Genomic DNA, 56,226 nt, shown 5'->3' on the forward strand with positions numbered 1-56,226 from the left:
AATATTTTCTATACCGGTAATAGTCATTTCTGCAGAATGAAAACTCTTAAAACCAAGCATTGGCTTTGTACGTTTTTTGATAAACCTATGATCTTGTTCTACAAGATTATTCAAGTATTTGGTCTGAATAACCTTAATTTTATAATCTTTAGGAACTTCTGTATTCAAATCATTAAGAGCAGCCGTATTACTACCGCTTTTATCAATTACTACTTTCTCAGGAAAATTATTCTCTCTAAAGGCTTTACGAAAAAATGCAAGTGCTGCAGGCTTGTCTCTATGCTTACGTAGCAGAAAGTCTACAGTATTACCAAGACTATCTAGTGCTCTATATAAATAAACCCATTTACCGTTTAATTTAATATAAGTCTCATCCATTCTCCAACTACTACCAACTGGCTTCTTTCTTTTTCTAACCACCTGATCTATCAATGGTACAAATTTTATAACCCATCTTTGTAATGTAGAGTGATCAATTTTTGCTCCCCTTATACTCATCATTTCTTCCAAATCTCGATAACTTAAAGAAAATCGGCATTTCATATAGACAAATAACATTATTATTTCTGGTGAAGAACAAAATCCTTTGAAATATGATAATAATCTTGCAGTAATACGAAACATCTTAACATCTTTTTTAGATCATTATATCAATCTTTTTTCTATTGTCCAACATATGCGACAGAACCAATGAAACTTTATGTTATTTTGTACCACTTGCTATGCATCTTAATATGAATGATATAGCAAACGAATTAATTAATATATCTTTAAAATACCTATTAGGTCGTAACTATAAATTGTAAACAGCGTTTGACTCTCTAATAAAAATTAACCATCTAATACCATTTCCGAAAACTAATCATCACATCATCGTATTTCATGATCTCCGCTCCTCACGTACTAGTTGTCATATCTTTACCCACATCTTTTAAAAGTGGCATACTTATTAGGCTTTAAAATACATCTTTGATATTAAAACCTGATATGTATAACCTATTTAAAAAGATGTGGGTAAAGATATGACTAGTTGTACGCTCCGGTACACAACTGTTGAAAGTTTACAAATATAGTCAATTCAGGAGGATTTGGTGCTAGGAGCGATGGAGCGACGCCTATATGTAATAGGCGAGCGACGAGTGACGACGTCACCAACTTCTCATCAATTGACTATACCTATACTAACCTGAATTCGATGTAACAAGTTACATCGAATTCAGATTCAGGAGTAATTTTAGCATTAATCTAGTAGTAGGTCCATGTAGTTCTAGTACTTCTATATTTTCATAAGCCTCAGATGCTAGAAATGTTATATAATACAGGTGTTGATTTTTTAGTAACGAGCCTTGACGCGGTTAGATATACAAGATATAATTATATACTAAATTTCTTTTATAAGATATTAGTGCTAACTCAATGATAGGTAAGCCACTAGTTTGACTAGTGAGACCATCAAGGCTTGGTCTTTAGATTTAGTATAAAGTTAACCACTCTGCACTGCAAGTGCAGAGCTTAATATTACGGCATGAATGCCTAATGTATGTACTAACTTTTAAGTGGTTCTGTCGCATATGTTGGACAATAGAAAAAAGATTGATATAATGATCTAAAAAAGATGTTAAGATGTTTCGTATTACTGCAAGATTATTATCATATTTCAAAGGATTTTGTTCTTCACCAGAAATAATAATGTTATTTGTCTATATGAAATGCCGATTTTCTTTAAGTTATCGAGATTTGGAAGAAATGATGAGTATAAGGGGAGCAAAAATTGATCACTCTACATTACAAAGATGGGTTATAAAATTTGTACCATTGATAGATCAGGTGGTTAGAAAAAGAAAGAAGCCAGTTGGTAGTAGTTGGAGAATGGATGAGACTTATATTAAATTAAACGGTAAATGGGTTTATTTATATAGAGCACTAGATAGTCTTGGTAATACTGTAGACTTTCTGCTACGTAAGCATAGAGACAAGCCTGCAGCACTTGCATTTTTTCGTAAAGCCTTTAGAGAGAATAATTTTCCTGAGAAAGTAGTAATTGATAAAAGCGGTAGTAATACGGCTGCTCTTAATGATTTGAATACAGAAGTTCCTAAAGATTATAAAATTAAGGTTATTCAGACCAAATACCTGAATAATCTTGTAGAACAAGATCATAGGTTTATCAAAAAACGTACAAAGCCAATGCTTGGTTTTAAGAGTTTTCATTCTGCAGAAATGACTATTACCGGTATAGAAAATATTCGTATGATGCAAAAAAGACAAATAATTGGAGCTAATGATAATCTTTCTACTTTTGAGAATTTTGCTATGTTAATGGCATCATAATGTCCAAAACCTTAGTTTTAACAATCTTGATGTAGTATGATTTATAGATGCGACAAAACCATATAAGGATAATAGTAAAGCCAAGAAGCGTAAGAAAATAATGAGGCATTTAAAAGTATTACTGGGTCGTTTAGTTAGGATATGTCAGCGAGAAATAGCTAAAGCAAAGTTAAGTTTATCGGCAAGACAACAAGAAATACTGAATAAGATAAAAAAGATACAAGTACAATCTATATTGAGTAAAGCAGAAAAAGAACAATATAAAGAAGAGAATAAAATATTATATAGTTTTCATGCACCGGAGGTAGAGTGCATTGGTAAAGGGAAATTAAACAAGCCATACGAGTTTGGTAATAAGGTTTCGATAGCAGTAAGTGGTCGGGGTAACTTTGTATTAGGGACAAAATCTTTTCATGGCAATCCATATGATGGGCATACATTATCGGAGACTGTAGAGATTGTAAAAGAATTAACAGGAGTTGAAGTAGCAAGAACCTTTGTTGACTCAGGTTACAAGGGGAATAATTTTAAGGAGAAGGGCAAAGTGTATAGCCCATATTGCAAGAAGAAACTATCGTCAGATGATAAGGCAATGCTCAAGAGACGGAGTGCCATAGAACCGATAATAGGGCATCTTAAAAGTTAGTCCGTCCGCCAAAACTCAAAAAAATACTACTTGTGGCACTAATTTCCAAAAATTGTATGATTTTAGACTAAATTATTATGATTTCGAGAGCTAATTTCAAGTTTTTGTATCAAAAACACCCTATTTCCCAAAACATACTCAATTTGCTCGTTACCATTTTTTTGTATTTCCATAAGCTTTTGATATAAAACCCTTCATTTTCTTATGGATTTTACTATTACTTTTTGCCTTAAAACCCCTTTGTCTATAAGGCTTGTAGAGTTTTGGCGGAGCGACAAGTTATGGTAGAGTTGGCAGAAACTACCTGAAAGGGGTAATAGGAGATGTCATTAATCCGTTAATTTCCGCTGTAGGATTGAACTTACGGTGTATTGCGAATCATTTACTCAAAACAAATTTTTCTACATAGAAATTAGTCAGTAAAAAAATAATCAAATAATTACAAAATCGTTAATAAATCATCATGCAAAAATTCTCTAAAAATCATCTTTTTGTACCAAAAATTTAAATCAAAAAAATTAAACTCTCAAATTTTATACAAGAATTTTTGGCTAAGGTATTAAATTTTGAATTTTTCTTAATTTTTAGCACTTTTGACGGGGAGACTATTTAGTCTCTTAATTATCTTGAATAGAGTTCAACTACTAAATGTACTTCTAGTTCAAATGGGTACGGAACATCAGAAATTACTGGGATTCTGACAAACTGACCCGACAATGAATTGGAATCAAAAGTTAAATAGCTTGGTACAATGTTTCCTTGTTTGCTAGCTGTCTCGAGTATTACAGGGATTTGTTTTGCTGATTCCTTTAGCTCGATGACATCTCCTTCTTTTAGTCTTATACTTGGGATATTAACCTTTTTACCATTCACTTTAATGTGACCATGGGTAACAAATTGTCTTGCAGCAAAAATCGTTGGTGCAATATTCATTCTGTATATAACAGCGTCAAGCCTTCTTTCCAATAGGGCTATAAAATTTTCACCCGTATTGCCTTTCATTTTTTGTGCGAGAGTAAAAGTATTTCTAAATTGCTTCTCGTTAATTCTACCATAATGGCATTTAAGTTTTTGTTTAACCTTCAAATGTAGACCATAATCAGAAGTTTTAACCATACTATTCTGACCATGTTGACCAGGACGATAATTTCTTGTATTGAAGGCATCTTTACTATCGCCCCACAGGCTCACACCAAGTCTTCTGCTAGCCTTATATTTAGAATTAATAATTTTTGTCACGCTCTATGTCTCATAATTTTGATATCATACTGACGTCATTATGACGTTAATTTAAGTATACTCTTCTGCTTTGAAAATATCATGGATTCACATGCTCACGTACTATATGTACGTTCCGCTTGCTCACCATTCATTTTCAAATCCAATTCTTCAAATCATTTGAGTATATATATTTTAACAATTAAAGTCAATTCCTCATTTTTTGAAATTATGATAAGCAAATTATGCAAGAGGTCTATTCTAATTCCTTGATTTTATCGGATGATTCGAGCAACTGGGCATCAATAATTTCAGATTTTGATGAAACAAGCTGATAACGCTCTATAGGATGCTGGATTGTTTTGTTACCAATATCTATGCCTAATTTTTGAATATTCCTAGCCTTAGATAAAAAATGTCGATTAAAAGAAGCGGCAAATTTATCATAATTATTGACTATATGCTGAATATTATTGCCAAGTTTCTGCGAATGCTCCGCTAACGAAGCAATAGAGGTCAATAATTTTCTTACCTCTTCTATAATTAATTTGTGATTTTCTGACCGTCTATAATCTGAAATTTGGAATTTAGCAAATGATAGCATATTCATAAGTCCTGCTGGACCAACTGGAAAGATATTGTTTTCCCAGGCTTTTTGTAAAAAATTATTATCTGCAATCAGAATTTTTTCAATTGCCTGTTCAGTAGGGACAAACATCAAAGTAACTATATTAGCAAAATGTTCCTTTTTATCTTGGAAACTAGCTAAAATATTTTCCGCGTAATCTTTACTATTTAAGGACTTTAAATGATTATTCATAGTTTTACTAAGATTAGAACTATCTTGCCCTAAATCTACTAAAAACTTTGAAGCTTTTGCATCTATAACCATTAAGTTACCAGAAGGTAAGAAAACTAGGGCATCTGGTCTAAGTTTTAAATTATCGGTAGTTGTCACAGAATATTGTATGATAAAGTCTAAATTAGAACGTAGACCTGATGATTTTAGAATGTTCTCAAGAGTAATTTCAGCAAGTAATCCAGCTCCAGATGGAGAAAGAAGAGATTGTTTAATAATGTCTACTGTTCCTTTAGATTGTTCGATATCCCTACTTAATGACCCAACCATGTTTATTAAACGTTCAAACTCGTTATTAAATTTGCTTGTTGCTCCCGAAATATTTTTTTCTGATAATTCCCTTGCTTCTTGATTTTCCCGTCTATGAATTTCAATTAATTGTTTAGACAGCTCATTACCAAGATCAAATAAAGCATTTTTTGCCGATACATATGACTCCTGCCTTGCTTTATCTGCTTCAGCTATCAATTGATTCTGATAGTCTACTTTACTAGATAATTGCTCAATTTTTTGGATATAAGAAATTTTTTCTTGCTGCAAAATTTGATTCTGCTTATTTTCTTCTAAATAGTTATTTGATAGAAAGCCTAATTCTGCATTGAGCTTGGTTGTCTTATGATAAAACCAAACGAACAAGCTAAATAAAACAACAAGTCCGGTAGTAAGCAATAATGAAATATAACTCATTGATAAATTTACTCTTTAGTTAGTAATTTCGGAATTACCCGGTCTTCTAAAGGACCAGTTGGCATAGCTGGCTTTAATAATTTCGGAGTTAAAATGAATTTAGTCTTTTGTTCAATAGGCGAAAGAGTAACAAAATAACTATGCGGTTGCTGAATTATCCCGTATTTATCCCATTCTGGGTATAGCCTATCTAGGTTACCTTTAAATTCATGAGGACCATAAACTTCAATCTCACCAAATTTATATTTCTTCAGTGGAAATACTTCGTTAATATAAAAGAAATCATTAGGAAATCTACGTAACGTTCTGAAATTAGCAGATATAAACATGTTGTCTTTTGGGCGAAAAATAAAAATATCTATACATACCTTGTTGCATATAGTGTAAAAATCTTGATGGTAAGTTTTATAACCTAACTCGACAAAATCTGTTAATATATCTTGTAACCTTATTTCATCAGCGTGCATTATACCAATATCTAAGTCATCATCAAAAGGTATAAGACCTTTATGCCTTACTGCCCCAAGAAGTGTACCGCCCTCAATCCAATATTGTATATTATGTTTAGTCAATATTTCATGAGTATCTTTCATTAATTGGTATAAGCTTAGGGCTTTGTTTTCACTAATTGTATATTTCTGTACTTGTTGGTCGGTAGGAGTTACATATCTCCATTTGTGATCATAAAACTCTACATAGCCTAGGTACAAACCGTAAGTAATTATAATTACTCCAGCTATTTTAAAGAAAAAGTTATTAGTTTTTTTATGATTTTTGTGCATATATATTTCCCATGTTTATAGTCACCTTTTTGGTTAAAACCCCAAGCTTCAGCTGGGAAAGACTTCAGTCCTTGTTCTAATATTTCAATTCACTATAACTTGAATATATGATATTTTAATATACATAAGAGCAAGCTCTTCATGTATATTAAAATATCATATATGACAGATTATAACAAGACTAGCCACACTGTATTTTACCATCGCTTTCATGTTGTTTGGATCACTAAATATCGCTACAAAAGTATTGCAGGGTAACTTATAAGAATTAGGATCAGAGAGATAGCACAGGCATTAGTAATATCTCTTTAGAGTAATAGCGACTTCCAGTCTAGATATCAACCCACCAGCTTCAGCTGGTTGTTATTGAGTTTAGTAGACTTTTTTAAAGTTATAAACTATAAGTTGCTTTAGTTAGATAATTATATATGAAAGTAAAACCAGTAATTATGGCTGGTGGTCTAGGAACTAGATTATGGCCATTATCACGACAGATGCAACCAAAACAATTTATAAAAATATTTAAGAATTTGAGTTTAATACAAAAAACTTTGATTACAAACAGAACTTTAGGCAAACCAACTTTAATAATTGCTAAGGAATATGAATTAATAGCAAAAGAGCAACTTAGAGGGTTTTGTCGCATCTATAAATCATACTACATCAAGATTGTTAAAACTAAGGTTTTGGACATTATGATGCCATTAACATAGCAAAATTCTCAAAAGTAGAAAGATTATCATTAGCTCCAATTATTTGTCTTTTTTGCATCATACGAATATTTTCTATACCGGTAATAGTCATTTCTGCAGAATGAAAACTCTTAAAACCAAGCATTGGCTTTGTACGTTTTTTGATAAACCTATGATCTTGTTCTACAAGATTATTCAGGTATTTGGTCTGAATAACCTTAATTTTATAATCTTTAGGAACTTCTGTATTCAAATCATTAAGAGCAGCCGTATTACTACCGCTTTTATCAATTACTACTTTCTCAGGAAAATTATTCTCTCTAAAGGCTTTACGAAAAAATGCAAGTGCTGCAGGCTTGTCTCTATGCTTACGTAGCAGAAAGTCTACAGTATTACCAAGACTATCTAGTGCTCTATATAAATAAACCCATTTACCGTTTAATTTAATATAAGTCTCATCCATTCTCCAACTACTACCAACTGGCTTCTTTCTTTTTCTAACCACCTGATCTATCAATGGTACAAATTTTATAACCCATCTTTGTAATGTAGAGTGATCAATTTTTGCTCCCCTTATACTCATCATTTCTTCCAAATCTCGATAACTTAAAGAAAATCGGCATTTCATATAGACAAATAACATTATTATTTCTGGTGAAGAACAAAATCCTTTGAAATATGATAATAATCTTGCAGTAATACGAAACATCTTAACATCTTTTTTAGATCATTATATCAATCTTTTTTCTATTGTCCAACATATGCGACAGAACCTCTATATATTCCCACCCACAGAAATATTGCCAATACATGTTTTCTTTTAGTTCTTCCTCTGCTAATGAATCTGAAAAATTATACATTGCTTGTAGCATCGTTACACCAAGCATCACTCTATGACATTTTCTATTTCTACCAAATCTCTTAATAGAAACATTTTTTGATAACCATTCTTCTAGACCAGACCAATTTATTAATTCTCTTAATTTATATAGCTTATTATTTGAGTTTAATTCTTCTTTTAATTTATAACCAAAAAGTTTTCCTTGTTTTTGTGATTTGATAATATTTTCTATTGGCATATTGACTGAAATCCATAAGGTTTATTAGCATATTTTAACATTTTCTTATGGATTTCTTTATTATTTTCTGCCATTAAACCCTATTATCTATAAGACTTATAGAGTTTTGCCGGACAGACTAGAAACTAAAATGGCTCAGGATGGCATTATACTTAAGGAAGCTCAATTACGTGTCTTGGAGAATCGTAAGAATCTTAAAGAGGCACATGGGGAAATAGAGACAGAACATCGAGGCTATCTTGGTTGTCAAGATGTTTACTATGTTGGCAACTTTAAAGGAATAGGTAAGGTTTATGGTCAAACTTTTATCGATAGCTATTCCAGGGTGACGGATGCCAAATTATACACAGACAAAACAGCTATAACCTCTGCTGATATATTAAATGATAGAGTTCTACCTTGGTACGAAGAACAAGGTATTCCTATACTACGTATATTAACTGATCGTGGTACTGAATATAAAGGAAATATAGAACATCATGCCTTTGAATTGTTTTTAAGTATTGAAGGAATAGAACACACCGTTACAGTATACCTGCAGCAAAACTGCATAACTTTATCTAATGTTTTTGCTAGTATGAATTTTTTATACATTTGGGTTTCATACTATGCAAATACCATCAATTACTATTGAGCAAGTAGCTCAGCAATTTAAAGCCTGGCGTCAAACTAAAACTAATAAGTTTGATCCTATACCAAACCATCTAAAGGAATTAGTATAATGGACTGAAAAAATTAGACAAAGAAGCAGGTATTTTTGTTTCTCAATAAGTATAGAATAATAAATAAAATTAAAGAGAAACAAATGGGTAAAAAACAAATTAAAAATTTTAGTGCAGAAGCAAAAACTAAAATAGTATTAGAGATGTTAAAAGAAGAATCAACAATAGGTCAGTTATCGGTCAAATATGAAGTAACGGCTAAAACTATGCAAAACTGGAAACGACAATTTTTAGATAATGCGTCATTGGCATTTGAGCCAGCAAAAGCTGTTAGTGAGTACAAAGGGCAGATTAGTGAACTTAAGAATCAAAACGATGAACTTGCAAAAGCATTAGGTAAGGCTACAGTCGAGAGGGACTGGGCGGTGGGAAAGCTAAACAGCTTGGACTTATCAAATAAGAAAAGTCTTGTCGACCCCAAGCTGAGTACGTTAGCAAAGACAAGGCAATGTGAACTATTAAAGATAAGCAGATCTGGAGTATATTATAAAGCTAAAGTAATGAGCTTATATAATCTTGATATTTTAAATAGAATAGATGAAATATATACGGATAACCCTGAGTATGGTTATCGTTATATATACAAACAATTATTGGAAGACGGCTTTAATGTGGGCAGAGATAGGGTGCTTAAATATATGGGAATAATGGGTATAGAAGCTATTCATCCTCATAAAAAGCAATCTACTTCTGTGAAGGATGGTCAACATAAAATTTATAGCTATTTGCTTGAGCCGTACTGGCACAAATCAGGAACGAATAGAACTATTCATGTACCTTATGTTAATCAAGTGTGGAGTGGTGACATTACTTATATTAGAACTAACGGAGGATTTATGTATCTTGTGGCGATTATAGATTGGCATAGTAAGGCAATACTAAGTTATAAAGTATCTAATTCTATGGATGCATCACTTGTAACCGATGTATTAAAAGATGCACTGAATAAATACCCTGCACCACAAATATTCAATAGTGATCAGGGTAGTCAATATACTGGACATGAGCATACGGGAATTCTAAAAGAGAATAATATACAAATCTCAATGAACGGTAAGGGTAGAAGCATTGATAATATTGTGATTGAAAGATTTTTTAGAACTTTAAAATATAATTGTATATTTATAAATGATTTTAAAAATATCGCAGAACTTAAAGATGGTATTGATAAATACATGGATAAATATAACAATCAAAGATTCCATTCAAGTATTGGTTATAAAAAACCGATGAACGTGTATCTTGATTACTTACAAAATGCAGCTTAAAAATTATGTAAAATGGGAAACAAAATTAGTGAAAAATTTGTCTTGAAAAATCAGTCCAGTTTCGTATTCCCGAGTACTATAGTACAATTATGTATTGTACATATGGTTCGCAATTCAGTAAAGTATGTGTCATATAAAGATTTAAAAGAGGTCACATCAGATCTAAAACAAATTTATACAGCTAATAATGACGAAATGGCACGTTTAAAACTTCAGCAATTTGGTGTAAAATGGGATAAAAAATATCCGGTAATTTCTGATATTTGGCAACGTAATTGGTCTGGGATAATACCGTTTTTTGCCTTTCCTGAAGAGATCAGAAAGGTAATTTATACTACTAACACTATAGAATCTGTAAATCGTCAAATTAGAAAAATTATCAAAAATAAGGGGGTGTTTCCAGATGATAAGTCAATTCAAAAAATAATATTTTTATCCCTACAAAATGCAGCCAAAAAATGGACCATGCCTATTAAAGATTGGTCTTTAGCTTTAAATCAATTTGAAATACTTTGTGGAGATTTTAAATATGATTTATTGGAAAATAAAAAATGAACTTACACAAATTAAATGATTGACTCGTTCAATTAAAAAAGCCCATGAGCCTACCCTCAAAACTTCTCCTGTCTCAACTTCAAATCAAGCTCTACAACAAAATATTAATTTTCTCCCATTTCAACTATTAAATTCTATAGATACCGATCCTGTAGCTGCCCCCAAACAAAATCACTATACTTGTCACATTATTAAACCAAATGGTACCAAACTTATTATCCAAACACTAGAACCAAAAACCATAATTCAGACATTTTTATGCTGCAACTAACCCCGGCGTCAGTTATTTTTGTTGCCACTATTGCCATCGATTTTCGCAAGGGTATCGATGGCTTAATCGCTGTTTGTAGACAAAAACTTTCTTCTGACCCTCTTAATGGTTCCTTGTTTTTATTCTATAGTTAACCACTCTGCACTGCAAGTGCAGAGCTTAATATTACGGCATGAATGCCTCATGTATGTACTAACTTAAAAGTTAGAAACTATTTGTGTATGGCTCATTTAGAAAGTGTCACAACACAAAAAGAATATATCTGTGAAGTGTAAGATTTTGTTAAAAAATATCTGTATGATTCATTCTTATCTTTTCTTGATAAGATATTTAAAATTTATGTTGAAACGACGCACTGCAAGTGCGGGGTTTTTCTCCCAAAGTGGGACAATAAAAACAGAACTGCCATTAAAATTTTGTCCTTTGACGGTCAAGGCTTTTGGCTATGCTCTAAACGCCTATCCAAAGGTAAATTTACCGCAAAACTTTTCCCATCTGATAATTCATCTTATCAAATTTGTTATAGAACCTTACACATTCTTATTCATAATGGTGATCCTAGTTCTGCCAAATTCTCTAATGATTGGCTTCCTGTCGTTTAAGCTGCTGTCTCGATTAATTCCGTATTATTCATATATCTTGCATAGGCAAAAGGCGTATAATTCGCAGGACGCTTCTTTGCTTTGCTACTCTGCTCTTGTAGCCAATTTAAATATTTAAAGGCATTGATCTCGTTCTCACTACAAGTCTTTACTATACTATACAGACCACTATGTATCTCAGCACTATTGATTGTTTTAAAGAATAATGAATTCTTCCTTTGTAAAATAATGGTACGCAGTGATCTCTCAGCCCAATTATTATCAAGATTGCTAACTGGGATTTTTAAAAATTGGGTCAAACCTTCTTTATTATTTATCCAATATTTCATAGCTTGTCCAAGCCTACTATTAGGCTCAACTTTCTTGTCGTTAAATAATTCGTCTATTTTGTTATATATGTTTTCTATATATTTACTGCTATGTTCCTGATGATACCCAAGTTTTTCTTCAGGACTCATCTCTTTACATTGATGTTCATTGTGGTAAATCCCTCGTGTTTGTTTGAGAAAATATCCGCATTCTTCAGGGTAATATAGTTCATTCTCTGTAAATTTTCTCTGACCATGTGACAAACAATTGATCATCACTATTATTGCCAGTAATTCTTGATCTGCTTCTGATAATACCGGGTTATTATTGTTACTTGCGTCAGTCATTAATTGGATAGAATCTGTTCTATTCTTACGATTCTTTAGTACGTTACCTATATTTTCTCCACCATGCCTATTACCGGTAAAATATAAAACTATCACCTCATTATTTGCAGTCTTAGCACATATTGTAGTAGTATAACAGCTGCGTCCTTTCTTATTTTGAGTACGTAATTTCTTATTGGCTATAGTAATTTCTAAAATCCTAGCTCTAGTATCATCAAGGTTCAGTGAACTACATTCGGCAGCCATTTCCAATAATACCCCGTAAATTTCAGCTCCACCACCTTCTTGCCAAACATCTAAATATTGTTGCCAGAGCGAGCTATATGCCACAGGAACACCACTTAAACTTTGCAGCCTAGATAAACGGTAGAAAGGAGTACCATAGGTCTTTTGTAACACTATTGCACTTCTGCTACTATTTGTCCATTTGTTGATATTTTTATTGTTCATAACTATATAATCACAAGCATTACAACGTAGCGTTTTCTTTACATATCTGTTGACTGTAATTGGAGCATTACCTGTAAATTGTAGCAATTTTCTAGCTTCACTATTATATAGTTTGCCATTACAACAGTGAGGACAGCTATCACCACTACAAAAATTCTCAGGAGTTAAATAGCTGGTATTCGCATCCTTATAATCATCAAACCCATATTTACCTTGCCAATTACTACGATCTATCTTTTTGGGCTTATCGCACTCTTCTTCATTACCACCATTCCCGTTATCAGATTCACTTGGCGGTTCTTTTAATGAATCTGAACTATCTTTTTTTTGTTATCTGCCTTAAAACCAATCAGCATTTCCTTAAGCTTATTTATACTGATATTTGATGATGCTAGCTTGTCTATTAGCTCATTACAAAATTTCACAAGTTCTACTATCGTTTGCTGTTCATCTCCCGTTAATGAACTTTCCTTGACATGTTGTATTAGTTCTTCTCGTTCTTCAGCACTTAAGGTCGCTACTTTTGGTTTTTTCATTTGATTAATTATCATTATTATTAATATTTCAAATGTTATAATATAATTGGTACTTTTTCAACTAGTTTTTATTACAAAACTTACGCTATGTTATCTCAAGTATGACTAAAAACCTTGGCTGAAAGCCATTTTTTCATAGTAAAGAATTTTAATAATATCTCAGTACAAAGCCACTTATCATAAAACATAGCGTAAGTTTTGATTAATCGGTGATATTTGCATAGTAGAAACCCAAATTTATACAATAAATTCATACTAGCAAAAAAATTAGATAGTGTTACGCAGTTTTGCTGCAAGTATACAGTATTGAAGGAATAGAACACACCGTTACAAAAGCATATTCCCCTCAAACTAACGGGATATGTGAGAGGTTTCATAAAATCATGAAAAATGAGTTTTATGATACTGCAATGCGTAAAAAGATTTACAATTCACTTTTTGAATTGCAAAAAGATCTTGATACCTGGTTACATTATTATAATAACGAACGCCCTCATTCCGGCAAGTATTGCTATGGTAAAACTCCAATGCAAACCTTTAAAGATAGTAAAAAATTAGCGTTTGAAAAAAATAATGATATCTTGTATCTTGAACACTTATCTGACAGTCAAAATTTATCTGACAATCTAATAAGTTAATTTATGGGGTCTGTAAGATCAAATCTTGACTTCTACAAGAATTAAAACAGCATCTCCATCTTGCTTATATAAGTTATAATCATATTATCAATACCAATGCAAGAAGCCATAATAAGTTTTGGATAGTAGATGACAAAGTTTTTTATTTTGGTAGTCATAATTTTTACCCAACATCATTACAACAATTTGGCATTATTGTAGATAGTATAGAAGCTGCTAAAATATTATTGGAATCCTATGTGGGAATATTCTGCTAAATATACTGCTCGTAAATGAAGAGTTGGTAGACGATAGTATAACTTCAAGAAGAGCTAGGTAGTAGCAAAGTCGAGCAGCGTAGCGTACATGAGTAACTAGGCAGCTTCGATCTTTAGACACGACAACGCCAATTCTTGGAGCCTTTCTAATTAAGTGTGTAAATTTTTCATAGGGCTTAAATTCTACCTTCAAATTTTATCAAAAAGTGAGCCATAGCTGCGTTCCAGTTTGGAATCGGCATAACCCATTTCTTGGTCATATAATCAATTGCCAAATACAAGGTCTTAAAAACGGCATTATCATTTGGAAAAACCCGTTTATTCTTAGTAACCTTACGTAATTGGCTATTGACAGATTCTACACTATTAGTTGTGTATATTACTTTCCTTATCGCCTCAGGGTATCCTAGAAAAACCATTAAATTTTCCCAATGAACATACCAAGATTTAGCAATTTGTGGATACTGTTTACTCCATTTAGCTTCAAAAGATTCGAGTCTGTCCTATAGTTTGTGTAAGTTGCAAAGAAAGCAGTAAGAGATTACTGTAAAAAAAGTAACTTAAGCAAGCAAGGAGGAATTATGGCTAAAAAATTAGATACAGATAAAGATACATTAGACATCAGTAATCAGCTAGTAGAAGAATTATTATCAAAAGCAGATCCATCGGAGTTATTTGGTCGAGATGGTTTATTTCAACAGCTAAAGAAGCAAATAGTTGAGAAAATATTAGCAAGTGAGTTGGATCATGAATTAGGATATTCAAAACATAGCAAGATGCCAAAAGTAGATAATAATCGTCGTAATGGTAGCTATGAGAAGACAGTAATTGATGGGGATGGTCGTAAGCTGACAGTAGAAGTACCAAGAGATCGGGAAGGAGAGTATAATCCTCAATTAATACCAAAAGGGCTGAGGAGATTTAATGGATTTGATGAGAAAGTGATATCCCTTTATGGTCGCGGTATGACAGTCAGCGAGATCCGAGGGCATTTAGAAGAAATATATCAAACTGATGTATCTGGTGACTTGATATCCACCATAACAGATGGGGTGATAGAAGAAGTAACTAGGTGGCAAAATCGTTGTTTAGATAGGGTGTATCCAATATTATACTTGGACTGTATCTATGTAAAATCTAGAGACAATCACATAGTAGTTAACCACTCTGCACTGCAAGTGCAGAGCTTAATATTACGGCATGAATGCCTCATGTATGTACTAACTTAAAAGTTAGAAACTATTTGTGTATGGCTCATTTAGAAAGTGTCACAACACAAAAAGAATATATCTGTGAAGTGTAAGATTTTGTTAAAAAATATCTTATCTTATCTTATCTTTTCTTGATAAGTGATGTGGTTATAGTTTTCCGGACAGTTAATAGGAGACAATATTAACAGAAAGGAAGTACAAAAATGACTAATAGCAAACCAAAGGTTTATCCGGCTGAATTTAAAGAGTCAGCAGTTAAATTAGCAATTGAGTCCAAGCGACCTGTGTCACAAACAGCTAAAGAGTTAGGTATTACTAGAAATACTCTATATACTTGGGTAGATAAATATTCCAAACCTAAAGAATCAATAATGCGAACAGATGAACATCTCTATGATGAATTAAAAAGATTAAAGAAAGATTTAGCTAGGGTAACGCAGGAGCGTGATCTATTAAAAAAGGCTGCCGCGTACTTTGCGAAAGAGTCCCAATAAAGTACGCATGGATAAAGAAGCATAAAGGTGATTTTTCAACTGCGATTATGTGCAAATTTATGAAAGTATCACGTAGTGGCTATTATGAATGGTTAACTACCCCTGAATGCAATAGGGACAAAGAAGATAATGCTTTAACCTGTAAGATTAAAACAATTTTTCAAGAAGGTAGAAGGAATTATGGATCTAGACCCATTAAAAAGGAACTATCTAGACACGGTATAATTGTTAGTCGGAAGCGGATTGCAAGGCTAATGAATGAAGCTGGTTTAGTATGTAAAAGCAAACATAAATTTAAAGCAACTACTGATTCTAGTCATAATAAGCAAGTTGCTCCTAATTTATTGGATAGAAAGTTCAAGGTCTATGCTGCTAATTGTTATTGGGTTGGGGACATCACATATGTTCCAACTGAAGAAGGTTGGCTGTACTTAGCAACCGTTATTGATCTATTTTCTAGGAAAATTATAGGGTGGTCAATGAATAGTAACATGAAAGCTGATTTAGTTAATAATGCTCTGCTAATGGCAATATGGCAACGTAAACCACCTAAAGGACTTATTTGGCATACTGATAGAGGTAGTCAATATTGTTCTGATAGCCATTCAAAACTTACAAAACAACATGGTATTATACAGAGTATGAGCGGTAAAGGAAATTGTTGGGATAATGCTGTTGCTGAAAGCTTTTTTCACACTATAAAAACAGAACTAATTTATCAATATAAATTTAAAACTAGGGAGGAAGCAAAATATGCCATATTTGAATATATAGAAGTATTTTATAATCGTATAAGGATGCATTCAACTAATGACTATCTATCACCTGTACAATACGAGAAAATGCAAAAATGTGCCTAAACAAACTGTCCGGAAAACTGTTGACAGATCAAAGATATTTAAAATTTATGTTGAAACGACGCACTGCAAGTGCGGGGTTTTTCTCCCAAAGTGGGACAATAAATAAAGCAGTATATTTAGCACTTGCTGTAAATATAGAAACCTGAGTTTGACGTAAGAAAGAACATTTGAAAATTAAGAAGGGAGGGATTATAAAGTTCTCTAATAATAATGACAAAATTGGAGAATATATTATGATCCCTCTTACGGAGATTTTCTGCTTAATTGATGATTTTTGCAAGCATTTTGATACGGAGCGAAATAAATATATATTACCAAATCCTAACCGTAAGCGTAAAGTGGGCTGCAGTATAGGACTCTCAGAGATTATTACTATTATAGTAATGTTTCACTTGAGTCACTACCGTACCTTTAAAGATTTTTATTTATGCTGCCTATGCCAAAGTTATAGAAAGGAATTTCCAAAACTTGTGAGCTATAGTCGTTTTGTTCAGTTAATGCCAATGAGCTTCATGCCCATGGTGTTACTGCTAAAAAGCCTAACAGGAAAACAAACTGGTCAATATTATATCGACTCTACTAAACTTCCTGCTTGCCATAATTTAAGAATTAATAGACATAAAGTATTCAAAGACATAGCAAAAAGAGGTAAGACTTCCACTGGGTGGTTCTTTGGCTGTAAGCTACATATTGTCATTAACAGTTGCGGAGAGATTATGAGTTTTTCTTTAACTCCTGGAAATGTCGATGATAGAGCAGTGGTGGAAAATTTAGTAGATAAATTACAAGGCTGGCTTTTTGGTGATCGTGGGTATATCAGTAAAAAACTCACTCAATCCCTTGCTAATCAAGGTTTAGAACTAATAACAAAAATTAAAAGTAATATGAAAGAAAGAATAATAGATCCTATTAAAAAGCAGTTTTTAAATAAAAGGCACATTATTGAAACCATTAATGATCAATTGAAAAACCTTTTTCATATAGACCATACAAGGCATAGATCTGTTATGAATTTTCAAACTAATGTATTAGCTGGGCTACTTGCCTATGTTTTCAAACCTAATAAAATTTCTGTAGCTTTTGGAAAATTAAACAATCTCAACCTTCATCTTGCATCAAACTGAGGTTATAGAAGGGAAAAAGGAGTTACTTGGCATTTGGATAGGCAAAAATGAAGGTGCTAAATTTTGGATGCAAGTAGTTACTGAGTTAAAGAATCGAGGAATTGAACAAATTTATGTTGCTTGTGTGGATGGTTTAAAGGGCTTTCCAGAAGCTATAAGCAGTGTATTCCCGAGTACTATAGTACAATTATGTATTGTACATATGGTTCGCAATTCAGTAAAGTATGTGTCATATAAAGATTTAAAAGAGGTCACATCAGATCTAAAACAAATTTATACAGCTAATAATGACGAAATGGCACGTTTAAAACTTCAGCAATTTGGTGTAAAATGGGATAAAAAATATCCGGTAATTTCTGATATTTGGCAACGTAATTGGTCTGGGATAATACCGTTTTTTGCCTTTCCTGAAGAGATCAGAAAGGTAATTTATACTACTAACACTATAGAATCTGTAAATCGTCAAATTAGAAAAATTATCAAAAATAAGGGGGTGTTTCCAGATGATAAGTCAATTCAAAAAATAATATTTTTATCCCTACAAAATGCAGCCAAAAAATGGACCATGCCTATTAAAGATTGGTCTTTAGCTTTAAATCAATTTGAAATACTTTGTGGAGATTTTAAATATGATTTATTGGAAAATAAAAAATGAGGCTCTGTACAAATAAGTGTGTAAATTTTTTAAAGGTTATATAAAAATATAATATAACAAAAGGAGAAATTATAATGCACCAAAAACAAAATGAAGCAATGAATCAAGCGATAGATTTATTAATAAATAATGATACAGATATATCAACATTACTTAAAGAGGATGGTTTATTAAAACAATTAACCAAACGGCTTGTAGAGAAGGCATTGCAGTCAGAGATGAATAATCATTTAGGATATGATAAATATTGTCATACTGATAGTGATAATGTTCGTAATGGTAGGAATGTAAAGAATCTAGTAACAAATAATGGAGTTGTAGAGATTGAGGTTCCAAGGGATAGAAGTAGTACATTTGAACCTGCATTAATTCCGAAGCGTCAAAGACGTATTGAAGGATTTGATGATAAAATAATATCATTATACGCTAAAGGAATGAGCTTATCTGATATTAAGATTCAAATGCAAGAATTGTATGGAGCTGACGTTAGCGAAAGTTTGATAAGTCAAATTACTGATGATGTAATTGAGGATGTCAAGATATGGCAAAGCCGACCATTGGATCGAGTATATGCTATAGTATTTTTTGACTGTTTAGTAGTAAAAGTACGTCAAGATAAACGAATTATCAATAAGTCTGTATATGTAGCATTAGGTATTGATTTATCTGGAAGGAAGGATATTTTAGGATTGTGGATCAGTGAAAATGAAGGAGCGAAATTTTGGCTTGGTAATTTTACTGAGATGAAGAACAGAGGTATGCAAGACATGCTTATTGCTTGCAGTGATAATTTAACCGGTATGTCTGAGGCAATAGAAGCAGTTTTTCCGAAAACCGAACATCAATTATGTATTGTACATCAGATTAGAAATAGTTTAAAATATGTATCATATAAAGACCGAAAAGAATTAGCGTCTGATTTAAAGCCTATATATACTGCTAGCACGGAGGAAGAAGCACATCTTGCTTTAGAATCTTTTGAAGCTAAATGGAGTAAACAGTATCCACAAATTGCTAAATCTTGGTATGTTCATTGGGAAAATTTAATGGTTTTTCTAGGATACCCTGAGGCGATAAGGAAAGTAATATACACAACTAATAGTGTAGAATCTGTCAATAGCCAATTACGTAAGGTTACTAAGAATAAACGGGTTTTTCCAAATGATAATGCTGTTTTTAAGACCTTATATTTGGCAATTGATTATATGACCAAGAAATGGGTTATGCCGATTCCAAACTGGAACGCAGCTATGGCTCACTTTTTGATAAAATTTGAAGGTAGAATTTAAGCCCTATGAAAAATTTACACACTTAATTAGAAAGGCTCAAAAATGAACTTACACAAATTAAATGATTGACTCAAAGATTCTAAAGCAAGATGTGCTTCTTCCTCTGTGCTAGCAGTATATATAGGCTTTAAATCAGCCGCTAATTCTTTTCGGTCTTTATATGATACATATTTTAAACTATTTCTAATCTGATGTACAATACATAATTGATGTTCGGTTTTCGGAAAAACTGCTTCTATTGCCTCAGACATACCGGTTAAATTATCACTGCAAGCAATAAGCATGTCTTGCATACCTCTGTTCTTCATCTCAGTAAAATTACCAAGCCAAAATTTCGCTCCTTCATTTTCACTGATCCACAATCCTAAAATATCCTTCCTTCCAGATAAATCAATACCTAATGCTACATATACAGACTTATTGATAATTCGTTTATCTTGACGTACTTTTACTACTAAACAGTCAAAAAATACTATAGCATATACTCGATCCAATGGTCGGCTTTGCCATATCTTGACATCCTCAATTACATTATCAGTAATTTGACTTATCAAACTTTCGCTAACGTCAGCTCCATACAATTCTTGCATTTGAATCTTAATATCAGATAAGCTCATTCCTTTAGCGTATAATGATATTATTTTATCATCAAATCCTTCAATACGTCTTTGACGCTTCGGAATTAATGCAGGTTCAAATGTACTACTTCTATCCCTTGGAACCTCAATCTCTACAACTCCATTATTTGTTACTAGATTCTTTACATTCCTACCATTACGAACATTATCACTATCAGTATGACAATATTTATCATATCCTAAATGATTATTCATCTCTGACTGCAATGCCTTCTCTACAAGCCGTTTGGTTAATTGTTTTAGTTAACCACTCTGCACTGCAAGTGCAGAGCTTAATATTACGGCATGAATGCCTAATGTATGTACTAACTTAAAAGTTAGAAACTATTTGTGTATGGCTCATTTAGAAAGTGTCACAACACAAAAAGAATATATCTGTGAAGTGTAAGATTTTGTTAAAAAATATCTTATCTTTTCTTGATAAGATATTTAAAATTTATGTTGAAACGACGCACTGCAAGTGCGGGGTTTTTCTCCCAAAGTGGGACAATAAATCTATCGCTTGATTCATTGCTTCATTTTGTTTTTAGTGCATTATAATTTCTCCTTTTGTTATATTATATTTTTATATAACCTTTGAAAAATTTACACACTTATTTGTACAGAGCCAATTCTTGAAGTTCTACCTGAGTATATAATCTGAATGAATAACGATTGAACTGCTAGTTCAATTCATTAAACTCTACTCTAGCAAATAATTTTATTTGAAGTAGAGAGAGTTCAGAATGATCTTTTGAACCTTCTTCTGCTAATTTATTGGCTTTAGTTAAAAGGTCTAAATCTCTAGCTAGATCAGCGAAAAAGAATCTTATTTCACCACTTTGCTTTGTTCCTAATATTTCTCCGCTACCTCTTAGGAGCAGATCTTGCTCTGCTATATAAAAACCATCATTGCTGTTTCTCATCACTTCAAATCTAGATTTTGCAACCATAGTTAATTTTTGAGGATCATATAGAAGAATACAATGAGATTGTAAAGTTCCACGTCCAACTCTACCTCTTATCTGATGTAACTGAGCTAAACCAAACTGTTCAGCATTTTCTATGACTATTAAGGTTGCTTCTGGTACATCGATACCCACTTCAATTACAGTTGTAGCAACCAAGATTTTAATATTACCATTCTTAAATTGGTGCATAATCATATCTTTTTGCTCATTTTTCATTTTGCCATGTATTATACCTGTAATGTTAGGGTAGGCATTCTCAATGGTAATTAGTCTAGTATTGATGTCGATTAATTCTGTATTTTTTGCCTGTGTTGTTAACTCTCCATCATTTTGATCGATAAGGGGACATATCCAGTAAATTTTCTCTCCAAATTTTAGCTTTTTATCTAAAACTGAGATTACATCATTTAGCTTGGTCTTTGGCAATATGCTAGTAATAATTGGTAGTCGATTTTTTGGTTTGCTTGTTAATTTAGCAATATCCATATCTCCAAACATGGTCAAAGTAAGACTTCTAGGAATAGGGGTTGCGGTCATCACCAAAACATCGGGATGAGAGGCTTTATTAATTAAATCTAACCGTTGTTGTACACCAAATTTATGCTGTTCATCAATGACGATATAACCTAAATTTTTAAAGTTTACTTTTTCTTGAAATAATGCATGAGTGCCAATTAATATATCAATATCTCCATTTTCTAGGCTTGATAGAACTTTGTTTCGTTCTTTGGTAGATATTTTTCCAGTAAGTAAACCAAGCCTTATTCCGGTTTCACTTAAGGCTTTAACGAAGAATTGGTAATGCTGGTTTGCTAATAAATCGGTAGGGGCCATTAGTGCAGCTTGAAATTTATGGTATGATACAGTGACCATTGTCAATAAAGCTACTAGGGTTTTACCAGAACCAACATCACCTTGGAGTAAGCACATCATTTCTGTAGGAGATAATTGATGTTTTGCAATTTCCTCAATCACGTTCTTTTGGTCAGGTGTGAGTTCAAAGCTTAATGTCTTAAGTATTGCTTGTTGTAACTGACTAGACCCGGTAAATGAATTACCTTGTTTTAATTTTGTTTGTTGGCGGAGATATTGTAATGAAATTTGGTTAGCAAAAAGTTCTTTTTCTGCCAATTGTCTTAAAGCTTGAGTATGTAATTCTTCTAATTGCTTAGTTTTAACCTGATATAAATGTAAAGTTTTTAAATCTTCTAATAATGATTTAGTATAATCCTTTACTTCTTGAAAACTCTCAGGAATACAGCACCACTCTTTCTCAAACAAATCAAGCCCCTTTATTATATAGGAATAAAGTTGCTTATTAATTATCCCATAGGTCAAAGGATATATTGGTTCTAGGGGGCTGGTAAGTTTTTGAGCCAAAATAAATATTGGGTGGACTATTTGAGGTAAGCTAGAGAAAACTTGTACTTTACCATTAATTGTATGTTTACTGCCTATTGTAAGTTTACTTAGAATAAAATAAGATGGTCTATTAAAAAATATCAGCAGAATTGAGCCAGTTTCATTAGATCCTAAGATTTTCAAAGGCTGTTTTTTGTTCTTAGGCACAAGAACTTCTTCTATTGTTATTTCAGTTTGAATTAACTGACCATTTTTTAGTGAAGATAAATTTGGTGAAATTATTTTAACTTGATAAGAAGTAGGGCGGTAAAATAACAAATCTCTTAAATTGATTATTCCCAATCTTTTAAGTCCAATAATTATATTATCACCAACGTTAATACGTAATTTAATTGGTAAGAAAAAAAACTTATTGATAGTTAACATATTATTTTTTTAATTAACCTGAATTCGATGTAATATACTCAAATGATTTGAAAAATTGGATTTGAAAATGAATGGTGAGCAGGCGTAGCAGGCGTAGCGTACATATAGTATAGTTACGCATGCGAGTCCATGATATTTTCAAAAAACAATTCGTAGGAGCAGAAGAGTATATTAACTTGGTTATATCGAACCTAGGTTAATAATAACTATATTTGTTCGCAGCATCTAGAGTTTAGTGCATAAAAATATCAATATCGTTCCATCCTACTAGGTCTAAGTTGGCTCTAATAGGTAAAAACTTAAAAATTTGTTTTGCAATATCTAACCTATTTTCGGTCAGTAACATATCTTGCAAGATAGCACGAAGTTGATGTAGGTAAAGGACGTCTTTGGCGGCATATTCTTTTTGTTCAGCTGTAAGATCAAACCTTCCCCAATAGGAAGACTGTTGTTGTTTAGAAATTTGGACTGCAAGTAGTTCGCGGCATAAGTCTTTTAAACCATGAGTATCAGTATAGGTTCTAACTAGTTTAGAAGATATCTTTGTACAAAATATGTTCTCCAAATCTATTCCAAGATATTTTATTATTGCTGCTAAATCAAATCTAGCATAGTGAAATATTTTGCATCGATTCTTATCAAGCAATAGTTTTTTTAAATTAGGTGCTGCGTAATTCTTGTCAATAAAGTTTACTAAGTAAGCCTTACCATCTCCATTACTCAGTTGCAAAAGGCATAACCTATCCCTATGTAAGTTTAACCCCATCGTTTCTGTATCGATTGCTAGGTCTCCTGCAATATTAAAATCTTCCGGGAGATCATTCTGAAAAACTATAATACTGATAATAACCTCCTAAGTTATTTTATGGTAAAAACCTGTTCTTTTGGCGACGCTACCCCTAGAACTCTTCTTGCTTCTTGGTCAAGCATATCTCTATCTAGAGATTCTGGTCTAAGTAGTTTTACTTTATGTTCAAGTTCAATGCGTTCTGCCCTTAAATTTTCTAGTTCACTATAGGTTTTTTCGAGTCGTTGATTTAATCTAAAATAAGCAATAATCCCTCTATTACCACAAATAGAATGGAAGATAAAATAAGCTAATAATAAAGATAGCAAAACATTAAATATTATTTTTTTGGAATTTTTAACTGAATCAATAAAATATTGATAATTCATAATATTTTAATAATAAAAATAATATTGGGGCGGTAAGAATTATGCTATCAAATCGGTCTAGAACACCGCCATGACCTGGTATTATAGTACCAGTATCTTTTATAGCAAATTTACGCTTAAAATATGAAATAAATAAATCGCTCATTTGTGCTATTAGTGCTAAACAAATAGCTGCTATAATTAAGTGCCGTTTGTTTAATAAATAGTCAGTTGGTAAGTCAAAGCTAGGTACTAAACTTAATAAAAATGCTGTAAGCCCACTAGCTAATACCCCTATGATTAATCCACTCCAAGTTTTGTTAGGACTAATCTTGGGGGTCAGCTTAGGTCCGCCTATATTCTTCCCAGCAATCATAGCAAATATATCAACTGACCATATTATAATGAAATATAGTAATAATAGCCATCGATTTTTATCTTCAGTAGCAATTATTATTAAAGATATAGTGGGAATGGGAATGATAACAAAGCCCAGTAATATATGGGAAAAGGACGATTTTGTCATTTGATACCATTCATATGACATAATTATGGCAATTAATAACATAATTATATAAAATAATGACTTAATGAACATTATCGCTATAATAAATACTGGTCCTATTACTAGGGCTGATAATATTCTTACTACTATATTAGACCTCTTATCTAGCACCAAAATTCCTTTTTCTTTTTGAATAATCGTTTAATGCTTCTAGTATATCTTGTTTGTTAAAGTCAGGCCAGTATTTAGGTAAAAAATATAGTTCAGCATAGGCAGCTTGCCATAGTAGAAAATTACTGATTCTACATAGACCACCAGTACGAATTAACAAATCTACATCAGGCATTCTTGGATCATATAGATAATTACCAAACTCATTCTCGCTAATTTGTGTTTTACTAGAATTGATGATTTTCTGGCATGCGTCAACAATCTCTGCTCGCCCGCCATAACTAAAAGCAATACAAAGAGTTATGTTATTATTATGTTTTGTTAATTCTATAGCATCATGGATTTGTTTTTGTAACATATTATCTAACATATCCAATCTACCGATAACTTTTATTTTGACTCCGTTTTCGTGTAGTAGTGTAGTCTCATTTTTTAGATAATAACGTAATAATTTTAGTAAAAATGTCACTTCAGTCTTTGACCTACGCCAATTTTCTGATGAGAAAGTATAAAGTGTCACGTAAGGTATATTAAGTTCTATAAAATCTGGTAATAATTTCTTTACTCTATTAGCACCTGCTCTATGTCCCTCAGATTTTGGTAAGCCTTTTTCTAAAGCCCACCTTGCATTACCGTCCATGATAATGGCTAAATGATTTACTTTGTTGATTGTATTCATATTTATTGTATATACGCTGGGATGACTCGAAGTTATCACCATTACTATGGCTCAGGTTAGCTATATAATAACACAGAAATGCCATTAATGAACATATATTTGCGGTCAGTTATAGGAAATTTTCATCGTAATAGATCATTTATGGATACTTTACTTCTAGTTCCTTTATCCACCTGTTTAACGATTACTGCACAATATAAACTTGGTTTTCCTGAATCAGCAGGTAAGCTGCCTGGTACTACAACTGAGTAGGCCGGAACTCTACCATAAATTATTTTTCCACTTTCCCTATCTACTATCTTGGTAGATGCACCAATAAATACTCCCATACTAATTACACTTCCTTCTTCTACTAAAACCCCTTCTGCTATTTCTGATCTTGCACCTATAAAACAATTATCTTCAATTATTACCGGGGTATCTTGTATTGGCTCTAGTACCCCACCAATACCTGTTCCGCCAGAAATATGACAATTCCTTCCTATTTGTGCACATGATCCTACGGTGGCCCAAGTATCAATCATTGTTCCTTCTCCTATATATGCACCTATATTAATAAAAGAAGGCATAACAATAACGTTTTTAGCTAAATATGCCCCCGTTCTTATAAATGCTCCGGGAACGATACGACAGCCATGGGTTCTAAATAATTCTTCATTATGATTTGTAGCAAATTTGGGAGCAATTTTATCATACCATTTCATACAATCACCAGAATGGATTTGCGAATCAGTTACAATAAAATGTAATAAAATTGCTTTTTTTACCCAAAGATTAACTTGCCAATCAGCTCCTTCTTTTTTACAAACCCTAATTAACCCTTGATTCAAGCCATCAATAATATCCTGCAATATTTGTTTGGCATAATTAGTTTTTTCTGCATCTTGAGTTAATTTATCGCGTATTTGCCAAAATTCTTCTATAGTATTAATATGTTTTTGCATAACATCCTTGCTAAATTGTAAAAAAAATCATAATTTACTTTATTTTTAAGTCAACCTATATACTCAAATTTGAGTATACAAATTAGAGCACGTAAATGAGTATTGCTTGCCCAAATTGTAACACTACCTTTATAGTTTCAAAAGAACAAATAGGTATGACTGGTAGGAAGGTCAAATGTTCAAAATGCCACCATATATGGTATCAAAAGGCAGAGCTTGATCAGCAAGAACCTCCCATTATATCAGATAATACCACAAAAAACGCTAGCACTAATGAAAATAATAAAATATATTTAACTAAAGGTACTAACTTACCGGCTTTATTACCAACTAAAATTCCTGAGCAATCGCATATTTTATCTATATTATTGTGGCTTAGTTTAATTGTCTTCTTATTATTAATGTTATTTCACGAGAAGTTTAATATACCAGCTCTGTATAAAGAGAATAATAATATATTAACTATAAGAAATATACATGTTGAACAAAATAAAGAAATGGGACAAATTAAAGTTTCCTACAGGATAAGTAATACTTCTGACCATGATGTGACAATACCACTTATTCGGGTTAGATTGCTCAATAAAAAATATGTAACAGTAAAATCCTATATAATGAATCAAAAAAATATTAAATTGCCACCTAAGCAACATATCGACATCGCTACGTATCTTGATGTAGTTCCTCGTTCAAGTGAGTTGTTAAATATTATGCTTGGTAATAGTTTGGATTTCATATTACATTAGACTTCTTTTGAAAGAGACTTATAATCAATTCAAATACTCCCATAACATAACCGGAAGTTCGATGTAACAAGCTACATCGAACTTCCGTGATATATATAGAAAAAAATGAATAAACAAATTATATACCCTAAACTAATTCCTAGGCTCTTTGCTTCTTGCCTAGATTCGTTTTTGTTGTCAATTTTTACAACTCCGATCACCCACTTTATGTTATCTAGACTGTCTTTATTTTTTTTTAAAGCTAGTATAGCGGACATACTAATAATGGGTAGCACGAAACCGGAGTTAGTTCAAAATGTAACTGCTAGTAATGTTCTTACATTATTTATTTTAATGTTTATAATTAATTTTGCCCTAACTGCAACATATTTTATTGGTTTTTGGATTTATTTCGGTGCTACTCCAGGAAAAATGATTATGCATATGAAAATAGTAGACGCAATCACTCTTGGAAAACCTAGTAAATGGCAATTAATTAAAAGATTTTGTGGATATGTATTAGTGCTAGTTGGTATTTGGTTTATACTATTTTCTAAACAACGCCAAGCTTTGCATGATAAAATTGCTGGAACAGTGGTTATTAAAAGTTAAAACACAATAGTATTAATTTTAAAAGTTGTAGTAGTATCACTGGATTATTAGTAGTAAAAACGATGCCATCCAATATGATTTTTCATTTTACTTGATAATCAAGTTATAAGTAGTAAAGGTATGCTAAAATGAATAAACTAAATGAAATAGATCAGTTGATCTATCTTTTCTCCAAACTACCTAGTCTTGGTCAAAGATCAGCAAGGCGTATAGTCCTGCATCTTTTACAAGAAAAAGACGTTAGGTTAAAAGGTTTAATTTCAGCTCTTTCTTACGTAGATAATAATGTTGTCAAGTGCGATATTTGTGGCAACATAGATTCTCATCATATTTGTAGAGTATGTTCATCTGATGATCGCAACAAATCTATTATAGCAATTGTTGAAACAGTGACAGAATTGTGGGCAATAGAGCGTAGTGGCATTTTTAATGGATATTATCATGTACTAGGACATAATTTGTCAACTGCAAATAGCCATAATTCTAAAGCATTAAGACTACCAGAATTACTAGCTAGATGCCAAGAGAATAACATTAATGAAATAATTATTGCAACTAATTCTACCTTAGAAGGTCAAACTACAGCTTATTTCATTACTGAATATTTCAAAGATTATACTATCAAAATATCAAGATTAGCTAGCGGCATTCCAATAGGGGGAGAACTAGACTATTTAGATGAAGGAACTTTATCAGCTGCAATAACCTTAAGACAGCCTTTTGACTAATTTATTGTCCCACTTTGGGAGAAAAACCCCGCACTTGCAGTGCGTCGTTTCAACATAAATTTTAAATATCTTATCAAGAAAAGATAAGATATTTTTTTAACAAAATCTTACACTTCACAGATATATTCTTTTTGTGTTGTGACACTTTTTAAATGAACCATACACAAATAGTTTCTAACTTTTAAGTTAGTACATACATGAGGCATTCATGCCGTAATATTAAGCTCTGCACTTGCAGTGCAGAGTGGTTAACTAAAAATTATTTATTGTGTTGAAAAATTTAATATAATATATAAACTGTTGGTTAGATATTATATTAAATTTTGTTAATAAATTATCAAAGATTACTAAATTAGAATTATTTATATGAAATGTTAATTTGAAATTTTTAGATATTTTCATTAGTTTATTTTATATTTTACCTTGCATATAATTATTTTAACTAAAGTAAGCATATGTACCAACTTTTTTGGACTATTTTAGTCATACTTTTGATTCCTGTAGTTCTTTATATTTGCAGGTACAAAATGTTTTCGTGGTTTAATTTAAGAAATAATTCAAAAACTAAAATATTAGAATTAGAACAAAAGATATCAGAGCAAGATAATATTTTGAATCACGTTACTCACGAAATTAGGACTTCGATACATGGGGGAAGTAGTATCGCTCAGTTTTTATATGAAAATTGGGATAAAATGGATGAGCAAGAACACGTAAAGTATGTCAGTATAATAGCTAAAAATAATCAACGTCTTATTAAATTAATTAATGACCTACTAGACCTATCTAAGTTTAGTACCGGGAAAATGCAGTTTAATTTTGTTGCTATGGATCTATTATCTTCTATAAAAGAGACCGTGCAGCAACTTACAGAATTAAACATAATTAACGATCGAATTAATATTATTCTTATTGATCATAGTATTACAAAAGCAATGATTAATGGAGATTAAATTAGGATTAACCAATTATTAAATAATTTATTTAATAATGCACTCAAATATACTAAGGAAGGATTAATTATAGCGGTAATTGATTTAAAAAATCATGAAAATATTCCTTATTGGTGCTTTAGCCTAATCGATACAGGTATAGGAATTCCAGACTCAGAACTTGAGACTATTTTTGAAGTATTTACTCGTAGTTCACGAACTAATAATAATTTTCTTGGTACAGGTGTTGGTTTATCTATTTGCCGAGAAATTGTACTGGCTCATAATGGTTATATTTATGCCGAGAATAACCGTAAAAGAGGAACAAAATTAGAATTTATGATTCCTGTATACGATAAAAAAGAGACATAAAATGCTTACAAAGGATAATATTGCAAAAGTATTTACTATACTTTTTGTTGATGATGAACCAATTTGCCATGACGTAATAAACTTAGTGCTACATTATGAACAAAAATATAAAATTATCAGTGCTTATTCCGGACAAGAAGCAGTTAATTTATCTAAAACACATGCTAATACAATAGAGTTAATATTTCTTGATATTTCTCTTCCTGATATGACAGGTTGTGAAGTACATAAACAAATAAGAAGTGATGAGAACCTTGCACATATTCCTATAATTTTTCAAACTGGTTTGTCTAGCAATCATCAGGAAATGCAAAAGCTCTTACAAGAACAAGCAACATACCTAATCCATAAACCTTATAAAAACGAAGAACTGCTTGAAACTATAAGGCAGTTCCATAACTAGATACATACTCAAAGCAAAAGAGTATACTCATTTATAAGGCAATTAGATATAAGATAAATATTCTTATATCTAATTGAGGTTACTTAGATATTATATGTTTATTTTTTAATAATGAAACAAGGTCACCGTTTTCATACATCTCACGTACTATATCGCAGCCACCTATCAATTCCCCTTTTATATAAAGCTGTGGTATGGTAGGCCAATCACTGAAAGATTTGATATCTTCACGTAAGCTAGGATCGGTTAAAACATTAATATCACGAAATTCTACGCCAAGTTTTTTTAAGATAGAAACAACGGTAGCAGAAAAACCACATTGAGGAAAATTGGCAGTGCCTTTCATAAATAATACAATATCATGATTAGCAATTTCATTTTTTATAAAATCAAAATTTCTATTCTCTAACATTCCTAAACCTGATAAAAATTATAACTTCTTTTACTCTTAAATGTTATATTATGCAAGCTCAAATAGTTGATAAAATTTTTGAAATTTTAAGCCAAAATAATCCTACTCCCCGAACGGAACTAGAATATGTGAATAATTTTACTCTATTAGTAGCGGTGATATTATCCGCACAAGCAACTGATGTTTCAGTTAATAAAGCAACTAGATTATTGTTTGTGAAGTATAATACACCAGAAAAAATATTAGAGCTCGGGGAAGAAGGGGTAAGAACCTATATAAGATCAATAGGTTTATTTATAACCAAAGCAAAAAATATTGTTGCACTTTGTCGAATTTTGATAGATAAGTATGACAGCAAAGTACCTAACAATTTTGATGACTTAATTAAATTGCCAGGTGTCGGAAGAAAAACTGCTAATGTAGTATTGAATTGCCTCTTTGGTAAGTCAACTATCGCAGTTGATACGCATGTATTTAGAGTTTCTAAAAGATTAGGACTGGCAAATAGTAATACTCCCAAAAAAGTAGAACTTGAATTAGTTAAAGTTATCGATAAAAAATGGTTACAACATGCTCATCACTGGTTGATATTGCTTGGTAGGTATATTTGCAAAGCACGAGTACCAAATTGCCCTGCTTGCTCAGTTAAAGAATATTGTGAGTATTATGCTAATAATTTTCTGAAGTAGCAAACTGTAGATACACTTCTGCTTTAAAGAATTGCCTAGGAGTACGAGTGACAAGTTAACTAATCGTATATTTAGTATGTGAGTACGCAAAGTCCCGATAGTAAGACAATGCTAACACTTTAAAGACGAATAGTATACCAAACCTATTGCTTACGTAACCTTAGTTCGATATAAGAATTAATAATTCTTATATCGATACTTGCTTTGTTATTTATAAGGAAAAATGCACTCTTGGAGTGCTTCTGCGGGTGCATTTTAACTTTTTTCATCATTCAATATGTGATTTTAATTATTAAAATCACATATTGAATGGAGTATTATATTTTAACAATCAGGTGGGCAGCCACTTCAAACCTGATTGTTTCTATATATAATACTGAATTCGATGTAACTTGTTATTCTGAATTCCCATAGATGGAGAGGTGGCCGAGTGGTTTAAGGCACTCGCCTGGAAAGCGTGTTCACGGTAACGTGTCAGGGGTTCAAATCCCCTCCTCTCCGCCATTTTTGTACAAGTTGTTGTTTTTTCAAAAATATCGAACGGGAAACGTAGAGAGGTCTCAAGTTTTTTACCCCTCAGTTTGAGGTTCTGAAATACGAAATTTATCATTTTACGTCAGTTCGGGATAAGATATAGATGAAATAGTAATAGATAAAAGGATTGTCAAAAAGGAGTGCCTGCAGTATTTAGTCTGTCCGGCAAAACTCTATAAGTCTTATAGATAATAGGGTTTAATGGCAGAAAATAATAAAGAAATCCATAAGAAAATGTTAAAATATGCTAATAAACCTTATGGATTTCAGTCAATATGCCAATAGAAAATATTATCAAATCACAAAAACAAGGAAAACTTTTTGGTTATAAATTAAAAGAAGAATTAAACTCAAATAATAAGCTATATAAATTAAGAGAATTAATAAATTGGTCTGGTCTAGAAGAATGGTTATCAAAAAATGTTTCTATTAAGAGATTTGGTAGAAATAGAAAATGTCATAGAGTGATGCTTGGTGTAACGATGCTACAAGCAATGTATAATTTTTCAGATTCATTAGCAGAGGAAGAACTAAAAGAAAACATGTATTGGCAATATTTCTGTGGGTGGGAATATATAGAAACAGATATAGCGATGTCGGAAACTAGCATAAGAAGATTTCGTAATTTATTAGGTGAATCTGGATATAACGAGATATTAGCAGAGTTGATAAGAGTTGGAATAAGAACTAACACAATTAAAAAAAAAGATTTGGAATTGATAATTGCTGATACAACGGTACAAATTAAGAATATCAAGCACCCACATGATGTTTATAGTCACCTTTTTGGTTAAAACCCCCAGCTTCAGCTGGGAAAGACTTCAGTCCTTGTTCTAATATTTCAATTCACTATAACTTGAATATATGATATTTTAATATACATGAAGAGCTTGCTCTTATGTATATTAAAATATCATATATGACAGATTATCACAAGACTAGCCACACTGTATTTTACCATCGCTTTCATGTTGTTTGGATCACTAAATATCGCTACAAAGTATTGCAGGGTAACTTATAAGAATTAGGATCAGAGAGATAGCACAGGCATTAGTAATATCTCTTTAGAGTAATAGCGACTTCCAGTCTAGATATCAACCCACCAGCTTCAGCTGGTTGTTATTGAGTATAAAATTTTATCTGAGTCTGTCCTATAGTTTGTGTAAGTTGCAAAGAAAGCAGTAAGAGATTACTGTAAAAAAAGTAACTTAAGCAAGCAAGGAGGAATTATGGCTAAAAAATTAGATACAGATAAAGATACATTAGACATCAGTAATCAGCTAGTAGAAGAATTATTATCAAAAGCAGATCCATCGGAGTTATTTGGTCGAGATGGTTTATTTCAACAGCTAAAGAAGCAAATAGTTGAGAAAATATTAGCAAGTGAGAAACTGGACTGATTTTTCAAGACAAATTTTTCACTAATTTTGTTTCCCATTTTACATAATTTTTAAGCTGCATTTTGTAAGTAATCAAGATACACGTTCATCGGTTTTTTATAACCAATACTTGAATGGAATCTTTGATTGTTATATTTATCCATGTATTTATCAATACCATCTTTAAGTTCTGCGATATTTTTAAAATCATTTATAAATATACAATTATATTTTAAAGTTCTAAAAAATCTTTCAATCACAATATTATCAATGCTTCTACCCTTACCGTTCATTGAGATTTGTATATTATTCTCTTTTAGAATTCCCGTATGCTCATGTCCAGTATATTGACTACCCTGATCACTATTGAATATTTGTGGTGCAGGGTATTTATTCAGTGCATCTTTTAATACATCGGTTACAAGTGATGCATCCATAGAATTAGATACTTTATAACTTAGTATTGCCTTACTATGCCAATCTATAATCGCCACAAGATACATAAATCCTCCGTTAGTTCTAATATAAGTAATGTCACCACTCCACACTTGATTAACATAAGGTACATGAATAGTTCTATTCGTTCCTGATTTGTGCCAGTACGGCTCAAGCAAATAGCTATAAATTTTATGTTGACCATCCTTCACAGAAGTAGATTGCTTTTTATGAGGATGAATAGCTTCTATACCCATTATTCCCATATATTTAAGCACCCTATCTCTGCCCACATTAAAGCCGTCTTCCAATAATTGTTTGTATATATAACGATAACCATACTCAGGGTTATCCGTATATATTTCATCTATTCTATTTAAAATATCAAGATTATATAAGCTCATTACTTTAGCTTTATAATATACTCCAGATCTGCTTATCTTTAATAGTTCACATTGCCTTGTCTTTGCTAACGTACTCAGCTTGGGGTCGACAAGACTTTTCTTATTTGATAAGTCCAAGCTGTTTAGCTTTCCCACCGCCCAGTCCCTCTCGACTGTAGCCTTACCTAATGCTTTTGCAAGTTCATCGTTTTGATTCTTAAGTTCACTAATCTGCCCTTTGTACTCACTAACAGCTTTTGCTGGCTCAAATGCCAATGACGCATTATCTAAAAATTGTCGTTTCCAGTTTTGCATAGTTTTAGCCGTTACTTCATATTTGACCGATAACTGACCTATTGTTGATTCTTCTTTTAACATCTCTAATACTATTTTAGTTTTTGCTTCTGCACTAAAATTTTTAATTTGTTTTTTACCCATTTGTTTCTCTTTAATTTTATTTATTATTCTATACTTATTGAGAAACAAAAAGGTTTTGTCGCATCTATAAATCATACTACATCAAGATTGTTAAAACTAAGGTTTTGGACATTATGATGCCATTAACATAGCAAAATTCTCAAAAGTAGAAAGATTATCATTAGCTCCAATTATTTGTCTTTTTTGCATCATACGAATATTTTCTATACCGGTAATAGTCATTTCTGCAGAATGAAAACTCTTAAAACCAAGCATTGGCTTTGTACGTTTTTTGATAAACCTATGATCTTGTTCTACAAGATTATTCAGGTATTTGGTCTGAATAACCTTAATTTTATAATCTTTAGGAACTTCTGTATTCAAATCATTAAGAGCAGCCGTATTACTACCGCTTTTATCAATTACTACTTTCTCAGGAAAATTATTCTCTCTAAAGGCTTTACGAAAAAATGCAAGTGCTGCAGGCTTGTCTCTATGCTTACGTAGCAGAAAGTCTACAGTATTACCAAGACTATCTAGTGCTCTATATAAATAAACCCATTTACCGTTTAATTTAATATAAGTCTCATCCATTCTCCAACTACTACCAACTGGCTTCTTTCTTTTTCTAACCACCTGATCTATCAATGGTACAAATTTTATAACCCATCTTTGTAATGTAGAGTGATCAATTTTTGCTCCCCTTATACTCATCATTTCTTCCAAATCTCGATAACTTAAAGAAAATCGGCATTTCATATAGACAAATAACATTATTATTTCTGGTGAAGAACAAAATCCTTTGAAATATGATAATAATCTTGCAGTAATACGAAACATCTTAACATCTTTTTTAGATCATTATATCAATCTTTTTTCTATTGTCCAACATATGCGACAGAACCATAACGGTTGCTAAGTACAGCCAACCTTCTTCAGTTGGAACATATGTGATGTCCCCAACCCAATAACAATTAGCAGCATAGACCTTGAACTTTCTATCCAATAAATTAGGAGCAACTTGCTTATTATGACTAGAATCAGTAGTTGCTTTAAATTTATGTTTGCTTTTACATACTAAACCAGCTTCATTCATTAGCCTTGCAATCCGCTTCCGACTAACAATTATACCGTGTCTAGATAGTTCCTTTTTAATGGGTCTAGATCCATAATTCCTTCTACCTTCTTGAAAAATTGTTTTAATCTTACAGGTTAAAGCATTATCTTCTTTGTCCCTATTGCATTCAGGGGTAGTTAACCATTCATAATAGCCACTACGTGATACTTTCATAAATTTGCACATAATCGCAGTTGAAAAATCACCTTTATGCTTCTTTATCCATGCGTACTTTATTGGGACTCTTTCGCAAAGTACGCGGCAGCCTTTTTTAATAGATCACGCTCCTGCGTTACCCTAGCTAAATCTTTCTTTAATCTTTTTAATTCATCATAGAGATGTTCATCTGTTCGCATTATTGATTCTTTAGGTTTGGAATATTTATCTACCCAAGTATATAGAGTATTTCTAGTAATACCTAACTCTTTAGCTGTTTGTGACACAGGTCGCTTGGACTCAATTGCTAATTTAACTGCTGACTCTTTAAATTCAGCCGGATAAACCTTTGGTTTGCTATTAGTCATTTTTGTACTTCCTTTCTGTTAATATTGTCTCCTATTAACTGTCCGGAAAACTATAACCACATCACTTATCGCACTCTTCTTCATTACCACCATTCCCGTTATCAGATTCACTTGGCGGTTCTTTTAATGAATCTGAACTATCTTTTTTTTGTTATCTGCCTTAAAACCAATCAGCATTTCCTTAAGCTTATTTATACTGATATTTGATGATGCTAGCTTGTCTATTAGCTCATTACAAAATTTCACAAGTTCTACTATCGTTTGCTGTTCATCTCCCGTTAATGAACTTTCCTTGACATGTTGTATTAGTTCTTCTCGTTCTTCAGCACTTAAGGTCGCTACTTTTGGTTTTTTCATTTGATTAATTATCATTATTATTAATATTTCAAATGTTATAATATAATTGGTACTTTTTCAACTAGTTTTTATTACAAAACTTACGCTATGTTATCTCAAGTATGACTAAAAACCTTGGCTGAAAGCCATTTTTTCATAGTAAAGAATTTTAATAATATCTCAGTACAAAGCCACTTATCATAAAACATAGCGTAAGTTTTGATTAATCGGTGATATTTGCATAGTAGAAACCCAAATTTATACAATAAATTCATACTAGCAAAAAAATTAGATAGTGTTACGCAGTTTTGCTGCAAGTATACGTATCAATACCTCCATATCAAAGTGTCAGCAAGCTGGTACAATATTTGAAAGGTAAGAGTTCTAGAAAGATTCAGCAAGAATTTCCGGAATTAAAAAAGAGATATTGGGGTAAGCATTTATGGGCTACAGGATATTTTGTAAGAACTACAGGTAATGTCACAGATCAGATGATCAAAGCCTACATAGAAAAGCATGAAGGTAAAGATGATGCTGTGGGAGACTTTCAAGTTGAAAATTAGCTGAGGCTAAAGACATTTATGCCGTAATATTAAGCTCTGCACTTGCAGTGCAGAGTGGTTAACTGACTAATTCCTTTATGTTAAATTTTTCTAGAGTTATAGCAGTTAATGCAGCATTTTTTCTTAAAAACTCAAGAACATGATGAGAATAATCAAGTAATCTTTCAGCACAATTTACTATAGTTTTTAGGTAATGCTTTCTCTCTGTATCTTGCTCTACTTCATACAGAACGGTTATTAAAGCAAAAATTCCACTGCAAGGTATTTCTATACTATGACCAATATTACGAATTAAATCTATTCTTATTAATTCATCTATTCTTATTAATTCATCTATTTTTAGTTTATTTTGTGTTTCTTGCAATTCTAGTTGTATTTCTCTATATCTAATAATATCAGCATAATTTCCTTGTGGAGCTATTTGACCAGCTTGATCTGATGGTATTAATGTGACAGTTGTGGGAGCTAGCTGTAAAATCCAGTTTTTTTCTATAGAATTTTCTATTTTATTGTTATCTTGTTGTTGATTTTCATTATTAATTGTCATAGCATACCTCTTACCGTTTTCGGTTGTGAAAATAGGTGTCACAGAGGTTAAAGGATTAAAATTTTGTCTTTTTAATTTAACCTCTGTGTTTGACACTACACCACGTAGCATCATTCACACAGATATCACCACGATTCCTAGAAGTACAGAGGATTTTCCAAGCTTTTTAATAGATTTTTGCACAATATAATAAACAGCTGTATAAATGAGACAGCTAGGATTTAATGAATATAGTATTTTTATATTAAATATAGAAAAAAGCCTTAAAATTAGCAATTTTTCTAGCATTTAACCTTATTTTTTACTATAATCTATAGTAGAATATTTAGTAAATAACTTCATGTCAGTAACTATAGAAAAAACACCACCATTCATCCAATGGGTTGGTGGTAAAAGAAAAATTGTTGATAAATTAATTAAATATATTCCTTCAGGAGTAAATAATTATGGTTTTGTCGCATCTATAAATCATACTAGCTCCCACGGATTTTATTAACTCTTCTATCTTTTTTCTTTTATGAAAGTTAATATTGTCCATTACTACTACTTGCCCTTGCTTTAATTCTTTTATCAAAAAATCTCTTACATAAGTTTCAAATAGCTCACTATTACAACTTCCTTCAAAGACTAAAGGGGCAATAATATCTTTATTACAAAGAGCAGCTATCATAGACACCCTTCTTTTATGTTGAAATATTTTCTTACCATAACATCTTGTTCCCTTTTTGCTCCATCCATTTATAAGACATGCATTATCCTCTATGCCAGATTCGTCTAAATATACTATATCTTTTAGTGCTGTATCTTTTATTTTCTCTATAAATTCAGTCCTTGAATTCTCATCTCTTTTAGGATGAATAAAAGTTTTTTTTATATGTGTAACCCAATTTTTGAATAGCTCTCCAAATAGTAGTAGGTGCATATTTTCCTGATACTTTAGCAAGCTCTTTTAAGCTCTTATCTTTATTATTATCGATAAACTCTTTTATGTCGGTTATCTTAATACTGTGACCTTTTTGATAATTCTCCTTAGGTTTTATATCACCTGTTCCTTTTTTTATATCTATCCACTTATGCAAGGTTTGCCTTGAAATATTAAGTGATTTTTTAACCTTAGTTATACTTAATCCTTCCTCTATTAGATTTAAGGCTCTTATTCTTAGTTCATACGGATATGGCTTACTCATTTCTAGTAGTTAACCACTCTGCACTGCAAGTGCAGAGCTTAATATTACGGCATGAATGCCTCATGTATGTACTAACTTAAAAGTTAGAAACTATTTGTGTATGGCTCATTTAGAAAGTGTCACAACACAAAAAGAATATATCTGTGAAGTGTAAGATTTTGTTAAAAAATATCTTATCTTATCTTTTCTTGATAAGATATTTAAAATTTATGTTGAAACGACGCACTGCAAGTGCGGGGTTTTTCTCCCAAAGTGGGACAATAAAATTTTATTTACTTATATCTTATTACTATTAATAATACTAAATGTCAATAGCTTAAGGGATTATGCTGTACATTAGCAAATAAATCACACAAATGACCAAAACTCGGAACTGCTATATCAAGATTTTTGCTTTTCCAAAGATCCTCAAGATAACCAGTTATTTGCCTTTGTCCCCAGACAAATAAGCGATATAAGGTATAAATAAACTGAACATATGGTGTGAAATATGTAGGTAGCCTTCCAGATTCTCCTTTAATGTATGGCATCTCATTGATAAAGAGAGATTTTATATCTCCCTTAGGAAAATAAAGACTAATCATTCCTCTCTTTCTTAAACTTTGGTTATATTGAGTCCAGTTTATAACTTTATATTTTGGCTTTTCTCTTTTTCTTGCTACACCTAGTTTAACTCTTTCTTTATGTGGCATTTTTCCAGCTTCTAAATATTAGATCCTTACAATTATAGTTCAAAAAAATAAATACTTGAAATTATTATTTCCTACCCTTCCGAACAATGCCTCTTATCCTACTATAAAGACAATTTAAGTTTTACCACTCCCTCATGCGCCTTATATTTTTTTTGTATATGATAGTTGTAACTGAACTGTAGCTTAATATTATTACTTTGGACGATTATCCCAGCACCTATGTTGTACCCTAACCTTGATGCTCTTGGCATATCTATCTTAATCTCTTGAGAAACTCTCTCATTACTTGTAAATATACCTACTACTTCATTACTTCTTGCTAAGAAACTTCTTTCTATACTTCCTTGTAATGTTGGAATTACTTTAAGGTGCGGATTAATATCTATAGCATTTAATATTACTGTACTACCAATAGTACCACTTAATACTTTCTTATATTTCCCTGAAACCTTTAGAAAATAGTTATATGGTCCTTGTTCATGATATAGACCACCCTGCATATGACAGTACCTTAGACCAATGGTCGGAACTAACTGTATACCACTTGTACATGCATGACGATAACTTACATTCCCTTCCACTCTTATACTATCAGTATAAGACTTACCCTTTTTTTCTACATGCATTCTCTTTTTTATCGTGCTACCTGATATTGAACCCACTGATTGTAAAAAAACATTTCTACCCAAATCTTTTTGCGAGTATATACTAACTACGTGCGAATTAATACGACTTTTACCTAAAGCTTCACTAAATCTTAACATTGAACGAACATTGCTGTAGGCAATACCTAATATATCTTTATCATTATCATTTAACTCTATGTCAACTCCTATTATCACTGCTAGCATTTTAGCTTTATATGATGCTATATCTGCTAATCGCCCTTGTTTGCTAACAGCAAAACCACTGCTTCCCCAAATACCAAATCCAGCAGTCTTCTCATCACCAGCCGCTACCGCTCTAGCAATTTCATCATTTAATTTCATCACCCTACTCTGAATGGCTTGATGATGCATCCTTAGTGATATCATCGTTGCTTCATAATTTGCTTTGAACTGATTTATACTCTCTAATAACCTTAACTGGTTTAGATCACGATTTATAGCCAATTCTGTTGATAATCCTGATAGTTGGTTATTTTCTTCCATATTACCTACTGTAACATCAACATTTTCATATTTTTCTCTCTCTAATTTTACGATGCTATCATTATCCAATGCATCATCTAATAATACTAGATCTCTAGTATCAGTACTTTGATCTTTCATTCCTTGCACTGCTTTATCATTATCCAATGCATCATCTAATAATACTAGATCTCTAGTATCAGTACTTTGATCTTTCATTCCTTGCACTGCTTTATCATTATCCAATGCATCATCTAATAATACTAGATCTCTAGTATCAGTACTTTGATCTTTCATTCCTTGCACTGCTTTATCATTATCCAATGCATCATCTAATAATACTAGATCTCTAGTATCAGTACTTTGATCTTTCATTCCTTGCACTACTCTATAATTATCCAATAAATTTTTCAATGCCATTGAAGTTTTAGCTAGCCTTTCATTCTGTAGTAACATGTTATGTAATTGATTTTCATGATTTAGCAATTTCTCACACTCATAGTTTTTAGGAGACTGATCAACAGTATTATTAAACGCGGGAAATAATTTTTTTTTAGCCTTTGGATTAACTAATATGTGCGATAACTTTGGCTTTTGCGGTGACTTGTCCGGTGTAATTGCAATAACATTAAATGTTATAAACAATATAGCGCATGTAAGAAATAAATATTGATGTTTGTAACTCATTATTGAATCCTTTGTAAGGTTTTGTCACATCTATAAATCATGCTACAGCAAGAGGTTTTGTCGCATCTATAAATCATACTACATCAAGATTGTTAAAACTAAGGTTTTGGACATTATGATGCCATTAACATAGCAAAATTCTCAAAAGTAGAAAGATTATCATTAGCTCCAATTATTTGTCTTTTTTGCATCATACGAATATTTTCTATACCGGTAATAGTCATTTCTGCAGAATGAAAACTCTTAAAACCAAGCATTGGCTTTGTACGTTTTTTGATAAACCTATGATCTTGTTCTACAAGATTATTCAGGTATTTGGTCTGAATAACCTTAATTTTATAATCTTTAGGAACTTCTGTATTCAAATCATTAAGAGCAGCCGTATTACTACCGCTTTTATCAATTACTACTTTCTCAGGAAAATTATTCTCTCTAAAGGCTTTACGAAAAAATGCAAGTGCTGCAGGCTTGTCTCTATGCTTACGTAGCAGAAAGTCTACAGTATTACCAAGACTATCTAGTGCTCTATATAAATAAACCCATTTACCGTTTAATTTAATATAAGTCTCATCCATTCTCCAACTACTACCAACTGGCTTCTTTCTTTTTCTAACCACCTGATCTATCAATGGTACAAATTTTATAACCCATCTTTGTAATGTAGAGTGATCAATTTTTGCTCCCCTTATACTCATCATTTCTTCCAAATCTCGATAACTTAAAGAAAATCGGCATTTCATATAGACAAATAACATTATTATTTCTGGTGAAGAACAAAATCCTTTGAAATATGATAATAATCTTGCAGTAATACGAAACATCTTAACATCTTTTTTAGATCATTATATCAATCTTTTTTCTATTGTCCAACATATGCGACAGAACCATCTATTATCCCTCTTGCTGTCCAAACTAAATCATCTATATAATTTATTGCTATGGATTTTGGATATTGATGACCATAATAACCAGTATTAAAAATATATTGATCTTGATACATAATCCAACCAAATATTTCCTTCCCTGTAGGATGTATAATATTTGATAAAATTTTTCTTATACGATCAGGTACAGATAATTGTAATACCTTATCTAATACTTTATCTTCAATCTTCAAAAATAATTCATAAATGTCTGTATAAAAGTCATCCTCATATTCGTTGAATAATTTTACTATTTGATATTTGATATCTACTTGATTCCATAATGTAATTATTATATTGCTTATTGACACATGTTGTAACGACGGCATTAAGTAATACTTAATAACATCTTCTGCTAAGTTAATGTCTATATCATTTTTTTGTTTTTTTGAGGTGTTAGCTATATTTGCAATATCAAATTTTCTTTTAGTCATTTTATTTTGATCCTTAGTAGTAATATTTAAACAGCAATTCCAAATATGAGATGTATAGATACATAGGGAAATTCTAGCAAAGATACTGATTGAAAATACATAGATGCCAAACCAGATAACATAATATCTGCTATACTATTACTACTATTTACACCCCTTCTATCTTCTATACCAGCAAATTTATCTGCAATCATACTTCTGATTGTACTAAAACTTAAATGTTTCTTTGAATGCATAACTTGATACCAATATAATATTGATATTATCTTAGATAATTTATCCAACTTTGACTACTTTTTTAACTATTCCTCTACGAAAAACTTATTCCATATCCTTTTACTTACCTTCCTTCTATGACATATTTGGAATCGCTGTATCTACTATAGTATTACTGTTATTAGCCGCTCTTGTATCCTTTATTTGCACAAGCTTTTCGGCTATCATATTTCTTATTGCGGTAAAACTTAGATGTTTTTTAGAGTGCATAATTCTATACCAATATTTATTACTAATACTGATATTATTTTAGTGATTTATATGAAAAACTCTACTGTTTTAATATTTTCTCTACGAAAAGTTTATTTTGGATACCAGATACTTCAAGGCTTCCAGCTCATATTTGGAATTGCTGCTATTCAAGCTTTTTGATTTCTTCTTTGGTTAAACCAGTAGACTGAGAGATTATTTCAGTAGACACTCCTGCTTTCTTAAGGTTTTTAGCTACTTCAATATTTCGTTCAGCTTTACCTTCAGCTTTACCTTCAGCTTTACCTTCAGCTTTACCTTCAGCTTTAGCAGTTTCTATTAGGTAATCTTCTGCTGCTTTATTATCCATGATACGTTTAGTTTCTTGCTCATAAGTTAACAATTCTTCTTCCGTCCAGTTAAACTGGTTCAATTCTTCATAAGCTCTCTCTATTACTTGATCTGATCCTATGATCTTACGTAAGTCCGATTCACTTGTTTCATCTGCATGCTTAAAGAAATAACACCACTTCTCTATTATGTTGGTCAGTAAATTTATATCTGTGATTTTAAACTTCGGTAGCTCTATAAAAGTAAAAGAAAAATCCTTTAAATCATGGGCATAGCTATCTTTATCCAAAATAATATGATCAGACTTATAGAATACTTTGTCTTTAAATATAATATTATCGCTAATAGCAATAAATATTACCGATTTTAAATCTATATATCTAGCTCCTTCTTCCTTGCCTTTATTTAACTGCCTTGAGTAGGCTTTAGCTGCATAATACTGAGCTCGCTTCTCAAAACCTTCTTGTGGAGATACTTGCATCTCGATAATAAGCTGCACTCCATTTTCATCTTTACATAACACATCAACTACACTCTGCTTTTTAGCAGCAATCTCCGGTATTTGGATAGTGGGCAAAAATATTACTTCCTTAATTCTATCACTGCTTTTAAGCTCCAATACATCATTAATAAAATGAATCAGAATGTCTTTATTCTTCTCCGAACCAAATATACGGCGAAAGGCAACATCATTTTTAGGATCTAGAAATTTAGTAATAGCCATAAATAGTAATTTTTGATAGTTGTTAATGTTTTGTGGCATTACTCATTATACCATAAAACTCATAAACTACTAGCAAAACTTACGCTATGTTTTATGACAAATGTCTTAATACTGGGGTTTTATTAAAATCCTCCATTATAAAAAAATGCCTTCTAGCCAAGGTTTTTAGTCGCATTTGAAATAACATAGCGTAAGTTTTGCTAGAATATTAAACTTAATATCGCTGCTTCTACAGTTTTGTTAGAACAATAATTTTAATTTTAGTGAACCTTGATGGCTAGAGTATTTTTTTTGTAAGTGACAATTATATTCTACAAATACTTTAATATTACCTTTTTCTGTTATACCAATTGCAATAATTAACACGGTGTATTTATCCAGTCTCTATACATAATTGATTTTACTAAATCTACATTATGAGCAAGTTGATTCCAAGCGTAACAAGCCATAGTGACGATATCTTCATATACACCATAACATTGGTTAGACAAGTAATGATTCTTGATCCATTCCCAAACTTGTTCCATTGCATTAAGTTCCGGTGCATAGGGCGGAAGCGGTATCAAAGTGATATTGCTTGGCACAGTTAGTTTTTTGGCTGTGTGCCAACCTGCATTATCCGTTAGTAAAGCTATATGTCGGTTGCCTTGAATACTGCGAGAAAGGTCTTCTAAGAATTTATTCATTGCCTGTGTGTTTGCATATGGTAAAATTAATGCAAAAGCTTCTCCTGTATCATGGCAAGCAGCTCCATAAATATATGTTGAAATGAATTGCTGTTGCCGAACTTTACGGGGTCTAGTGCCACGCTTAGCCCATATACGAGTTAAGCTACCTTGTTGCCCAACTCGAGTTTCATCCTGAGACCATATATCAACTTTACATCTATCGATATTTTTTGGTAATAATTCTGTTAACATATCTGGAAAGTTTTTTTATATGTATTTTGAGTCTCTTGATTTGACTTTGGATGCATTGAACGAGAAGTAATCCAGCTAAAACCAAGGCGGTGCATAGTATTGTAGACTGTTTTTAACGCACATTTAGCACCATATTCCTCAAGTAACATGATATGTAGTTCCTTTCCAGTTATATACCCACCAGTTTTACTTTCACTGAGCGTATTGATTTTATCAAAAAGAGCAGACTCTTGTATAGTGTTAATCTTCCTAGGGGCACCGCTTCTTTGTGATTCAAATAATCCTTCAAAACCATGATTCCTAAATCTTCTGAGCCATGATTGCACAGTTTTCCAGTGTGACTTCACTATTGCAGATATGGCTTTAAAAGATTTGCCTAATTGAAGGTGATACATCGCCAATAAACGTATACGATTTCGACCATGCGGCTCATGTTTCATCATTTTTATAAAATCATGACCTTCAAAACCTTGCGGTAATATTAACCTAGCTATTTGATTACCTTTTATCAGTTAAAAACCCATTTTATAACACTGCGTTAATTATTGCAATTGGTATTAGTACACTAGCTCCGATATTATAACCCATTTTAGGTTGTTTTGGTAATATAATATTCTGTTCATAGTTTTTATCTTGCCAAACTACCAGCGATTCCAAATATGGCATAGAAGGATGGTAAGTACTAGGATATGGAATAAGTTTTTCGTAGAGGAATAGTCAGAACGCCCTCGCAAAGCGAGGGGCTTGACGGTTATGAGCAGCCCAAAGGGCTGCCATTGTTAATTAAAATTCTCCTGATTCGTCAGAGCCTAAACTATCAAGTTGCTCTTGATTCTTAATGTAGTGTTTGATCTGATTCTCTTCAAATCCTACAGTTGAGACCGCATAACCTCTAGCCCACAACTTTTCTCCATTAAAATTACGTTTTCGTCCACCAAACTGCCTAGCAACGGCTATAGCACTTTTCCCCTTGATATAGCCTATTACTTCAGCTACAGAATATTTAGGAGGAATCTTGATGAGCATATGCACATGATCTTGTACCATATGCCCCTCTATGATCTTGCTCCCACGTTGAAAAGCTAACTCATGGAATACGTTCCCAAGATATTTTCTAACCTTCCCGTACAATTCTTTTTTACGACACTTTGGAATAAACACAATATGATATTTGCAATCCCATTTAGAATGATTTAAACTTTCGTATTTTGTCATATATTTTCTCCTTTGACCGTCAAACCAAAGAAGTTATATATGATAACTTTTTATTTTATACTAAATCTAAAGGCCAAGCCTTGATGGTCTCACTAGTCAAACTAGTGGCTTACCTATCATTGAGTTAAAAAAGTAGTCAAAGTTGGATAAATTATCTAAGATAATATCAATATTATATTGGTATCAAGTTATGCATTCAAAGAAACATTTAAGTTTTAGTGCAATCAGAAGTATGATTGCAGATAAATTTGCTGGTATAGAAGATAGAAGGGGTGTAAATAGTAGTAATAGTATAGCAGATATTATGTTATCTGGTTTGGCGTGTATGTATTTTCAATCAGTATCTTTGCTAGAATTTCAAAGGCGTATGGAAAGGAAGGAACAACGTAATAATCTGCGTAGCATGTTTACAGTACAATCGCTTCCTAGCGATCAGGGGATGAGGAACGTAATAGACCAAGTAGATAGTGACGTAACGTTTAGACCTATTTTCAAAGAATTATTTAGTAAATTACAACGAGGGAAGCATCTAGAACAATATCAAATATTTCCTGGTAAATACTTATTAAATGTTGATGGTACACAATATTACAGCTCTGATAAAGTGAGTTGTAAACGTTGCCTAATTAGAGGGCATAAAAATAACCAATATCATTGTCATCAAGTATTACAAGGGGCTATTGTAAAATTTGGGTTACGACAAGTAATACCAGTAATGCCTGAGGAAATTCGTGTACAAGATGGTGATGAGAAAGAGGATTATGAGACGAATGCTTTCAAGAGATTTTTGACAAGATTTAGAAAGGATCATGATAAATTAGGGATAATAATCAATGCTGATGCCTTATATGCAACAACTCCAGTGATAGAAACAATTCGTGATCATAAAGCTAATTATATTTTTAAAGTAAAACCCAATAATCATAAGACATTAATGGATAATGTTCAATCTGTAGATAAATCAAAGATAGAGACATTGAGCCTTAGAAAGAACAAATTGATAATTGAATGGGTTAATGATGTTGAATTATTTACTAGCACTAAGGTAAAAACAAATTATATAGCGGCATGGGAGCTAGTGCCGCAGAAAGATGGTAGTAACAAAAGTCAGTATTATGGTAAATGGATGGGTTTTGTCGCATCTATAAATCATACTACATCAAGATTGTTAAAGGCTCTGTACAAATAAGTGTGTAAATTTTTCAAAGGTTATATAAAAATATAATATAACAAAAGGAGAAATGATAATGCACCAAAAACAAAATGAAGCAATGAATCAAGCGATAGATTTATTAATAAATAATGATACAGATATATCAACATTACTTAAAGAGGATGGTTTATTAAAACAATTAACCAAACGGCTTGTAGAGAAGGCATTGCAGTCAGAGATGAATAATCACTTAGGATATGATAAATATTGTCATACTGATAGTGATAATGTTCGTAATGGTAGGAATGTAAAGAATCTAGTAACAAATAATGGAGTTGTAGAGATTGAGGTTCCAAGGGATAGAAGTAGTACATTTGAACCTGCATTAATTCCGAAGCGTCAAAGACGTATTGAAGGATTTGATGATAAAATAATATCGTTATACGCTAAAGGAATGAGCTTATCTGATATTAAGATTCAAATGCAAGAATTGTATGGAGCTGACGTTAGCGAAAGTTTAATAAGTCAAATTACTGATGATGTAATTGAGGATGTCAAGATATGGCAAAGCCGACCATTGGATCGAGTATATGCTATAGTATTTTTTGACTGTTTAGTAGTAAAAGTACGTCAAGATAAACGAATTATCAATAAGTCTGTATATGTAGCATTAGGTATTGATTTATGTGGAAGGAAGGATATTTTAGGATTGTGGATCAGTGAAAATGAAGGAGCGAAATTTTGGCTTGGTAATTTTACTGAGATGAAGAACAGAGGTATGCAAGACATGCTTATTGCTTGCAGTGATAATTTAACCGGTATGTCTGAGTCAATAGAAGCAGTTTTTCCGAAAACCGAACATCAATTATGTATTGTACATCAGATTAGAAATAGTTTAAAATATGTATCATATAAAGACCGAAAAGAATTAGCGTCTGATTTAAAGCCTATATATACTGCTAGCACGGAGGAAGAAGCACATCTTGCTTTAGAATCTTTTGAAGCTAAATGGAGTAAACAGTATCCACAAATTGCTAAATCTTGGTATGTTCATTGGGAAAATTTAATGGTTTTTCTAGGATACCCTGAGGCGATAAGGAAAGTAATATACACAACTAATAGTGTAGAATCTGTCAATAGCCAATTACGTAAGGTTACTAAGAATAAACGGGTTTTTCCAAATGATAATGCTGTTTTTAAGACCTTATATTTGGCAATTGATTATATGACCAAGAAATGGGTTATGCCGATTCCAAACTGGAACGCAGCTATGGCTCACTTTTTGATAAAATTTGAAGGTAGAATTTAAGCCCTATGAAAAATTTACACACTTAATTAGAAAGACTCTTGTTAAAACTAAGGTTTTGGACATTATGATGCCATTAACATAGCAAAATTCTCAAAAGTAGAAAGATTATCATTAGCTCCAATTATTTGTCTTTTTTGCATCATACGAATATTTTCTATACCGGTAATAGTCATTTCTGCAGAATGAAAACTCTTAAAACCAAGCATTGGCTTTGTACGTTTTTTGATAAACCTATGATCTTGTTCTACAAGATTATTCAGGTATTTGGTCTGAATAACCTTAATTTTATAATCTTTAGGAACTTCTGTATTCAAATCATTAAGAGCAGCCGTATTACTACCGCTTTTATCAATTACTACTTTCTCAGGAAAATTATTCTCTCTAAAGGCTTTACGAAAAAATGCAAGTGCTGCAGGCTTGTCTCTATGCTTACGTAGCAGAAAGTCTACAGTATTACCAAGACTATCTAGTGCTCTATATAAATAAACCCATTTACCGTTTAATTTAATATAAGTCTCATCCATTCTCCAACTACTACCAACTGGCTTCTTTCTTTTTCTAACCACCTGATCTATCAATGGTACAAATTTTATAACCCATCTTTGTAATGTAGAGTGATCAATTTTTGCTCCCCTTATACTCATCATTTCTTCCAAATCTCGATAACTTAAAGAAAATCGGCATTTCATATAGACAAATAACATTATTATTTCTGGTGAAGAACAAAATCCTTTGAAATATGATAATAATCTTGCAGTAATACGAAACATCTTAACATCTTTTTTAGATCATTATATCAATCTTTTTTCTATTGTCCAACATATGCGACAGAACCAAATGAAGTCATACCACTAGTGAAAAACTTCTTGGCTGCACGTGGGCTACAATTATCACTCGAAAAGTCTCGTATTACTAATATAAGTCAAGGATTTGATTTTCTTGGTTTTCATATTCGTAAATACGGTAAGAAGTTAAAATTTCTTACGAAGCCTACAAAGGCTTCTGTAAAGTCTTTTCTCGCTGATATCAAAGCTACAATCAGAACTAACTTTGGATCAACAACAGAGGACTTGATCCGACTGTTAAACCCAAAGATGATTGGTTGGAGTAACTACTATAGACACTCAGCTGCTTCAAACATCTTTTCTTATATTGATAATCGAATTTATAAGATGCTCTATAGATGGACACGAAAAAGACACTACAATAAAGGATTCCATTGGATTTATCGAAAATACTTCCAACGTATGGATTCCTCAAGAAGGTGGCATTTTCACGCTAAAATTAAGAATAATGATAAGAAAAATATTACTACTTCTTACCTAAACTTAAAATTAGCCGGTGATACCAAAATTAGACGTCATACTAAGATACTTGCGGATGCTCAATCTTATGATCCTAGCTATTTTGAATATTTTCGAAAACGCGAAGAATATAAAAGAGCTTTACCATCTGTTACGAATTGTAGCCGGGTCTATCAAGGCCTTATAAATGCTCGAGCCCAGTACGGTTAAAGTCGTACGCTGGGTTCCTCGGAGAGTGGAGTGCAGTAATGTACTCTGCTTATCCTACAACTAGGATTTAAGCAGATTGTTGATCTCCTGAATAGATAAACCGGTAATACGAGAGATTTCAGGGATAGAGTAATTATTAGAGAACATATTTTTTGCTACTTCAATATTTCGTTCAGCTTTACCTATTTGGATACCTCTAGTTTCACCTATTTGGATACCTTCAGATTTACCTTCGGCTTTAGCAGTTTTTATTATGTAATCCTCAGATGCCTTATTATCTATAATACGTTTAGTCTCTTGCTCATATGTCAGCAATTCTTCTTCTGTCCAATTAAATTGGTTTAGCTCATCGTATGCTCTCTCGATTACTTGATCTGATCCTATGATCTTACGTAAGTCAGCCTCACTAGTTTTATCCGCATGCTTAAAGAAGAAACACCATTTCTCAATTATGTTGGTCAGTAAATTTATATCAGTGATTTTAAACTTTGGTAGCTCTATAAAAGTAAAGGAAAAATCCTTCAAATCATGAGCATAACTATCTTTATCCAAAATAATATGATCAGACTTATAGAACACTTTATCTTTAAAGATAATATTATCACTGATAGCAATAAATATTACCGACTTTAGATCTATATATCTAGCCCCTTCTTCCTTGCCTTTATTTAACTGCCGTGAGTAAGCTTTAGCCGCATAATACTGAGCTCTTTTTTCAAATCCTTCTTGTGGAGATACCTGCATCTCAATAATTAGCTGCACCCCATTTTCATCTTTACATAAAACATCAACTACACTTTGCTTTTTAGCAGCAATCTGCGCTATTTGAATAGTGGGCAAAAATGTTACTTCTTTAATTCTATCACCGTTTTTAAGCTCTAGTACATCATTAATAAAATGAATCAGAATGTCTTTATTCTTTTCTGAACCGAATATACGGCGAAAGGCCACATCATTTTTAGGATCTAGAAATTTAGTAATAGCCATAAATAGTAATTATTAAAAGTTGTTACAGTTCCTACACGTTAGTTATTATAACATAAAGCTAGACAAACTACTAGAATATTAAATAATCCAGCAATTCCAAATATGACATTATAGATACATAGGGAAATTTTAGCATTGTGATTCACTCAACTTTAAGACGAATCATCTATTTTTCTGTTAAAGATTTGTATATATTTTCTTGAATTCTATAAATATTTTTATACAAACTTATCATAATTCACGTTATTGTAATCAATTTGGTAAAAACCAACGGTTAGCAATAAATAAGTCTATTGCTCTAGAAAAAGCTTTTGATAGGTCGAATCTATATTGGCGGGACTCTGTAATCTCGTTTGCCAGCTAATATCTCCCATAACATTTCCATTGATTCAAAGAAAAAAAGGTCTACTAAACTTCTTATTCGTTCCCATAACGACCCTAATCTACCAAATTGCCCCCTCATTTCTTGAAATAATTTATCAACTAATTGGTGTATTTGATGAATAGTAAATGCTAACAAAGTAAAATTGTAGAAATTATAACATAGATTCTCAGAACCATGACCGTAATTATGTTCTATATTATAACCATGATTCTTTAAGCTATTAAAGCATTCATTCTCTATTTTCCAACGTGCTCTTGCTCCGTCTATTATTGTTTTAGCATTATCTGAGGTGATTTCTAGATCAGTAATCCATTTACCATAATACTGACTTTTGTTACTACCATCCTTCTGCGGCACTAGCTCCCATGCCGCTATATAATTTGTTCTTACCTTAGTGCTAGTAAATAATTCAACATTATTAACCCATTCAATTATCAATTTGTTCCTTCTAAGGCTCAATATCTCTATCTTTGATTTATCTACAGATTGAACATTATCCATTAATGTCTTATGATTATTGGGTTTTACTTTAAAAATATAATTAGCTTTATGAACACGAATTGTTTCTATCACTGGAGTTGTTGCATATAAGGCATCAGCATTGATTATTATCCCTAATTTATCATGATCCTTTCTAAATCTTGTCAAAAATCTCTTGAAAGCATTCGTCTCACAATCCTCTTTCTCATCACCATCTTGCACACGAATTTCCTCAGGCATTACTGGTATTACTTGTCGTAACCCAAATTTTACAATAGCCCCTTGTAATACTTGATGACAATGATATTGGTTATTTTTATGCCCTCTAATTAGGCAACGTTTACAACTCACTTTATCAGAGCTGTAATATTGTGTACCATCAACATTTAATAAGTATTTACCAGGAAATATTTGATATTGTTCTAGATGCTTCCCTCGTTGTAATTTACTAAATAATTCTTTGAAAATAGGTCTAAACGCTACATCACTATCGGTTTTGTCGCATCTATAAATCATACTACATCAAGATTGTTAAAACTAAGGTTTTGGACATTATGATGCCATTAACATAGCAAAATTCTCAAAAGTAGAAAGATTATCATTAGCTCCAATTATTTGTCTTTTTTGCATCATACGAATATTTTCTATACCGGTAATAGTCATTTCTGCAGAATGAAAACTCTTAAAACCAAGCATTGGCTTTGTACGTTTTTTGATAAACCTATAATCTTGTTCTACAAGATTATTCAGGTATTTGGTCTGAATAACCTTAATTTTATAATCTTTAGGAACTTCTGTATTCAAATCATTAAGAGCAGCCGTATTACTACCGCTTTTATCAATTACTACTTTCTCAGGAAAATTATTCTCTCTAAAGGCTTTACGAAAAAATGCAAGTGCTGCAGGCTTGTCTCTATGCTTACGTAGCAGAAAGTCTACAATATTACCAAGACTATCTAGTGCTCTATATAAATAAACCCATTTACCGTTTAATTTAATATAAGTCTCATCCATTCTCCAACTACTACCAACTGGCTTCTTTCTTTTTCTAACCACCTGATCTATCAATAGTACAAATTTTATAACCCATCTTTGTAATGTAGAGTGATCAATTTTTGCTCCCCTTATACTCATCATTTCTTCCAAATCTCGATAACTTAAAGAAAATCGGCATTTCATATAGACAAATAACATTATTATTTCTGGTGAAGAACAAAATCCTTTGAAATATGATAATAATCTTGCAGTAATACGAAACATCTTAACATCTTTTTTAGATCATTATATCAATCTTTTTTCTATTGTCCAACATATGCGACAGAACCGCTGATAAAGGTTATATTAAGCAAAATTTGTTCTTAAATTTATATGAAAGAGGCTTAAAAATGATTCATGGAATTAAGAAGAATATGGAAAATAAATTAATAGATTTGAAAGAAAAAATCTTACTTCGAAAGCGTAACTTAATTGAAACAGTTTTTGATTATCTAAAAAATAAAATGAACCTTGAATATACTAGACATAGATCACCAATAAATGCCTTTGTCCATATATTATCTACTCTTGTTGCTTACTCATTAAAGAAAAATAAACCTTCAACAAAATTTGATTTTAATCTACATGTTCACAATATCCTTATCCCGAATTCACGTAATATGATATTTGCAATCCCATTTAGAATGATTTAAACTTTCGTATGTTGTCATATATTTTCTCCTTTGACCGTCAAGCCAAAGAAGTTATATATGATAACTTTTTATTTTATACTAAATCTAAAGGCCAAGCCTTGATGGTCTCACTAGTCAAACTAGTGGCTTACCTATCATTGAGTTATATTGAAACCCAATATTTGTATAATGGACGTAATCTTAAAATTGATGGAGAAGATGTAAGGCAATTTATAAATCATCATACGGCACTCAGATTTGTTAACGAAGGATCTGAAATACTATCTGCAGTAAATTTTATTCAGCATTCAAGAGACGAGCTTATTAAGATATTTAAAAGAGCAGCTAATTTACTAAGAGAGGATGGTCTACAAGCAGGTCTTGATAGATTTGGAGCATTTTCTGATATTTTGTTTTTAAAAATTCTTGATGAGATTTCTGTTCTAAAGATGTTGGGGGGGGCGAGGAGAATACATTAGATGAGTACCTTAGATGGAGTTCATTTTCTCAGAGAAAAGGAAACGAATTGTATCAATATGTGAAAGATGTTGTTTGGATTAAGATTAACAAGAAATATGGTGATATTTTTAGCGAAGCATTCCCTATTAATTCACCTGATATTTTTGAAGAGATTATTTATGAGATTTCAAAACTTAACCTTACAGCTTCAGATAGTGATGTAAATGGTGATGCTTTTGAGTATTTTTTAAAAAATGCTTACCAAGGCATCAAAATTAAAGATTTAGGAGAATATTTTACACCTAGAAATATTGTAAGAACAATGATAAGTATGGTTAATCCTAAAATTGGCGAAACCATTTATGACCCTTTTTGTGGTACAGGAGGGTTTTTAATTGTAGCGTTTAGATATTTAAAAATCAGAACTTCGTTTAACGATGAGATGCAAAATATTCTAAGAAAAAAAACAATTTACGGTTCTGAGATTACTGTAAATGCAAGAATTGCAAAAATGAATATGATTTTGTTCGGAGACGGGCATAGTAATATCAAAAAACAAGACACCCTGTCTGATTATGTAAATCAAAAATATGATATTGTAATTACAAATCCACCATATTCGCAACAAACAAGGTTTGGGTATTTGTATCCAATTCAATCAAATAATGGTGACGCTATTTGTGCTTTGCATTGCTTTGAAGCTTTAACACTGGGTGGTAGAGCTTTGTTTACTTGTAAAAGAAAACTTTCTTTCAGATGGGGGCGATGTTGGAAAGGTAAGAGAGTATATTTTTAATAATTCATCAAATGTTTCTATTGTTTCATTGCCAAGAAAGCTTTTTGAACCTTACACACCAACAAAAACAAGTATTGTGTATTTCGAGAAAAACAGAAAGATATCAAACACATTCTTTTTTGCAGTTAATGCGGTTGGTCATGAACTTGGTTCAAGAAAGAAGCCAATTAAGGACAATGATTTGCCAGCTGCACTTGATGTTTTCAACAGTTAACCACTCTGCACTGCAAGTGCAGAGCTTAATATTACGGCATGAATGCCTCATGTATGTACTAACTTAAAAGTTAGAAACTATTTGTGTATGGCTCATTTAGAAAGTGTCACAACACAAAAAGAATATATCTGTGAAGTGTAAGATTTTGTTAAAAAATATCTTATCTTTTCTTGATAAGATATTTAAAATTTATGTTGAAACGACGCACTGCAAGTGCGGGGTTTTTCTCCCAAAGTGGGACAATAAAAAGACTGTTTTAGAAATTGAATCTGCTATAATAGCATCAACTGAAATCGCCAAGAATGGTTATAGTTTGTGGATTTATGATTATTTTGATATTTTTGCTAATTTAAAAGGTGATATTATAAAACTTGGTAATTATATTGAGGAGATAACAGACAAAACAGACCCCTCTTTACAGCCAATTACAGATTTTAGAATTTTAGGTGTAAGTAATAGTATTGGTGTTTTTGACAATGAAATTTTAAAAGGTGAGGACATAAACCAAAAATACAAGCAGGTTCAAGCTGGAGATTTGGTATATAATCCGCATAGGATTAATGTGGGTTCTTTAGGTTTAGTCTTTGAGGATTTAAGCGGTGGTTATGTAAGTGGTATTTATACCGTCTTTAGAGTTTTAAAAAAATTCCAAGATATTCTACCATCTGAATATTTATTACATGTTTTAAAGTCAAAATATTATTTAGCCATTAT

The 56,226-nt window shown here is 31.9% G+C and carries 71 protein-coding genes, 1 tRNA gene and 6 pseudogenes (2 of these 78 cut by a window edge); 40 read left to right on the forward strand and 38 right to left on the reverse strand.

Annotated features, from left to right (window positions below; genetic code table 11):
* Positions 1 to 624, reverse strand: the 5' portion of a protein-coding gene (locus tag AAHN00_RS07825) for an IS6 family transposase (RefSeq protein ID WP_342270905.1). Its footprint begins 84 nt before the window's first position; only the first 624 of its 708 coding nucleotides appear in the window; the start codon lies at positions 622 to 624; its stop codon lies off the left edge, out of view.
* A 999-nt stretch (positions 625 to 1,623) separates the two neighbouring features.
* Between AAHN00_RS07825 and AAHN00_RS07835 the strand changes: the two genes are divergently transcribed.
* Complete coding sequence (locus AAHN00_RS07835) at positions 1,624 to 2,331, forward strand: IS6 family transposase (RefSeq protein ID WP_342270905.1); 708 nt, start codon at positions 1,624 to 1,626, stop codon at positions 2,329 to 2,331.
* Positions 2,332 to 2,431: 100 nt separating this feature from the next.
* A complete protein-coding gene (locus tag AAHN00_RS07840) occupies positions 2,432 to 2,977 on the forward strand; it encodes a hypothetical protein (RefSeq protein WP_342270927.1) in 546 nt (181 codons plus the stop codon).
* A gap of 621 nt (positions 2,978 to 3,598) precedes the next feature.
* Here AAHN00_RS07840 and rpsD read toward each other — a convergent pair.
* The 3 genes from rpsD to AAHN00_RS07855 all read right to left on the reverse strand — a co-directional run bounded on the left by rpsD (position 3,599) and on the right by AAHN00_RS07855 (position 6,523).
* Positions 3,599 to 4,216, reverse strand: a complete 618-nt coding sequence (gene rpsD, locus AAHN00_RS07845) for a 30S ribosomal protein S4 (protein ID WP_342270928.1) — start codon at positions 4,214 to 4,216, stop codon at positions 3,599 to 3,601.
* Positions 4,217 to 4,451: 235 nt separating this feature from the next.
* Complete coding sequence (locus tag AAHN00_RS07850; RefSeq protein WP_342270929.1) at positions 4,452 to 5,741, reverse strand: DNA recombination protein RmuC; 1,290 nt, start codon at positions 5,739 to 5,741, stop codon at positions 4,452 to 4,454.
* 8 nt (positions 5,742 to 5,749) lie between these two features.
* Positions 5,750 to 6,523: a LicD family protein gene (locus AAHN00_RS07855; protein ID WP_341752248.1), complete on the reverse strand. Its 774-nt coding sequence runs from the start codon at positions 6,521 to 6,523 to the stop codon at positions 5,750 to 5,752.
* A gap of 428 nt (positions 6,524 to 6,951) precedes the next feature.
* Between AAHN00_RS07855 and AAHN00_RS07860 the strand changes: the two genes are divergently transcribed.
* Entirely contained in the window at positions 6,952 to 7,236 is a 285-nt protein-coding gene (locus tag AAHN00_RS07860; RefSeq protein WP_342270930.1) for a sugar phosphate nucleotidyltransferase, read from the forward strand.
* Here AAHN00_RS07860 and AAHN00_RS07865 read toward each other — a convergent pair.
* Together AAHN00_RS07865 and AAHN00_RS07870 are read right to left on the reverse strand one after the other, a co-directional pair.
* A complete protein-coding gene (locus AAHN00_RS07865) occupies positions 7,217 to 7,924 on the reverse strand; it encodes an IS6 family transposase (protein WP_342270905.1) in 708 nt (235 codons plus the stop codon). The two genes, AAHN00_RS07860 and AAHN00_RS07865, sit on opposite strands and share 20 nt — an antisense overlap.
* 13 nt (positions 7,925 to 7,937) lie before the next feature.
* Complete coding sequence (locus AAHN00_RS07870; RefSeq protein WP_342270931.1) at positions 7,938 to 8,294, reverse strand: transposase; 357 nt, start codon at positions 8,292 to 8,294, stop codon at positions 7,938 to 7,940.
* A 118-nt stretch (positions 8,295 to 8,412) separates the two neighbouring features.
* On the opposite strand from AAHN00_RS07870, the pseudogene AAHN00_RS07875 reads away from it, so the two are divergent.
* The 6 genes and pseudogenes from AAHN00_RS07875 to tnpB (AAHN00_RS15090) form a co-directional block, all read left to right on the forward strand.
* Positions 8,413 to 8,823, forward strand: a pseudogene (locus tag AAHN00_RS07875) (IS481 family transposase); the annotation flags it as partial.
* Between the two features lie 276 nt (positions 8,824 to 9,099).
* Positions 9,100 to 10,284: an IS3 family transposase gene (locus tag AAHN00_RS07880; protein WP_342270912.1), complete on the forward strand. Its 1,185-nt coding sequence runs from the start codon at positions 9,100 to 9,102 to the stop codon at positions 10,282 to 10,284.
* Between the two features lie 12 nt (positions 10,285 to 10,296).
* Entirely contained in the window at positions 10,297 to 10,839 is a 543-nt protein-coding gene (locus tag AAHN00_RS07885) for a transposase (protein ID WP_342270932.1), read from the forward strand.
* A gap of 19 nt (positions 10,840 to 10,858) precedes the next feature.
* Positions 10,859 to 11,110, forward strand: coding sequence for a hypothetical protein (locus tag AAHN00_RS07890; protein WP_342270933.1), 252 nt, complete (start codon positions 10,859 to 10,861; stop codon positions 11,108 to 11,110).
* On the forward strand, positions 11,098 to 11,244 hold the full coding sequence (gene tnpB, locus AAHN00_RS07895; RefSeq protein WP_342270934.1) for an IS66 family insertion sequence element accessory protein TnpB: 147 nt from the start codon (positions 11,098 to 11,100) through the stop codon (positions 11,242 to 11,244). Before AAHN00_RS07890 ends, tnpB (AAHN00_RS07895) begins: the two co-directional genes overlap by 13 nt.
* A 282-nt stretch (positions 11,245 to 11,526) precedes the next feature.
* Positions 11,527 to 11,712, forward strand: a complete 186-nt coding sequence (gene tnpB / locus AAHN00_RS15090) for an IS66 family insertion sequence element accessory protein TnpB (protein ID WP_410521371.1) — start codon at positions 11,527 to 11,529, stop codon at positions 11,710 to 11,712.
* Here tnpB (AAHN00_RS15090) and AAHN00_RS07900 read toward each other — a convergent pair.
* Both AAHN00_RS07900 and AAHN00_RS07905 read right to left on the reverse strand, forming a co-directional pair.
* Positions 11,709 to 12,905 (reverse strand): IS66 family transposase, encoded by a 1,197-nt coding sequence (locus AAHN00_RS07900; RefSeq protein ID WP_342270935.1) that lies wholly within the window; start codon positions 12,903 to 12,905, stop codon positions 11,709 to 11,711. The two genes, tnpB (AAHN00_RS15090) and AAHN00_RS07900, sit on opposite strands and share 4 nt — an antisense overlap.
* Before the next feature lie 215 nt (positions 12,906 to 13,120).
* Entirely contained in the window at positions 13,121 to 13,354 is a 234-nt protein-coding gene (locus AAHN00_RS07905; RefSeq protein WP_250310741.1) for a hypothetical protein, read from the reverse strand.
* Positions 13,355 to 13,647: 293 nt separating this feature from the next.
* On the opposite strand from AAHN00_RS07905, the pseudogene AAHN00_RS07910 reads away from it, so the two are divergent.
* Together AAHN00_RS07910 and AAHN00_RS15095 are read left to right on the forward strand one after the other, a co-directional pair.
* Positions 13,648 to 13,992 (forward strand): annotated as a pseudogene (locus AAHN00_RS07910) (integrase core domain-containing protein); the annotation flags it as partial.
* Between the two features lie 86 nt (positions 13,993 to 14,078).
* Positions 14,079 to 14,249: a hypothetical protein gene (locus AAHN00_RS15095; protein ID WP_410521442.1), complete on the forward strand. Its 171-nt coding sequence runs from the start codon at positions 14,079 to 14,081 to the stop codon at positions 14,247 to 14,249.
* Between the two features lie 176 nt (positions 14,250 to 14,425).
* Here the strand turns inward: AAHN00_RS15095 and AAHN00_RS07915 are convergent.
* Positions 14,426 to 14,737 (reverse strand): annotated as a pseudogene (locus tag AAHN00_RS07915) (transposase); the annotation flags it as partial.
* A 93-nt stretch (positions 14,738 to 14,830) separates the two neighbouring features.
* Between AAHN00_RS07915 and AAHN00_RS07920 the strand changes: the two are divergent.
* From AAHN00_RS07920 to AAHN00_RS07950, 7 genes and pseudogenes are all read left to right on the forward strand, one after another.
* Positions 14,831 to 15,478 carry a transposase gene (locus AAHN00_RS07920; RefSeq protein ID WP_342270936.1) on the forward strand — a complete coding sequence of 216 codons (648 nt, stop codon included), beginning with the start codon at positions 14,831 to 14,833 and terminating at the stop codon, positions 15,476 to 15,478.
* 185 nt (positions 15,479 to 15,663) lie between these two features.
* Complete coding sequence (locus tag AAHN00_RS07925) at positions 15,664 to 15,954, forward strand: transposase (RefSeq protein WP_342270937.1); 291 nt, start codon at positions 15,664 to 15,666, stop codon at positions 15,952 to 15,954.
* Positions 15,955 to 15,965: 11 nt separating this feature from the next.
* Positions 15,966 to 16,814 (forward strand): IS3 family transposase, encoded by an 849-nt coding sequence (locus AAHN00_RS07930; protein ID WP_342272570.1) that lies wholly within the window; start codon positions 15,966 to 15,968, stop codon positions 16,812 to 16,814.
* On the forward strand, positions 16,805 to 16,960 hold the full coding sequence (locus AAHN00_RS07935) for a hypothetical protein (RefSeq protein WP_342270938.1): 156 nt from the start codon (positions 16,805 to 16,807) through the stop codon (positions 16,958 to 16,960). Before AAHN00_RS07930 ends, AAHN00_RS07935 begins: the two co-directional genes overlap by 10 nt.
* 87 nt (positions 16,961 to 17,047) lie before the next feature.
* Positions 17,048 to 17,938: an IS982 family transposase gene (locus AAHN00_RS07940; RefSeq protein WP_342270939.1), complete on the forward strand. Its 891-nt coding sequence runs from the start codon at positions 17,048 to 17,050 to the stop codon at positions 17,936 to 17,938.
* 4 nt (positions 17,939 to 17,942) lie between these two features.
* Positions 17,943 to 18,593 (forward strand): annotated as a pseudogene (locus AAHN00_RS07945) (IS256 family transposase); the annotation flags it as partial.
* 74 nt (positions 18,594 to 18,667) lie between these two features.
* A complete protein-coding gene (locus AAHN00_RS07950) occupies positions 18,668 to 19,882 on the forward strand; it encodes an IS256 family transposase (RefSeq protein WP_342270940.1) in 1,215 nt (404 codons plus the stop codon).
* Between the two features lie 26 nt (positions 19,883 to 19,908).
* Here the strand turns inward: AAHN00_RS07950 and AAHN00_RS07955 are convergent, their stop codons facing one another.
* Positions 19,909 to 20,715: an IS256 family transposase gene (locus AAHN00_RS07955; RefSeq protein ID WP_342270941.1), complete on the reverse strand. Its 807-nt coding sequence runs from the start codon at positions 20,713 to 20,715 to the stop codon at positions 19,909 to 19,911.
* Between the two features lie 155 nt (positions 20,716 to 20,870).
* Here AAHN00_RS07955 and AAHN00_RS07960 point away from each other — a divergent pair, with 155 nt between their 5' ends.
* Positions 20,871 to 21,026: a hypothetical protein gene (locus tag AAHN00_RS07960; RefSeq protein ID WP_342270942.1), complete on the forward strand. Its 156-nt coding sequence runs from the start codon at positions 20,871 to 20,873 to the stop codon at positions 21,024 to 21,026.
* 156 nt (positions 21,027 to 21,182) lie between these two features.
* Here the strand turns inward: AAHN00_RS07960 and AAHN00_RS07965 are convergent, their stop codons facing one another.
* The 6 genes from AAHN00_RS07965 to dapD all read right to left on the reverse strand — a co-directional run bounded on the left by AAHN00_RS07965 (position 21,183) and on the right by dapD (position 26,712).
* The gene (locus AAHN00_RS07965) at positions 21,183 to 23,258 is read right to left on the reverse strand and encodes an ATP-dependent DNA helicase RecG (RefSeq protein ID WP_342270943.1); all 2,076 of its coding nucleotides are present in this window, start codon (positions 23,256 to 23,258) and stop codon (positions 21,183 to 21,185) included.
* A gap of 232 nt (positions 23,259 to 23,490) precedes the next feature.
* Positions 23,491 to 24,102: a ribonuclease H-like domain-containing protein gene (locus AAHN00_RS07970; protein ID WP_342272619.1), complete on the reverse strand. Its 612-nt coding sequence runs from the start codon at positions 24,100 to 24,102 to the stop codon at positions 23,491 to 23,493.
* A 14-nt stretch (positions 24,103 to 24,116) separates the two neighbouring features.
* The gene (locus tag AAHN00_RS07975; protein WP_342270944.1) at positions 24,117 to 24,434 is read right to left on the reverse strand and encodes a septum formation initiator family protein; all 318 of its coding nucleotides are present in this window, start codon (positions 24,432 to 24,434) and stop codon (positions 24,117 to 24,119) included.
* Complete coding sequence (locus AAHN00_RS07980; protein WP_410521443.1) at positions 24,412 to 25,116, reverse strand: phosphatidate cytidylyltransferase; 705 nt, start codon at positions 25,114 to 25,116, stop codon at positions 24,412 to 24,414. Before AAHN00_RS07980 ends, AAHN00_RS07975 begins: the two co-directional genes overlap by 23 nt.
* On the reverse strand, positions 25,079 to 25,768 hold the full coding sequence (uppS, locus tag AAHN00_RS07985; RefSeq protein ID WP_341751339.1) for a polyprenyl diphosphate synthase: 690 nt from the start codon (positions 25,766 to 25,768) through the stop codon (positions 25,079 to 25,081). The genes AAHN00_RS07980 and uppS overlap by 38 nt, the downstream gene beginning before the upstream one ends.
* A gap of 122 nt (positions 25,769 to 25,890) precedes the next feature.
* Positions 25,891 to 26,712 carry a 2,3,4,5-tetrahydropyridine-2,6-dicarboxylate N-succinyltransferase gene (dapD, locus tag AAHN00_RS07990; RefSeq protein WP_342270946.1) on the reverse strand — a complete coding sequence of 274 codons (822 nt, stop codon included), beginning with the start codon at positions 26,710 to 26,712 and terminating at the stop codon, positions 25,891 to 25,893.
* Between the two features lie 95 nt (positions 26,713 to 26,807).
* Between dapD and AAHN00_RS07995 the strand changes: the two genes are divergently transcribed.
* From AAHN00_RS07995 to AAHN00_RS08015, 6 genes are all read left to right on the forward strand, one after another.
* A complete protein-coding gene (locus tag AAHN00_RS07995; RefSeq protein WP_341755277.1) occupies positions 26,808 to 27,458 on the forward strand; it encodes an MJ0042-type zinc finger domain-containing protein in 651 nt (216 codons plus the stop codon).
* A gap of 105 nt (positions 27,459 to 27,563) precedes the next feature.
* Positions 27,564 to 28,049: an RDD family protein gene (locus tag AAHN00_RS08000; protein WP_342270947.1), complete on the forward strand. Its 486-nt coding sequence runs from the start codon at positions 27,564 to 27,566 to the stop codon at positions 28,047 to 28,049.
* Positions 28,050 to 28,177: 128 nt separating this feature from the next.
* Entirely contained in the window at positions 28,178 to 28,777 is a 600-nt protein-coding gene (recR, locus tag AAHN00_RS08005; RefSeq protein WP_341747653.1) for a recombination mediator RecR, read from the forward strand.
* Between the two features lie 527 nt (positions 28,778 to 29,304).
* The gene (locus AAHN00_RS08010; RefSeq protein ID WP_342270948.1) at positions 29,305 to 29,730 is read left to right on the forward strand and encodes a sensor histidine kinase; all 426 of its coding nucleotides are present in this window, start codon (positions 29,305 to 29,307) and stop codon (positions 29,728 to 29,730) included.
* A gap of 6 nt (positions 29,731 to 29,736) precedes the next feature.
* Positions 29,737 to 30,081, forward strand: coding sequence for a sensor histidine kinase (locus tag AAHN00_RS15100; protein WP_410521444.1), 345 nt, complete (start codon positions 29,737 to 29,739; stop codon positions 30,079 to 30,081).
* A 1-nt stretch (position 30,082) separates the two neighbouring features.
* On the forward strand, positions 30,083 to 30,484 hold the full coding sequence (locus AAHN00_RS08015; protein WP_341751345.1) for a response regulator: 402 nt from the start codon (positions 30,083 to 30,085) through the stop codon (positions 30,482 to 30,484).
* Between the two features lie 79 nt (positions 30,485 to 30,563).
* Here the strand turns inward: AAHN00_RS08015 and grxD are convergent, their stop codons facing one another.
* On the reverse strand, positions 30,564 to 30,896 hold the full coding sequence (grxD, locus tag AAHN00_RS08020; RefSeq protein WP_342260359.1) for a Grx4 family monothiol glutaredoxin: 333 nt from the start codon (positions 30,894 to 30,896) through the stop codon (positions 30,564 to 30,566).
* Positions 30,897 to 30,946: 50 nt separating this feature from the next.
* On the opposite strand from grxD, the gene nth reads away from it, so the two are divergent.
* The 4 genes from nth (at position 30,947) to AAHN00_RS08040 (ending at position 33,519) form a co-directional block, all read left to right on the forward strand.
* Complete coding sequence (nth, locus tag AAHN00_RS08025; protein ID WP_342270949.1) at positions 30,947 to 31,585, forward strand: endonuclease III; 639 nt, start codon at positions 30,947 to 30,949, stop codon at positions 31,583 to 31,585.
* A gap of 416 nt (positions 31,586 to 32,001) precedes the next feature.
* Positions 32,002 to 32,089: transfer RNA gene (locus AAHN00_RS08030), tRNA-Ser, on the forward strand.
* 305 nt (positions 32,090 to 32,394) lie between these two features.
* The gene (locus tag AAHN00_RS08035) at positions 32,395 to 32,913 is read left to right on the forward strand and encodes a transposase (protein WP_342270950.1); all 519 of its coding nucleotides are present in this window, start codon (positions 32,395 to 32,397) and stop codon (positions 32,911 to 32,913) included.
* A 435-nt stretch (positions 32,914 to 33,348) separates the two neighbouring features.
* Entirely contained in the window at positions 33,349 to 33,519 is a 171-nt protein-coding gene (locus AAHN00_RS08040) for a hypothetical protein (protein ID WP_342270951.1), read from the forward strand.
* Between the two features lie 50 nt (positions 33,520 to 33,569).
* On the opposite strand, the gene AAHN00_RS08045 is transcribed toward AAHN00_RS08040, so the two are convergent.
* The 5 genes from AAHN00_RS08045 to AAHN00_RS08065 all read right to left on the reverse strand — a co-directional run bounded on the left by AAHN00_RS08045 (position 33,570) and on the right by AAHN00_RS08065 (position 36,731).
* Positions 33,570 to 34,754 (reverse strand): IS3 family transposase, encoded by a 1,185-nt coding sequence (locus AAHN00_RS08045; RefSeq protein WP_342270912.1) that lies wholly within the window; start codon positions 34,752 to 34,754, stop codon positions 33,570 to 33,572.
* Positions 34,755 to 34,865: 111 nt separating this feature from the next.
* Complete coding sequence (locus tag AAHN00_RS08050; protein ID WP_342270905.1) at positions 34,866 to 35,573, reverse strand: IS6 family transposase; 708 nt, start codon at positions 35,571 to 35,573, stop codon at positions 34,866 to 34,868.
* 13 nt (positions 35,574 to 35,586) lie between these two features.
* Entirely contained in the window at positions 35,587 to 36,126 is a 540-nt protein-coding gene (locus AAHN00_RS08055) for an IS3 family transposase (RefSeq protein ID WP_342272620.1), read from the reverse strand.
* On the reverse strand, positions 36,084 to 36,374 hold the full coding sequence (locus tag AAHN00_RS08060; RefSeq protein WP_342270937.1) for a transposase: 291 nt from the start codon (positions 36,372 to 36,374) through the stop codon (positions 36,084 to 36,086). The genes AAHN00_RS08055 and AAHN00_RS08060 overlap by 43 nt, the downstream gene beginning before the upstream one ends.
* 123 nt (positions 36,375 to 36,497) lie before the next feature.
* Positions 36,498 to 36,731, reverse strand: a complete 234-nt coding sequence (locus AAHN00_RS08065) for a hypothetical protein (protein ID WP_250310741.1) — start codon at positions 36,729 to 36,731, stop codon at positions 36,498 to 36,500.
* 290 nt (positions 36,732 to 37,021) lie between these two features.
* Between AAHN00_RS08065 and tnpA (AAHN00_RS08070) the strand changes: the two are divergent.
* Positions 37,022 to 37,273: pseudogene (gene tnpA / locus AAHN00_RS08070) on the forward strand (IS200/IS605 family transposase); the annotation flags it as partial.
* A gap of 58 nt (positions 37,274 to 37,331) precedes the next feature.
* Here the strand turns inward: tnpA (AAHN00_RS08070) and AAHN00_RS08075 are convergent.
* Positions 37,332 to 37,934, reverse strand: a complete 603-nt coding sequence (locus AAHN00_RS08075) for a hypothetical protein (RefSeq protein ID WP_342270952.1) — start codon at positions 37,932 to 37,934, stop codon at positions 37,332 to 37,334.
* A 226-nt stretch (positions 37,935 to 38,160) separates the two neighbouring features.
* Between AAHN00_RS08075 and AAHN00_RS08080 the strand changes: the two are divergent.
* Positions 38,161 to 38,268: pseudogene (locus AAHN00_RS08080) on the forward strand (DNA methyltransferase); the annotation flags it as partial.
* On the opposite strand, the gene AAHN00_RS08085 reads toward AAHN00_RS08080, so the two are convergent.
* Positions 38,251 to 38,742, reverse strand: coding sequence for a transposase (locus AAHN00_RS08085; RefSeq protein WP_342270953.1), 492 nt, complete (start codon positions 38,740 to 38,742; stop codon positions 38,251 to 38,253). The pseudogene AAHN00_RS08080 and the gene AAHN00_RS08085 overlap by 18 nt on opposite strands.
* Positions 38,669 to 39,007: a helix-turn-helix domain-containing protein gene (locus AAHN00_RS08090; RefSeq protein ID WP_342270954.1), complete on the reverse strand. Its 339-nt coding sequence runs from the start codon at positions 39,005 to 39,007 to the stop codon at positions 38,669 to 38,671. The genes AAHN00_RS08085 and AAHN00_RS08090 overlap by 74 nt, the downstream gene beginning before the upstream one ends.
* Positions 39,008 to 39,123: 116 nt before the next feature.
* Between AAHN00_RS08090 and AAHN00_RS08095 the strand changes: the two genes are divergently transcribed.
* Entirely contained in the window at positions 39,124 to 39,303 is a 180-nt protein-coding gene (locus AAHN00_RS08095) for a hypothetical protein (RefSeq protein WP_342270955.1), read from the forward strand.
* 12 nt (positions 39,304 to 39,315) lie between these two features.
* Here the strand turns inward: AAHN00_RS08095 and AAHN00_RS08100 are convergent, their stop codons facing one another.
* The 9 genes from AAHN00_RS08100 to tnpA (AAHN00_RS08140) form a co-directional block, all read right to left on the reverse strand.
* Positions 39,316 to 39,699 carry a transposase gene (locus AAHN00_RS08100; protein ID WP_342270956.1) on the reverse strand — a complete coding sequence of 128 codons (384 nt, stop codon included), beginning with the start codon at positions 39,697 to 39,699 and terminating at the stop codon, positions 39,316 to 39,318.
* Positions 39,700 to 39,800: 101 nt separating this feature from the next.
* Positions 39,801 to 41,516, reverse strand: a complete 1,716-nt coding sequence (locus tag AAHN00_RS08105) for an autotransporter outer membrane beta-barrel domain-containing protein (RefSeq protein WP_342270957.1) — start codon at positions 41,514 to 41,516, stop codon at positions 39,801 to 39,803.
* Between the two features lie 113 nt (positions 41,517 to 41,629).
* Positions 41,630 to 42,337, reverse strand: coding sequence for an IS6 family transposase (locus tag AAHN00_RS08110; RefSeq protein WP_342270905.1), 708 nt, complete (start codon positions 42,335 to 42,337; stop codon positions 41,630 to 41,632).
* A 38-nt stretch (positions 42,338 to 42,375) separates the two neighbouring features.
* The gene (locus AAHN00_RS08115) at positions 42,376 to 42,873 is read right to left on the reverse strand and encodes a hypothetical protein (protein WP_342270958.1); all 498 of its coding nucleotides are present in this window, start codon (positions 42,871 to 42,873) and stop codon (positions 42,376 to 42,378) included.
* A gap of 26 nt (positions 42,874 to 42,899) precedes the next feature.
* Positions 42,900 to 43,109 (reverse strand): hypothetical protein, encoded by a 210-nt coding sequence (locus AAHN00_RS08120; protein WP_342270959.1) that lies wholly within the window; start codon positions 43,107 to 43,109, stop codon positions 42,900 to 42,902.
* A gap of 395 nt (positions 43,110 to 43,504) precedes the next feature.
* Positions 43,505 to 44,413 (reverse strand): Rpn family recombination-promoting nuclease/putative transposase, encoded by a 909-nt coding sequence (locus AAHN00_RS08125; RefSeq protein WP_342270960.1) that lies wholly within the window; start codon positions 44,411 to 44,413, stop codon positions 43,505 to 43,507.
* 359 nt (positions 44,414 to 44,772) lie between these two features.
* Positions 44,773 to 45,333: an IS630 family transposase gene (locus AAHN00_RS08130; RefSeq protein WP_342270961.1), complete on the reverse strand. Its 561-nt coding sequence runs from the start codon at positions 45,331 to 45,333 to the stop codon at positions 44,773 to 44,775.
* Entirely contained in the window at positions 45,327 to 45,776 is a 450-nt protein-coding gene (locus AAHN00_RS08135) for a helix-turn-helix domain-containing protein (RefSeq protein WP_342270962.1), read from the reverse strand. Before AAHN00_RS08135 ends, AAHN00_RS08130 begins: the two co-directional genes overlap by 7 nt.
* 340 nt (positions 45,777 to 46,116) lie before the next feature.
* Entirely contained in the window at positions 46,117 to 46,548 is a 432-nt protein-coding gene (gene tnpA, locus AAHN00_RS08140) for an IS200/IS605 family transposase (RefSeq protein ID WP_342270963.1), read from the reverse strand.
* Between the two features lie 142 nt (positions 46,549 to 46,690).
* Between tnpA (AAHN00_RS08140) and AAHN00_RS08145 the strand changes: the two genes are divergently transcribed.
* A complete protein-coding gene (locus AAHN00_RS08145; protein WP_342270964.1) occupies positions 46,691 to 47,737 on the forward strand; it encodes a transposase in 1,047 nt (348 codons plus the stop codon).
* A gap of 58 nt (positions 47,738 to 47,795) precedes the next feature.
* Entirely contained in the window at positions 47,796 to 49,010 is a 1,215-nt protein-coding gene (locus tag AAHN00_RS08150) for an IS256 family transposase (protein ID WP_342270965.1), read from the forward strand.
* 62 nt (positions 49,011 to 49,072) lie between these two features.
* Here AAHN00_RS08150 and AAHN00_RS08155 read toward each other — a convergent pair whose 3' ends face one another.
* Positions 49,073 to 49,780, reverse strand: a complete 708-nt coding sequence (locus AAHN00_RS08155; RefSeq protein ID WP_342270905.1) for an IS6 family transposase — start codon at positions 49,778 to 49,780, stop codon at positions 49,073 to 49,075.
* A gap of 96 nt (positions 49,781 to 49,876) precedes the next feature.
* On the opposite strand from AAHN00_RS08155, the gene AAHN00_RS08160 reads away from it, so the two are divergent.
* Entirely contained in the window at positions 49,877 to 50,524 is a 648-nt protein-coding gene (locus tag AAHN00_RS08160) for a group II intron maturase-specific domain-containing protein (RefSeq protein ID WP_342270966.1), read from the forward strand.
* A 60-nt stretch (positions 50,525 to 50,584) separates the two neighbouring features.
* Here AAHN00_RS08160 and AAHN00_RS08165 read toward each other — a convergent pair whose 3' ends face one another.
* The 3 genes from AAHN00_RS08165 to AAHN00_RS08175 form a co-directional block, all read right to left on the reverse strand.
* Positions 50,585 to 51,511, reverse strand: coding sequence for an Rpn family recombination-promoting nuclease/putative transposase (locus tag AAHN00_RS08165; protein ID WP_342270967.1), 927 nt, complete (start codon positions 51,509 to 51,511; stop codon positions 50,585 to 50,587).
* A gap of 325 nt (positions 51,512 to 51,836) precedes the next feature.
* Entirely contained in the window at positions 51,837 to 52,892 is a 1,056-nt protein-coding gene (locus tag AAHN00_RS08170) for a transposase (RefSeq protein WP_342270968.1), read from the reverse strand.
* Positions 52,893 to 52,928: 36 nt separating this feature from the next.
* Positions 52,929 to 53,636: an IS6 family transposase gene (locus AAHN00_RS08175; protein WP_342270969.1), complete on the reverse strand. Its 708-nt coding sequence runs from the start codon at positions 53,634 to 53,636 to the stop codon at positions 52,929 to 52,931.
* 41 nt (positions 53,637 to 53,677) lie between these two features.
* Between AAHN00_RS08175 and AAHN00_RS08180 the strand changes: the two genes are divergently transcribed.
* The 5 genes from AAHN00_RS08180 to AAHN00_RS08200 all read left to right on the forward strand — a co-directional run.
* A complete protein-coding gene (locus AAHN00_RS08180; RefSeq protein ID WP_410521374.1) occupies positions 53,678 to 54,064 on the forward strand; it encodes a transposase in 387 nt (128 codons plus the stop codon).
* 8 nt (positions 54,065 to 54,072) lie between these two features.
* Positions 54,073 to 54,522: a hypothetical protein gene (locus AAHN00_RS08185; RefSeq protein WP_342270970.1), complete on the forward strand. Its 450-nt coding sequence runs from the start codon at positions 54,073 to 54,075 to the stop codon at positions 54,520 to 54,522.
* Positions 54,523 to 54,581: 59 nt separating this feature from the next.
* Positions 54,582 to 55,298: a class I SAM-dependent DNA methyltransferase gene (locus AAHN00_RS08190; protein ID WP_342270971.1), complete on the forward strand. Its 717-nt coding sequence runs from the start codon at positions 54,582 to 54,584 to the stop codon at positions 55,296 to 55,298.
* On the forward strand, positions 55,216 to 55,512 hold the full coding sequence (locus AAHN00_RS15105) for an N-6 DNA methylase (protein WP_410521375.1): 297 nt from the start codon (positions 55,216 to 55,218) through the stop codon (positions 55,510 to 55,512). The genes AAHN00_RS08190 and AAHN00_RS15105 overlap by 83 nt, the downstream gene beginning before the upstream one ends.
* A 103-nt stretch (positions 55,513 to 55,615) precedes the next feature.
* Positions 55,616 to 56,226, forward strand: partial view of a hypothetical protein gene (locus tag AAHN00_RS08200; RefSeq protein ID WP_342270973.1) — the 5' portion only. 199 nt of this gene lie beyond the right edge of the window; only the first 611 of its 810 coding nucleotides appear in the window; it begins with the start codon at positions 55,616 to 55,618; its stop codon lies beyond the right edge, outside the window.

The organism is Candidatus Tisiphia endosymbiont of Parasteatoda lunata, from assembly GCF_964030955.1.
Lineage (GTDB): Bacteria > Pseudomonadota > Alphaproteobacteria > Rickettsiales > Rickettsiaceae > Tisiphia.

Coding starts and splice junctions, on each gene's coding strand:
- grxD (WP_342260359.1), bottom strand. CDS start 30,896: ATGTTAGAGAATAGAAATTTTGATTTTATAAAAAATGAAATTGCTAAT.
- AAHN00_RS07935 (WP_342270938.1), top strand. CDS start 16,805: ATGTGCCTAAACAAACTGTCCGGAAAACTGTTGACAGATCAAAGATAT.
- AAHN00_RS07860 (WP_342270930.1), top strand. CDS start 6,952: ATGAAAGTAAAACCAGTAATTATGGCTGGTGGTCTAGGAACTAGATTA.
- AAHN00_RS08175 (WP_342270969.1), bottom strand. CDS start 53,636: ATGTTTCGTATTACTGCAAGATTATTATCATATTTCAAAGGATTTTGT.
- AAHN00_RS07850 (WP_342270929.1), bottom strand. CDS start 5,741: ATGAGTTATATTTCATTATTGCTTACTACCGGACTTGTTGTTTTATTT.
- AAHN00_RS07975 (WP_342270944.1), bottom strand. CDS start 24,434: ATGAATTATCAATATTTTATTGATTCAGTTAAAAATTCCAAAAAAATA.
- AAHN00_RS08000 (WP_342270947.1), top strand. CDS start 27,564: ATGAATAAACAAATTATATACCCTAAACTAATTCCTAGGCTCTTTGCT.
- AAHN00_RS08120 (WP_342270959.1), bottom strand. CDS start 43,109: ATGCATTCAAAGAAACATTTAAGTTTTAGTACAATCAGAAGTATGATT.
- AAHN00_RS08185 (WP_342270970.1), top strand. CDS start 54,073: ATGTTGTCATATATTTTCTCCTTTGACCGTCAAGCCAAAGAAGTTATA.
- uppS (WP_341751339.1), bottom strand. CDS start 25,768: ATGAATACAATCAACAAAGTAAATCATTTAGCCATTATCATGGACGGT.
- AAHN00_RS07965 (WP_342270943.1), bottom strand. CDS start 23,258: ATGTTAACTATCAATAAGTTTTTTTTCTTACCAATTAAATTACGTATT.
- AAHN00_RS08075 (WP_342270952.1), bottom strand. CDS start 37,934: ATGATGCTACGTGGTGTAGTGTCAAACACAGAGGTTAAATTAAAAAGA.
- tnpB (WP_342270934.1), top strand. CDS start 11,098: ATGCTGCAACTAACCCCGGCGTCAGTTATTTTTGTTGCCACTATTGCC.
- AAHN00_RS07855 (WP_341752248.1), bottom strand. CDS start 6,523: ATGCACAAAAATCATAAAAAAACTAATAACTTTTTCTTTAAAATAGCT.
- AAHN00_RS08040 (WP_342270951.1), top strand. CDS start 33,349: ATGGCTAAAAAATTAGATACAGATAAAGATACATTAGACATCAGTAAT.
- AAHN00_RS08060 (WP_342270937.1), bottom strand. CDS start 36,374: ATGACTAATAGCAAACCAAAGGTTTATCCGGCTGAATTTAAAGAGTCA.
- AAHN00_RS07905 (WP_250310741.1), bottom strand. CDS start 13,354: ATGAAAAAACCAAAAGTAGCGACCTTAAGTGCTGAAGAACGAGAAGAA.
- AAHN00_RS08155 (WP_342270905.1), bottom strand. CDS start 49,780: ATGTTTCGTATTACTGCAAGATTATTATCATATTTCAAAGGATTTTGT.
- AAHN00_RS08065 (WP_250310741.1), bottom strand. CDS start 36,731: ATGAAAAAACCAAAAGTAGCGACCTTAAGTGCTGAAGAACGAGAAGAA.
- AAHN00_RS07870 (WP_342270931.1), bottom strand. CDS start 8,294: ATGCCAATAGAAAATATTATCAAATCACAAAAACAAGGAAAACTTTTT.
- AAHN00_RS08150 (WP_342270965.1), top strand. CDS start 47,796: ATGCACCAAAAACAAAATGAAGCAATGAATCAAGCGATAGATTTATTA.
- AAHN00_RS08010 (WP_342270948.1), top strand. CDS start 29,305: ATGTTTTCGTGGTTTAATTTAAGAAATAATTCAAAAACTAAAATATTA.
- AAHN00_RS07865 (WP_342270905.1), bottom strand. CDS start 7,924: ATGTTTCGTATTACTGCAAGATTATTATCATATTTCAAAGGATTTTGT.
- dapD (WP_342270946.1), bottom strand. CDS start 26,712: ATGCAAAAACATATTAATACTATAGAAGAATTTTGGCAAATACGCGAT.
- AAHN00_RS08050 (WP_342270905.1), bottom strand. CDS start 35,573: ATGTTTCGTATTACTGCAAGATTATTATCATATTTCAAAGGATTTTGT.
- AAHN00_RS08110 (WP_342270905.1), bottom strand. CDS start 42,337: ATGTTTCGTATTACTGCAAGATTATTATCATATTTCAAAGGATTTTGT.
- AAHN00_RS08105 (WP_342270957.1), bottom strand. CDS start 41,516: ATGAGTTACAAACATCAATATTTATTTCTTACATGCGCTATATTGTTT.
- AAHN00_RS07920 (WP_342270936.1), top strand. CDS start 14,831: ATGGCTAAAAAATTAGATACAGATAAAGATACATTAGACATCAGTAAT.
- AAHN00_RS08170 (WP_342270968.1), bottom strand. CDS start 52,892: ATGATTTATAGATGCGACAAAACCGATAGTGATGTAGCGTTTAGACCT.
- AAHN00_RS08135 (WP_342270962.1), bottom strand. CDS start 45,776: ATGATGAAACATGAGCCGCATGGTCGAAATCGTATACGTTTATTGGCG.
- AAHN00_RS08130 (WP_342270961.1), bottom strand. CDS start 45,333: ATGTTAACAGAATTATTACCAAAAAATATCGATAGATGTAAAGTTGAT.
- AAHN00_RS08035 (WP_342270950.1), top strand. CDS start 32,395: ATGCCAATAGAAAATATTATCAAATCACAAAAACAAGGAAAACTTTTT.
- AAHN00_RS07955 (WP_342270941.1), bottom strand. CDS start 20,715: ATGAATAATCATTTAGGATATGATAAATATTGTCATACTGATAGTGAT.
- AAHN00_RS07835 (WP_342270905.1), top strand. CDS start 1,624: ATGTTTCGTATTACTGCAAGATTATTATCATATTTCAAAGGATTTTGT.
- AAHN00_RS08100 (WP_342270956.1), bottom strand. CDS start 39,699: ATGCCACATAAAGAAAGAGTTAAACTAGGTGTAGCAAGAAAAAGAGAA.
- AAHN00_RS08085 (WP_342270953.1), bottom strand. CDS start 38,742: ATGCACCTACTACTATTTGGAGAGCTATTCAAAAATTGGGTTACACAT.
- AAHN00_RS07885 (WP_342270932.1), top strand. CDS start 10,297: ATGGGAAACAAAATTAGTGAAAAATTTGTCTTGAAAAATCAGTCCAGT.
- AAHN00_RS08165 (WP_342270967.1), bottom strand. CDS start 51,511: ATGGCTATTACTAAATTTCTAGATCCTAAAAATGATGTGGCCTTTCGC.
- AAHN00_RS07925 (WP_342270937.1), top strand. CDS start 15,664: ATGACTAATAGCAAACCAAAGGTTTATCCGGCTGAATTTAAAGAGTCA.
- AAHN00_RS07995 (WP_341755277.1), top strand. CDS start 26,808: ATGAGTATTGCTTGCCCAAATTGTAACACTACCTTTATAGTTTCAAAA.
- AAHN00_RS07840 (WP_342270927.1), top strand. CDS start 2,432: ATGAGGCATTTAAAAGTATTACTGGGTCGTTTAGTTAGGATATGTCAG.
- AAHN00_RS08090 (WP_342270954.1), bottom strand. CDS start 39,007: ATGAGTAAGCCATATCCGTATGAACTAAGAATAAGAGCCTTAAATCTA.
- nth (WP_342270949.1), top strand. CDS start 30,947: ATGCAAGCTCAAATAGTTGATAAAATTTTTGAAATTTTAAGCCAAAAT.
- AAHN00_RS08115 (WP_342270958.1), bottom strand. CDS start 42,873: ATGACTAAAAGAAAATTTGATATTGCAAATATAGCTAACACCTCAAAA.
- AAHN00_RS07950 (WP_342270940.1), top strand. CDS start 18,668: ATGCACCAAAAACAAAATGAAGCAATGAATCAAGCGATAGATTTATTA.
- AAHN00_RS07940 (WP_342270939.1), top strand. CDS start 17,048: ATGATCCCTCTTACGGAGATTTTCTGCTTAATTGATGATTTTTGCAAG.
- AAHN00_RS08015 (WP_341751345.1), top strand. CDS start 30,083: ATGCTTACAAAGGATAATATTGCAAAAGTATTTACTATACTTTTTGTT.
- tnpA (WP_342270963.1), bottom strand. CDS start 46,548: ATGACAAAATACGAAAGTTTAAATCATTCTAAATGGGATTGCAAATAT.
- recR (WP_341747653.1), top strand. CDS start 28,178: ATGAATAAACTAAATGAAATAGATCAGTTGATCTATCTTTTCTCCAAA.
- AAHN00_RS07880 (WP_342270912.1), top strand. CDS start 9,100: ATGGGTAAAAAACAAATTAAAAATTTTAGTGCAGAAGCAAAAACTAAA.
- AAHN00_RS08125 (WP_342270960.1), bottom strand. CDS start 44,413: ATGGCTATTACTAAATTTCTAGATCCTAAAAATGATGTTGCCTTTCGC.
- AAHN00_RS08045 (WP_342270912.1), bottom strand. CDS start 34,754: ATGGGTAAAAAACAAATTAAAAATTTTAGTGCAGAAGCAAAAACTAAA.